General features: G+C 63.8%; 62 protein-coding genes and 1 pseudogene (2 of these 63 cut by a window edge). 34 read left to right on the top strand and 29 right to left on the bottom strand.

Annotated features, from left to right (window positions below; translation table 11 throughout):
* Positions 1 to 1,599, top strand: the 3' portion of a protein-coding gene (locus AAC640_RS04185) for a ribonucleoside-diphosphate reductase subunit alpha (RefSeq protein WP_340264809.1). It extends 327 nt beyond the left edge of the window; only the last 1,599 of its 1,926 coding nucleotides appear in the window; its start codon lies off the left edge, out of view; its stop codon occupies positions 1,597 to 1,599.
* Between the two features lie 125 nt (positions 1,600 to 1,724).
* Here the strand turns inward: AAC640_RS04185 and AAC640_RS04180 are convergent, their stop codons facing one another.
* Positions 1,725 to 1,979, bottom strand: coding sequence for a DUF2171 domain-containing protein (locus tag AAC640_RS04180; protein WP_340264808.1), 255 nt, complete (start codon positions 1,977 to 1,979; stop codon positions 1,725 to 1,727).
* Between the two features lie 87 nt (positions 1,980 to 2,066).
* Between AAC640_RS04180 and AAC640_RS04175 the strand changes: the two genes are divergently transcribed.
* Together AAC640_RS04175 and AAC640_RS18355 are read left to right on the top strand one after the other, a co-directional pair.
* The gene (locus AAC640_RS04175) at positions 2,067 to 3,122 is read left to right on the top strand and encodes a ribonucleotide-diphosphate reductase subunit beta (RefSeq protein ID WP_340264807.1); all 1,056 of its coding nucleotides are present in this window, start codon (positions 2,067 to 2,069) and stop codon (positions 3,120 to 3,122) included.
* 160 nt (positions 3,123 to 3,282) lie between these two features.
* The gene (locus tag AAC640_RS18355) at positions 3,283 to 3,489 is read left to right on the top strand and encodes a YegP family protein (RefSeq protein ID WP_422794944.1); all 207 of its coding nucleotides are present in this window, start codon (positions 3,283 to 3,285) and stop codon (positions 3,487 to 3,489) included.
* 36 nt (positions 3,490 to 3,525) lie between these two features.
* On the opposite strand, the gene AAC640_RS18350 is transcribed toward AAC640_RS18355, so the two are convergent.
* Complete coding sequence (locus tag AAC640_RS18350; protein WP_422794943.1) at positions 3,526 to 3,705, bottom strand: type II toxin-antitoxin system RelE/ParE family toxin; 180 nt, start codon at positions 3,703 to 3,705, stop codon at positions 3,526 to 3,528.
* Between AAC640_RS18350 and AAC640_RS04170 the strand changes: the two genes are divergently transcribed.
* Together AAC640_RS04170 and AAC640_RS04165 are read left to right on the top strand one after the other, a co-directional pair.
* A complete protein-coding gene (locus tag AAC640_RS04170) occupies positions 3,694 to 4,122 on the top strand; it encodes a hypothetical protein (RefSeq protein WP_340264806.1) in 429 nt (142 codons plus the stop codon). The two genes, AAC640_RS18350 and AAC640_RS04170, sit on opposite strands and share 12 nt — an antisense overlap.
* A 203-nt stretch (positions 4,123 to 4,325) precedes the next feature.
* Positions 4,326 to 4,868, top strand: coding sequence for a glycine zipper 2TM domain-containing protein (locus tag AAC640_RS04165; RefSeq protein WP_340264805.1), 543 nt, complete (start codon positions 4,326 to 4,328; stop codon positions 4,866 to 4,868).
* Here the strand turns inward: AAC640_RS04165 and AAC640_RS04160 are convergent.
* Positions 4,865 to 5,293, bottom strand: a complete 429-nt coding sequence (locus AAC640_RS04160; RefSeq protein WP_340264804.1) for a thermonuclease family protein — start codon at positions 5,291 to 5,293, stop codon at positions 4,865 to 4,867. The genes AAC640_RS04165 and AAC640_RS04160 overlap by 4 nt on opposite strands.
* Positions 5,294 to 5,367: 74 nt before the next feature.
* Positions 5,368 to 5,721: a hypothetical protein gene (locus AAC640_RS04155; protein WP_340264803.1), complete on the bottom strand. Its 354-nt coding sequence runs from the start codon at positions 5,719 to 5,721 to the stop codon at positions 5,368 to 5,370.
* Positions 5,722 to 5,859: 138 nt separating this feature from the next.
* On the opposite strand from AAC640_RS04155, the gene AAC640_RS04150 reads away from it, so the two are divergent.
* The 4 genes from AAC640_RS04150 to AAC640_RS04135 are packed head-to-tail and all read left to right on the top strand — an operon-like array spanning position 5,860 to position 7,770.
* The gene (locus AAC640_RS04150) at positions 5,860 to 6,240 is read left to right on the top strand and encodes a RidA family protein (protein WP_340264802.1); all 381 of its coding nucleotides are present in this window, start codon (positions 5,860 to 5,862) and stop codon (positions 6,238 to 6,240) included.
* Positions 6,241 to 6,246: 6 nt separating this feature from the next.
* Complete coding sequence (locus AAC640_RS04145) at positions 6,247 to 6,600, top strand: ArsC family reductase (protein WP_340264801.1); 354 nt, start codon at positions 6,247 to 6,249, stop codon at positions 6,598 to 6,600.
* 49 nt (positions 6,601 to 6,649) lie between these two features.
* Positions 6,650 to 7,075: an RrF2 family transcriptional regulator gene (locus AAC640_RS04140; RefSeq protein ID WP_340264800.1), complete on the top strand. Its 426-nt coding sequence runs from the start codon at positions 6,650 to 6,652 to the stop codon at positions 7,073 to 7,075.
* A 38-nt stretch (positions 7,076 to 7,113) separates the two neighbouring features.
* Entirely contained in the window at positions 7,114 to 7,770 is a 657-nt protein-coding gene (locus AAC640_RS04135) for an MBL fold metallo-hydrolase (protein WP_340264799.1), read from the top strand.
* A 3-nt stretch (positions 7,771 to 7,773) separates the two neighbouring features.
* Here the strand turns inward: AAC640_RS04135 and AAC640_RS04130 are convergent, their stop codons facing one another.
* A complete protein-coding gene (locus tag AAC640_RS04130) occupies positions 7,774 to 8,205 on the bottom strand; it encodes an MAPEG family protein (protein ID WP_340264798.1) in 432 nt (143 codons plus the stop codon).
* A gap of 213 nt (positions 8,206 to 8,418) precedes the next feature.
* Here AAC640_RS04130 and rpmF point away from each other — a divergent pair, with 213 nt between their 5' ends.
* From rpmF to AAC640_RS04105, 5 genes are all read left to right on the top strand, one after another.
* Entirely contained in the window at positions 8,419 to 8,598 is a 180-nt protein-coding gene (gene rpmF / locus AAC640_RS04125) for a 50S ribosomal protein L32 (protein WP_007687984.1), read from the top strand.
* Between the two features lie 65 nt (positions 8,599 to 8,663).
* Entirely contained in the window at positions 8,664 to 9,689 is a 1,026-nt protein-coding gene (gene plsX / locus AAC640_RS04120) for a phosphate acyltransferase PlsX (protein ID WP_340264892.1), read from the top strand.
* Entirely contained in the window at positions 9,686 to 10,654 is a 969-nt protein-coding gene (locus AAC640_RS04115; RefSeq protein ID WP_340264797.1) for a beta-ketoacyl-ACP synthase III, read from the top strand. Before plsX ends, AAC640_RS04115 begins: the two co-directional genes overlap by 4 nt.
* A gap of 121 nt (positions 10,655 to 10,775) precedes the next feature.
* Positions 10,776 to 11,072 carry an integration host factor subunit alpha gene (ihfA, locus tag AAC640_RS04110; protein WP_340264796.1) on the top strand — a complete coding sequence of 99 codons (297 nt, stop codon included), beginning with the start codon at positions 10,776 to 10,778 and terminating at the stop codon, positions 11,070 to 11,072.
* 78 nt (positions 11,073 to 11,150) lie between these two features.
* Positions 11,151 to 11,531, top strand: coding sequence for a MerR family transcriptional regulator (locus tag AAC640_RS04105; RefSeq protein ID WP_340264795.1), 381 nt, complete (start codon positions 11,151 to 11,153; stop codon positions 11,529 to 11,531).
* A gap of 31 nt (positions 11,532 to 11,562) precedes the next feature.
* On the opposite strand, the gene AAC640_RS04100 is transcribed toward AAC640_RS04105, so the two are convergent.
* From AAC640_RS04100 to AAC640_RS04090, 3 genes are read right to left on the bottom strand one after another with little or no spacing between them, the layout of a single operon-like run.
* Positions 11,563 to 12,084, bottom strand: a complete 522-nt coding sequence (locus AAC640_RS04100) for a GNAT family N-acetyltransferase (protein WP_340264794.1) — start codon at positions 12,082 to 12,084, stop codon at positions 11,563 to 11,565.
* A gap of 10 nt (positions 12,085 to 12,094) precedes the next feature.
* Positions 12,095 to 12,637, bottom strand: a complete 543-nt coding sequence (locus AAC640_RS04095) for a SixA phosphatase family protein (protein ID WP_340264793.1) — start codon at positions 12,635 to 12,637, stop codon at positions 12,095 to 12,097.
* A complete protein-coding gene (locus AAC640_RS04090) occupies positions 12,634 to 15,384 on the bottom strand; it encodes an ATP-dependent DNA helicase (protein WP_340264792.1) in 2,751 nt (916 codons plus the stop codon). Before AAC640_RS04090 ends, AAC640_RS04095 begins: the two co-directional genes overlap by 4 nt.
* A 152-nt stretch (positions 15,385 to 15,536) precedes the next feature.
* Between AAC640_RS04090 and AAC640_RS04085 the strand changes: the two genes are divergently transcribed.
* Complete coding sequence (locus AAC640_RS04085) at positions 15,537 to 17,117, top strand: lysine--tRNA ligase (RefSeq protein WP_340264791.1); 1,581 nt, start codon at positions 15,537 to 15,539, stop codon at positions 17,115 to 17,117.
* A 208-nt stretch (positions 17,118 to 17,325) separates the two neighbouring features.
* On the opposite strand, the gene AAC640_RS04080 is transcribed toward AAC640_RS04085, so the two are convergent.
* The 3 genes from AAC640_RS04080 to AAC640_RS04070 all read right to left on the bottom strand — a co-directional run bounded on the left by AAC640_RS04080 (position 17,326) and on the right by AAC640_RS04070 (position 19,619).
* On the bottom strand, positions 17,326 to 17,796 hold the full coding sequence (locus tag AAC640_RS04080; RefSeq protein WP_340264790.1) for an RcnB family protein: 471 nt from the start codon (positions 17,794 to 17,796) through the stop codon (positions 17,326 to 17,328).
* 184 nt (positions 17,797 to 17,980) lie between these two features.
* Positions 17,981 to 18,661, bottom strand: coding sequence for a prolyl hydroxylase family protein (locus AAC640_RS04075; protein WP_340264789.1), 681 nt, complete (start codon positions 18,659 to 18,661; stop codon positions 17,981 to 17,983).
* Between the two features lie 115 nt (positions 18,662 to 18,776).
* Complete coding sequence (locus AAC640_RS04070) at positions 18,777 to 19,619, bottom strand: RcnB family protein (protein WP_340264788.1); 843 nt, start codon at positions 19,617 to 19,619, stop codon at positions 18,777 to 18,779.
* 296 nt (positions 19,620 to 19,915) lie between these two features.
* Between AAC640_RS04070 and AAC640_RS04065 the strand changes: the two genes are divergently transcribed.
* From AAC640_RS04065 to AAC640_RS04055, 3 genes are all read left to right on the top strand, one after another.
* A complete protein-coding gene (locus tag AAC640_RS04065; protein WP_340264787.1) occupies positions 19,916 to 20,401 on the top strand; it encodes a biliverdin-producing heme oxygenase in 486 nt (161 codons plus the stop codon).
* Positions 20,394 to 22,961, top strand: a complete 2,568-nt coding sequence (locus AAC640_RS04060; RefSeq protein WP_340264786.1) for an HWE histidine kinase domain-containing protein — start codon at positions 20,394 to 20,396, stop codon at positions 22,959 to 22,961. Before AAC640_RS04065 ends, AAC640_RS04060 begins: the two co-directional genes overlap by 8 nt.
* A gap of 70 nt (positions 22,962 to 23,031) precedes the next feature.
* Positions 23,032 to 23,841 (top strand): DODA-type extradiol aromatic ring-opening family dioxygenase, encoded by an 810-nt coding sequence (locus AAC640_RS04055; RefSeq protein ID WP_340264785.1) that lies wholly within the window; start codon positions 23,032 to 23,034, stop codon positions 23,839 to 23,841.
* A gap of 5 nt (positions 23,842 to 23,846) precedes the next feature.
* Here AAC640_RS04055 and AAC640_RS04050 read toward each other — a convergent pair whose 3' ends face one another.
* From AAC640_RS04050 to AAC640_RS04040, 3 genes are all read right to left on the bottom strand, one after another.
* On the bottom strand, positions 23,847 to 24,383 hold the full coding sequence (locus AAC640_RS04050) for a (2Fe-2S)-binding protein (RefSeq protein ID WP_340264784.1): 537 nt from the start codon (positions 24,381 to 24,383) through the stop codon (positions 23,847 to 23,849).
* Positions 24,380 to 24,853: a DUF2721 domain-containing protein gene (locus AAC640_RS04045; RefSeq protein ID WP_340264783.1), complete on the bottom strand. Its 474-nt coding sequence runs from the start codon at positions 24,851 to 24,853 to the stop codon at positions 24,380 to 24,382. The genes AAC640_RS04050 and AAC640_RS04045 overlap by 4 nt, the downstream gene beginning before the upstream one ends.
* A gap of 138 nt (positions 24,854 to 24,991) precedes the next feature.
* Positions 24,992 to 26,203: an LL-diaminopimelate aminotransferase gene (locus tag AAC640_RS04040; protein ID WP_340264782.1), complete on the bottom strand. Its 1,212-nt coding sequence runs from the start codon at positions 26,201 to 26,203 to the stop codon at positions 24,992 to 24,994.
* Between the two features lie 140 nt (positions 26,204 to 26,343).
* Between AAC640_RS04040 and AAC640_RS04035 the strand changes: the two genes are divergently transcribed.
* From AAC640_RS04035 to AAC640_RS04015, 5 genes are all read left to right on the top strand, one after another.
* On the top strand, positions 26,344 to 28,086 hold the full coding sequence (locus AAC640_RS04035; protein WP_340264781.1) for a PHA/PHB synthase family protein: 1,743 nt from the start codon (positions 26,344 to 26,346) through the stop codon (positions 28,084 to 28,086).
* Between the two features lie 141 nt (positions 28,087 to 28,227).
* A complete protein-coding gene (locus AAC640_RS04030; RefSeq protein WP_340264780.1) occupies positions 28,228 to 29,103 on the top strand; it encodes a phasin family protein in 876 nt (291 codons plus the stop codon).
* A 138-nt stretch (positions 29,104 to 29,241) separates the two neighbouring features.
* Positions 29,242 to 29,616: an ATP-dependent Clp protease adapter ClpS gene (gene clpS, locus AAC640_RS04025; RefSeq protein ID WP_340264779.1), complete on the top strand. Its 375-nt coding sequence runs from the start codon at positions 29,242 to 29,244 to the stop codon at positions 29,614 to 29,616.
* Positions 29,617 to 29,764: 148 nt separating this feature from the next.
* Positions 29,765 to 31,549, top strand: a complete 1,785-nt coding sequence (locus AAC640_RS04020) for a sensor domain-containing diguanylate cyclase (protein WP_340264778.1) — start codon at positions 29,765 to 29,767, stop codon at positions 31,547 to 31,549.
* A gap of 102 nt (positions 31,550 to 31,651) precedes the next feature.
* Complete coding sequence (locus AAC640_RS04015) at positions 31,652 to 32,029, top strand: MerC domain-containing protein (protein WP_340264777.1); 378 nt, start codon at positions 31,652 to 31,654, stop codon at positions 32,027 to 32,029.
* A 72-nt stretch (positions 32,030 to 32,101) separates the two neighbouring features.
* Here AAC640_RS04015 and glpX read toward each other — a convergent pair whose 3' ends face one another.
* Complete coding sequence (glpX, locus tag AAC640_RS04010; protein WP_340264776.1) at positions 32,102 to 33,082, bottom strand: class II fructose-bisphosphatase; 981 nt, start codon at positions 33,080 to 33,082, stop codon at positions 32,102 to 32,104.
* On the opposite strand from glpX, the gene AAC640_RS04005 reads away from it, so the two are divergent.
* Positions 33,081 to 33,536, top strand: a complete 456-nt coding sequence (locus AAC640_RS04005) for a hypothetical protein (protein ID WP_340264775.1) — start codon at positions 33,081 to 33,083, stop codon at positions 33,534 to 33,536. The two genes, glpX and AAC640_RS04005, sit on opposite strands and share 2 nt — an antisense overlap.
* A 10-nt stretch (positions 33,537 to 33,546) precedes the next feature.
* Here AAC640_RS04005 and AAC640_RS04000 read toward each other — a convergent pair whose 3' ends face one another.
* Both AAC640_RS04000 and AAC640_RS03995 read right to left on the bottom strand, forming a co-directional pair.
* Positions 33,547 to 34,854, bottom strand: a complete 1,308-nt coding sequence (locus tag AAC640_RS04000; protein WP_340264774.1) for a homoserine dehydrogenase — start codon at positions 34,852 to 34,854, stop codon at positions 33,547 to 33,549.
* Positions 34,855 to 34,958: 104 nt separating this feature from the next.
* On the bottom strand, positions 34,959 to 35,828 hold the full coding sequence (locus AAC640_RS03995) for a hypothetical protein (protein ID WP_340264773.1): 870 nt from the start codon (positions 35,826 to 35,828) through the stop codon (positions 34,959 to 34,961).
* A gap of 251 nt (positions 35,829 to 36,079) precedes the next feature.
* Here AAC640_RS03995 and AAC640_RS03990 point away from each other — a divergent pair, with 251 nt between their 5' ends.
* From AAC640_RS03990 to AAC640_RS03970, 5 genes are all read left to right on the top strand, one after another.
* Positions 36,080 to 36,733 (top strand): energy transducer TonB, encoded by a 654-nt coding sequence (locus tag AAC640_RS03990; RefSeq protein WP_340264772.1) that lies wholly within the window; start codon positions 36,080 to 36,082, stop codon positions 36,731 to 36,733.
* Between the two features lie 70 nt (positions 36,734 to 36,803).
* Positions 36,804 to 37,562 carry a MotA/TolQ/ExbB proton channel family protein gene (locus AAC640_RS03985; protein WP_340264771.1) on the top strand — a complete coding sequence of 253 codons (759 nt, stop codon included), beginning with the start codon at positions 36,804 to 36,806 and terminating at the stop codon, positions 37,560 to 37,562.
* 119 nt (positions 37,563 to 37,681) lie between these two features.
* A complete protein-coding gene (locus tag AAC640_RS03980; protein ID WP_340264770.1) occupies positions 37,682 to 38,170 on the top strand; it encodes an ExbD/TolR family protein in 489 nt (162 codons plus the stop codon).
* A gap of 19 nt (positions 38,171 to 38,189) precedes the next feature.
* Positions 38,190 to 38,612, top strand: coding sequence for an ExbD/TolR family protein (locus AAC640_RS03975; RefSeq protein WP_340264769.1), 423 nt, complete (start codon positions 38,190 to 38,192; stop codon positions 38,610 to 38,612).
* Between the two features lie 196 nt (positions 38,613 to 38,808).
* Positions 38,809 to 39,126: a PilZ domain-containing protein gene (locus AAC640_RS03970; RefSeq protein ID WP_340264768.1), complete on the top strand. Its 318-nt coding sequence runs from the start codon at positions 38,809 to 38,811 to the stop codon at positions 39,124 to 39,126.
* Positions 39,127 to 39,188: 62 nt separating this feature from the next.
* On the opposite strand, the gene AAC640_RS18345 is transcribed toward AAC640_RS03970, so the two are convergent.
* Complete coding sequence (locus AAC640_RS18345) at positions 39,189 to 39,959, bottom strand: ABC transporter ATP-binding protein (protein ID WP_422794953.1); 771 nt, start codon at positions 39,957 to 39,959, stop codon at positions 39,189 to 39,191.
* Between the two features lie 147 nt (positions 39,960 to 40,106).
* Positions 40,107 to 40,913: pseudogene (locus AAC640_RS18340) on the bottom strand (ABC transporter transmembrane domain-containing protein); the annotation flags it as partial.
* 351 nt (positions 40,914 to 41,264) lie between these two features.
* Here AAC640_RS18340 and dgcA point away from each other — a divergent pair.
* Entirely contained in the window at positions 41,265 to 42,242 is a 978-nt protein-coding gene (gene dgcA / locus AAC640_RS03960; RefSeq protein WP_340264766.1) for an N-acetyl-D-Glu racemase DgcA, read from the top strand.
* On the opposite strand, the gene AAC640_RS03955 is transcribed toward dgcA, so the two are convergent.
* The 6 genes from AAC640_RS03955 to AAC640_RS03930 all read right to left on the bottom strand — a co-directional run bounded on the left by AAC640_RS03955 (position 42,236) and on the right by AAC640_RS03930 (position 47,218).
* A complete protein-coding gene (locus tag AAC640_RS03955; protein WP_340264891.1) occupies positions 42,236 to 42,604 on the bottom strand; it encodes a hypothetical protein in 369 nt (122 codons plus the stop codon). The two genes, dgcA and AAC640_RS03955, sit on opposite strands and share 7 nt — an antisense overlap.
* Positions 42,605 to 42,729: 125 nt before the next feature.
* A complete protein-coding gene (locus AAC640_RS03950) occupies positions 42,730 to 43,914 on the bottom strand; it encodes a mechanosensitive ion channel family protein (RefSeq protein WP_340264765.1) in 1,185 nt (394 codons plus the stop codon).
* A gap of 27 nt (positions 43,915 to 43,941) precedes the next feature.
* On the bottom strand, positions 43,942 to 44,961 hold the full coding sequence (locus AAC640_RS03945; protein ID WP_340264764.1) for a DNA topoisomerase IB: 1,020 nt from the start codon (positions 44,959 to 44,961) through the stop codon (positions 43,942 to 43,944).
* Positions 44,962 to 45,016: 55 nt separating this feature from the next.
* Positions 45,017 to 45,736, bottom strand: a complete 720-nt coding sequence (locus AAC640_RS03940; RefSeq protein ID WP_340264763.1) for a hypothetical protein — start codon at positions 45,734 to 45,736, stop codon at positions 45,017 to 45,019.
* Positions 45,736 to 47,103 carry a putative O-glycosylation ligase, exosortase A system-associated gene (locus tag AAC640_RS03935; protein ID WP_340264762.1) on the bottom strand — a complete coding sequence of 456 codons (1,368 nt, stop codon included), beginning with the start codon at positions 47,101 to 47,103 and terminating at the stop codon, positions 45,736 to 45,738. The genes AAC640_RS03940 and AAC640_RS03935 overlap by 1 nt, the downstream gene beginning before the upstream one ends.
* A complete protein-coding gene (locus AAC640_RS03930) occupies positions 47,096 to 47,218 on the bottom strand; it encodes a hypothetical protein (RefSeq protein WP_340264761.1) in 123 nt (40 codons plus the stop codon). The genes AAC640_RS03935 and AAC640_RS03930 overlap by 8 nt, the downstream gene beginning before the upstream one ends.
* An 89-nt stretch (positions 47,219 to 47,307) precedes the next feature.
* On the opposite strand from AAC640_RS03930, the gene AAC640_RS03925 reads away from it, so the two are divergent.
* Together AAC640_RS03925 and AAC640_RS03920 are read left to right on the top strand one after the other, a co-directional pair.
* Entirely contained in the window at positions 47,308 to 48,531 is a 1,224-nt protein-coding gene (locus tag AAC640_RS03925) for a TIGR04063 family PEP-CTERM/XrtA system glycosyltransferase (RefSeq protein ID WP_340264760.1), read from the top strand.
* A 14-nt stretch (positions 48,532 to 48,545) separates the two neighbouring features.
* Positions 48,546 to 49,400: a hypothetical protein gene (locus AAC640_RS03920; protein ID WP_340264759.1), complete on the top strand. Its 855-nt coding sequence runs from the start codon at positions 48,546 to 48,548 to the stop codon at positions 49,398 to 49,400.
* A 23-nt stretch (positions 49,401 to 49,423) separates the two neighbouring features.
* Here AAC640_RS03920 and AAC640_RS03915 read toward each other — a convergent pair whose 3' ends face one another.
* Positions 49,424 to 49,795, bottom strand: coding sequence for a hypothetical protein (locus AAC640_RS03915; protein ID WP_340264758.1), 372 nt, complete (start codon positions 49,793 to 49,795; stop codon positions 49,424 to 49,426).
* Positions 49,792 to 49,977 carry a hypothetical protein gene (locus AAC640_RS03910; RefSeq protein ID WP_340264757.1) on the bottom strand — a complete coding sequence of 62 codons (186 nt, stop codon included), beginning with the start codon at positions 49,975 to 49,977 and terminating at the stop codon, positions 49,792 to 49,794. Before AAC640_RS03910 ends, AAC640_RS03915 begins: the two co-directional genes overlap by 4 nt.
* 115 nt (positions 49,978 to 50,092) lie before the next feature.
* On the opposite strand from AAC640_RS03910, the gene AAC640_RS03905 reads away from it, so the two are divergent.
* Both AAC640_RS03905 and AAC640_RS03900 read left to right on the top strand, forming a co-directional pair.
* Positions 50,093 to 50,764 (top strand): S24 family peptidase, encoded by a 672-nt coding sequence (locus AAC640_RS03905; RefSeq protein WP_340264756.1) that lies wholly within the window; start codon positions 50,093 to 50,095, stop codon positions 50,762 to 50,764.
* Positions 50,765 to 50,815: 51 nt separating this feature from the next.
* A complete protein-coding gene (locus AAC640_RS03900; protein WP_340264755.1) occupies positions 50,816 to 51,733 on the top strand; it encodes an XdhC family protein in 918 nt (305 codons plus the stop codon).
* A 112-nt stretch (positions 51,734 to 51,845) separates the two neighbouring features.
* On the opposite strand, the gene AAC640_RS03895 is transcribed toward AAC640_RS03900, so the two are convergent.
* Entirely contained in the window at positions 51,846 to 52,031 is a 186-nt protein-coding gene (locus AAC640_RS03895; RefSeq protein WP_340264754.1) for a YbdD/YjiX family protein, read from the bottom strand.
* Positions 52,028 to 53,010 carry the 3' portion of a carbon starvation CstA family protein gene (locus AAC640_RS03890; protein WP_340264753.1) on the bottom strand. Its footprint extends 1,066 nt past the window's final position, so the window shows 983 of its 2,049 coding nt (coding positions 1,067-2,049); its start codon lies off the right edge, out of view; the stop codon is at positions 52,028 to 52,030. Before AAC640_RS03890 ends, AAC640_RS03895 begins: the two co-directional genes overlap by 4 nt.

Here is a 53,010-nt window from a genome sequence, read left to right as displayed (position 1 = left end):
CCGGCGACGCCTGTCCTGTCGAATGGCGGTACGGGGCGCGGCCTGCCGATCAGCTGTTATCTGAACTCGGTCGACGACAGCCTGGAAGGCATCGTCAACACGTGGAACGAGAATGTCTGGCTCGCCTCGCGGGGCGGCGGCATCGGCACCTATTGGGGCAGCGTGCGCGGCATTGGCGAGCCGGTCGGCCTCAACGGCAAGACGAGCGGCATCATTCCTTTCGTCCGGGTGATGGACAGCCTGACGCTGGCGATCAGCCAGGGGTCGCTGCGCCGTGGCTCGGCCGCCTGCTATCTCGACATCTCCCATCCTGAGATCGAGGAGTTCCTGGAAATCCGCAAGCCCTCGGGCGACTTCAACCGCAAGGCGCTGAACCTTCACCACGGCGTGCTTTTGACCGACGAGTTCATGGAAGCGGTGCGCGACGGCAAGGAATTTGACCTCAAATCGCCCAAAGATGGATCGGTGCGTGGCAAGGTCGATGCGCGCAACCTGTTCCAGAAGCTGGTCGAAACGCGGCTGGCGACCGGCGAGCCGTATATCGTGTTCAACGACACCGTGAACAGCACGATGCCCAAGCATCATCGTGACCTGGGGCTCAAGGTGTCGACGTCCAACCTGTGTTCTGAAATCACTTTGCCGACGGGTCGCGACCATCTCGGCAATGACCGGACGGCGGTCTGCTGCCTTTCGTCCCTGAATCTGGAAACCTGGGACGAATGGAACAAGGACTCCGTCTTTATCGAGGATGTCATGCGCTTCCTCGATAACGTGCTGCAGGACTATATCGACCGCGCGCCGGACGAAATGGCGCGGGCGAAATATTCGGCGGCGCGTGAACGGTCAGTGGGCCTGGGGGTGATGGGGTTCCACTCCTTCCTCCAGGCCCGGGGCCTTCCGTTCGAAGGCGCCATGGCCAAGTCGTGGAACCTGCGCATCTTCAAGCATATCAACGAGAAGGTGAACGAAGCATCGATGCAGCTGGCGGTTGAGCGCGGGCCGTGCCCGGACGCCGCCGACATGGGCGTGATGGAACGTTTTTCCTGCAAGATGGCGATCGCGCCCACCGCGTCGATCAGCATCATCTGCGGCGGCACCAGCGCCTGCATCGAGCCGATCCCGGCCAATATCTACACCCACAAGACGCTGTCCGGCAGCTTCGTGGTGAAGAACCCCTATCTGGAAAAGATCCTGCGCGACAAGTCTAAGGATTCGACCAATGTCTGGAACACGATCCTGGAACGCGGCGGGTCGGTCCAGCATCTCGACTTCCTCAGCCAGGAAGAAAAGGACACGTTCAAGACCAGCTTCGAAATCGACCAGCGCTGGCTGCTCGAACTCGCCGCCGACCGCACGCCCTATATCGACCAGGCGCAGTCGCTGAACCTGTTCATCCCCGCGGATGTGGAAAAATGGGACCTGCTGATGCTCCATTTCCGCGCTTGGGAACTGGGCATCAAGTCGCTCTACTATCTGCGCTCGAAGTCGGTGCAGCGCGCCGGGTTCGCCGGCGGGGTAGAAGCCGACAACACGATCGACGCGCCGAAGTTCGAGATTGGCCAAACCACCGACTATGACGAGTGCCTGGCGTGTCAGTGATCCGCAGGGCTTCCGGCGCCGGCCGGCGCGGGCGCCCGGTCAAAGAGCTAAAGGGGGGGATGGGCGCGGCGGTAACCCCCGCCGCGCCCACACATCCCACGGCAGAAGCTTCAGCCGTTGCCGCTTCAGCCTTCGTCCTCTTCCTCTTCGAAAAGGACGGCGTTGGCGCCGCTCGCGGACAGCCTTACAGTGCCATCTTCTTCGACGGCAGCGATCAGGCCCTGGCTGATATAATGATGATGTCCCCGATGACTGCCTTCGCCGCTGTCCGCCTTGACCAGCTTGATACGGTCGCCGTCAACATGATCGACGGTGCCGACATGCGCGCCATCAGCGCCGATAACCTCGGCATGTTCCTTGATGCTGGTGAGATCAACCATCATATTGCTCCTGTGTCGGGGGTGACGGCAACTGAACGTCCCGCGCCCGCTCAGGTTGCTTCCATCCATTGATTGCGGAGCCGACCCATGCCCCTTCTCCAAGCCAGCAAGGTCTACAAGCCCTTCGAATATCCCTGGGCCTATGAATATTGGAAGCGGCAGCAGCAGCTCCACTGGCTGCCCGAGGAAGTGCCGCTGGGCGAGGATTGCCGCGACTGGGCACAGAAGCTCAGCGACCATGAACGCAACCTGCTGACGCAGATCTTCCGCTTCTTCACCCAGGCGGACGTGGAAGTGCAGGATTGCTACCACGAAAAATATGGCCGCGTGTTCAAGCCGACCGAAGTGAAGATGATGCTGACCGCGTTCAGCAACATGGAAACGGTCCATATCGCCGCCTACAGCCATCTGCTCGACACGATCGGCATGCCCGAAACCGAATATTCGGCCTTCATGCAATATAAGGAGATGAAGGATAAGCATGACTATCTGAGCCAGTTCGGCGTCGACACGGACGAGGATATCGCCAAGACGCTGGCGATGTTCGGCGGCTTTACCGAAGGACTCCAGCTCTTCGCCAGCTTCGCGATGCTGATGAACTTCCCGCGCTTCAACAAGATGAAGGGCATGGGGCAGATCGTCACCTGGTCGGTGCGCGACGAAACGCTGCACTGCGAAGGCATCATCAAGCTGTTCCACGCCTTCGTGAAGGAACGCGACTGCCTGACCGCGTCGGTCAAGGAAGACATCATGGACATGTGCCAGAAGACGGTGCGGATCGAGGACGCGTTCATCGACCTCGTCTTCGAAATGGGCCCGGTCCCGGGCATGACGCCCAAGGACATCAAGAAATATGTCCGCTACATCGCCGACTGGCGGCTGGGCCAGCTGGGTTTGAAGCCCATCTACATGATCGACGAACACCCCCTGCCATGGCTGGCGCCGCTACTCAACGGCGTCGAACACGCCAACTTCTTCGAAACCCGCGCGACCGAATATTCAAAGGGCGCGACAAGGGGCCAGTGGAACGAGGTGTGGGACGCGTTCGACCGGCGGAAGAAGCTGAAGGCCGGTGATGCGGCCAACGCGGACGAGGCGAGCGACCCGGATATGTTCAAGGCTGCGGGGATCGCGGCGGAGTAAAAAGAATAAGCGAAAGGCGACACCGTTGGCGCGGTGCCGCCTTTCGGCCGATAGGAAACGCTGCCCCTATCGACAGGGCGAAGTCTAGGACCTTACCCGGCATTTGGGTTCTATAGTCTTCTGCTCCCCTTAGCAACCAAGGCGGCGGGAGACTGCAAAAATGCAACGACAGTACCCTTCATATTTCATATATCGCGACATAGCGGGCTTATGGCGATGGAGATATGACGCGAGCAATGGGCGAACAATCGCAGTAAGTAGCGAAAGCTATTTTAATCGAAGCGATTGCGAGCGTGGTATCGACATTATGAAAGCTTCGTTCACGGTTCCGGTTTGGATACCGAACGTCGACGCTAACGTAGCCTAACAGATGGCAGAGCTGCCCTGCAGCTCTGCCATTTTTTTAGAAAGGCTCCGTCAGAAAATCTCCGGATACTTGCCGAGTGTGCACGATCGTCAGCACATCCACATCGGTATCTGACGCGATCTGATAGACGATCAAATAAGGCAACCCGACTACCGAAAATTCGCGTGTGCCCTCGACTGACCCGGCGCGTCCCAGCAGCGGGAATTGCCCGAACATCATCGCCGTCTGAACGATCCGGGCGACGACGCGATCAGCGGCCCGCTCCTCTCCTGCGCGGTCCAGTCCCGTATCGCCGCCAGATCATCCCGCGCCTGCGGCGTGAAATTAACGTTCAAGGCCGAAGTCGCGCAATATCCTGTCCATCGGGATCAGGCTGGCCCGATCCTGCGCCTGCGCCAGACCGCGCTCGATCTTGGCGCGCTTCCATGCCTCATGACCCCGCTCCGCAGCGCCGTGCTGCTCGGCCAATTTATCTTGCGGATCGTTCCGCGTCTTCATCATGCAAAAAATGCCCTTTCACCCGACCAATTGCAAGGCGACCGCTCCAAACGGACACAACTCATTCCGGATCGGTCTGACCTCGGCGCTGTCCTATATCCCCTGACTTTGTTAAAAGGGGCCTCGGCTCTTTGACCCTGTTGGAAATAGGAAAAAATAGGATCGGCGTTTTGCTGCAATCAACGGTGTGAACTTCGCTACTTCGCAAAGTTCGTCGGAGCGCAAAACCATCACCTGTCCCGCCCCTGAACGCGATGTTTTGTTCCGTTCATGCAACGTCCATCCGCTTTCATGTGTTTAGCACCACAGCCTGACAAAACAGGACAAGGAGCCAGACGATGAAATTCTCGATGAAGCGCGCCATTGCCGCTTTTTCGCTCGGCGCGATGACGTTGACGGGCATTGCCGCCACTCCCGCCCTCGCGCAGCCGGGCCATGGCCGCCATGACGAGCGGCATGGTGGCAAGCATGACCGCGACTGGCGCGGGGATCGCGACCATCGCGACTGGAAGCGCGAAGGCCGCCACGACAATGGCCGCCATAATGGATGGCGCCGTCCCGGCGGGGTCGTCTACAGATATGACTGGAACCGGCCCGATCCGCGCTACGGCCGCTATTATCGCCCCGACCGTTATTATCGCGGCGGCTATGAGCCGATCCGCGTGACGCGCGGAACCCGCATCTATCGCGGCTATGACGACCGCTATTATTGCCGCCGGTCCGACGGCACCACCGGCCTGATCGTCGGGGCGGCGCTGGGCGGCCTGCTCGGCAGCCAGCTGGATCGCGGCTATTCCAACACCGCCGGGGTGCTGATCGGCGCGGGCGCGGGCGCTCTGCTCGGCCGGGAGATCGACCGCGGCAATATTAGTTGCCGCTAACTACGGCACCAGGGCTGGCGGGCTCCTGTCCAAGGGCGCGCCAGCCCTTCCTTTACCAGCATGGCGCCAAGCGATCGGCCATTCCGCGTAACAACCCGGAGCGCACGGCCATAGCGGTCGCGATCGCGCTCGACGGGCTCCAGCGAAAAGGCACCCGCGTTTAGAAGGGCGAGCAGCCGCCCCGTCGCCCGCTGACCCCAGGCCCGTTCCGCCGGACACTGCGGCCGATGCGTTTCGGGCGTATCGATGTCGGCGACACGGATCTTCTGCCCGTCCAGCCAGAAGGTGTCGCCATCGACCACACAGTCCATGCCCCCGCCGCGCGCACAAAGCCTGAACCGCTCGGCACATGCGGGGGCAGCGGTGAAGGCTGCCAGGGCGGCGGCCAGGGTGAGAGCGGCAAGGCGGCTGCGGCGGATAGGCATGCGGCCAGCATAGGCAGCGCAATGCCCTCCGCCCGATCAAGCTGATCCGCATTCCCTCCGTTCCGGCGGGATGCTCAGCCTTCCTCCTCGTCCTCCTGTCCGATCATGTCGAACTCATCATCCAGCTCTTCGGTATCGGCTTGCGCGAGCGCGTCTTCCTCATCGTCCATCGACGGCTCGCCGGCATAGGCGTCGAAGTCGATATGTCCGGAACGGTCCATTTCCTCCATCCGCTCGACCAGGTCGGGCGTGTCATCGGGAATGATCTGGGCGGGGTTGGGCCTGCCGCCGCGCTCGCTGTCCTCCGACAGATCGGTGGAGCGAACCCGGGCCTCCCCGGTCACGCTGTGCGCCTGGGCATCCTCATCGCGCTGCCCGTCATTGTCCTCGATCGGATCGGGAAGGACATTCTTCTCCTGCTGGTCCATCGCTAGTCTCCTTTCCGCTCCAACGGACCAGCCCCGCCGCACGTTCCTCGCGGTCCCAAAAGGCGCTGGACAGCGGCGGCGGGAGGGGGCAAGAGCCGCCGCAATCCTTTCCCCACTTGGCCTTCCAAGGAATTTTCCATGTCGCGCACACTGATTTCCTCAGGCTCGCCCTTCGAGGCGCAGGTCGGCTATTCCCGCGCCGTGGTCCAGGGTGACTGGTGCTTCGTCGCCGGCACCACCGGCACCGACCCGGAAACCAAGACGATGCCGGAAAGTGTCGTGGACCAGACCGCCAACGCGCTGAAGGTGATCGGCAAGGCGCTGGAGGATGCGGGCTTTTCCTTCGCCGATACGGTGCGCGTCACCTACTATATCACCGACCCCGCCCATTGGGACGAGATCGGCAAGGCGACCGCGCCGGTCTTCGGCGAGATCCGCCCGGCCGCCAGCTGCATCGTCACCGGCCTCATCAAGCCGGAGATGAAGGTCGAAGTCGAACTCACCGCGTTCAAGGGATAAGCCGTCATGATCACCATGTATGGCATCAAGAATTGCGACACGATCAAGAAGGCGCGCAATTTCCTGGACAATGAGCGGGTCGCCTACAGCTTTCACGACTATAAGGTGTCGGGCGTGGACAAGGGCAAGCTTGAGGAATGGGTGATGGAGCATGGATGGGAAACCATCCTCAACCGCTCCGGCACCACCTTCAAGGCGCTGGATGCGGGCGACAAGGCGCATATCGACGCGGACAAGGCGATCCAGCTGATGATGGCCAACCCGTCGATGATCAAGCGGCCGATCCTGGACCTGGGCGGCCGCACCGTCGTCGGCTTCAAGGCGACGACCTATGAAGAGGCGCTGAAAGCCGCGGCCTGACGCAAAGCAAGCGCTTGTCAAATGAGGCGCGCGGGCGAATAACGAATCCATGCTTTCGCAGAAGACCCGCTACGCCATCCGCGCGCTTCAGCATCTCGCCGACCGTTATCGCCAGGGACCTGTCCCACTCAATGAGATCGCGACGCGGCAGAATATCCCTGCCAAATTCCTGACGGTGATCCTGTCCGAATTGTCGCGCGAGGGGCTGGTCGCGACCCAGCGGGGGCGGGACGGGGGCTATTGGCTGGCGCTGGCCCCTGTCGACATCAGCTATGGTGACATCGTCCGCCTGACGCGGGGATCGCTGGCCCTGACGCCCTGCGCCAGCCGCTTTGCCCACGAAAGTTGCACCAACTGCCTGCCTGAATCGGAATGTCGCCTGCACCGTGTGATGCTGCGCGTGCGCGATGAAACCGCGAAGGTGCTGGACAGCATCAGCCTGGCCGAACCGCTGGCGATGGAGGACGCGGGCTAGCCCTTGCGTCGCGACCGCAGCTTCGCCACATCGGCGGCATGACCACGCCCCCGCTCAAAGCCGCGCTGATTCCGGTAACACCGCTCCAGCAGAACTGCACCCTCTTCTGGTGTACCGCCACCAATCGCGGGGCGTTTGTCGATCCTGGCGGCGACCTGCCTCGGTTGAAAGCCGCTGCCGAGCAGCAGGGCGTGACGATCGAAAAGATCCTGGTGACACACGGCCATATCGATCATTGCGGCGAGGCGGGCATTCTGGCGAAAGAACTGGGCGTGCCGATCGAAGGCCCGCATGAGGCAGACCGCTTCTGGATCAGTCGGCTGGGCGACGACGGCCGGGCATATGGCGTGAATGGGCAGGTGTTCGAGCCGGACCGCTGGCTGGTCGATGGCGACAGGGTCACGGTCGGCAATCTGGAACTGGACGTCTATCATTGCCCGGGCCACACGCCTGGCCATGTCGTCTTTCATCATGCGCCCAGCAAGCTCGCTATCGTGGGCGACGTGCTGTTTCAAGGTTCGATAGGGCGCACCGACTTTCCGATGGGCAATCACCAGCAGCTGATCGACGCGATCACCGGCAAGCTGTGGCCGCTGGGCGGCGACACGGCTTTCGTGCCCGGTCATGGCCCGATGAGCAATTTCGCCCATGAGCGCCGCACCAACCCGTTCGTGGGTGACGCGGTGCTCGCCTGATCCTCAGATCCGGGAGGCGAGGTCAGGCGGGGCCGGGATCGTCCGCGTCGCTCGGTAGGCGGTGTGCAGGGCGATAAACGCCAGCGCCGCCATGACGACCCAGGTGATGAGGGCGCCGCCGCCGCGCCAGATCGTCGGATGGTCTGCATCCATCCCATGGCCGTGCGCGACCCGTGCGATGACATAGATCAACGCGCCCGCCCATAGCCAGGCGGGCGATCCGATCGCCAGCTCAATCAGGGCGAACAGGATGAGGATGATCGGCGTATATTCGGTGAAATTCCCGTGGGCGCGCATCCGCCGCGCCAGCAGCGGGTTGCCGTCGTCGCCATGCAATGCCTTGCTGTCCACCCGAATCCGCGCGCAGCGAAAGGCGAGCCACAAGTTCAGCAGCGCGCAGGCGGCGGCCAAGGTGAGCGTGATCGGCAACAGCATAGCGATGATTTTCTTTACCCGTTCCGTTGGTTCGCACCATAGTCGGCCGGCGGGCCGGGACAAGGAAGGACTTGCGCGCGGAACAAAAAGCGCTATAGGCGCATGGCTTCGCGATCACCCGGGCCGCATGGGTCTGCGGCGCCTGTGGCGTCGGCATCCATCGGATACTGGCCAGTCGCATAACCAGATCTACTTATGGAATAAGGTGCCGACATGGCTGTCCCCAAGAGGAAAACGTCTCCTTCCCGTCGCGGCATGCGCCGCAGCCACGATTCCCTGCGCGTCGAAGCTTACCAGGAATGCTCGAACTGCGGTGAACTCAAGCGCCCGCACAATCTGTGCGACGCCTGCGGCCATTACAACGGCCGTGAAATCGTTGCCGTCGGGGCCTGACGACACACCCTCTCCTGTAAAGGTGTCCTGAAGTGTCCAGCCAACCGCGAATCGCAATCGACGCGATGGGCGGGGATGAAGGCGTGCGCGTGATGATGGCGGGCGTGGCGCTCGCCCGTCGCCGTCACGATGGGCTGCGCTTCACCCTCTTCGGCGATGAAGCGCGGATCAAGGCCGCGCTCGACAACCACCCCAATTTGCGCGCGGCATCCGAAGTGGTGCACGCCGCCGATGTCGTGGATGCAAGCGACAGACCGAGTGTGGCGATTCGCAAGAAGGCCAGCTCGATGAGCATGGCCATCGCCGCGGTAAAGGCTGGCGACGCTGGTGCCGCCGTTTCGTCGGGCAATACCGGCGCGCTGATGGCGATGGCGAAGCTCGCGCTGCGGACCATGGCCGGCGTCGATCGTCCCGCGCTTGCCGCGCTGCTGCCTACGCTGGGCAGCAACGACGTGGTCATGCTGGACCTGGGCGCGAATACCGAATGCGACGCGCGCAACCTCGTCCAGTTCGCCGTGATGGGCGCCGCCTATGCGCGGATCGCCTTTGATCTTGAACGTCCGCGCGTGCGCCTGATGAACATCGGCACGGAAGACATGAAGGGCACCGAAGAGATCAGGGACGCCGCCGCCATGCTGCGCGCCGCGACAAGCCTGCCTCTGTCTTTCGAAGGCTTCACCGAAGGCGACAAGATCGGCCGAGGTGAGGCCGATGTCATCGTCAGCGACGGCTTTTCCGGCAACGTCGCGCTCAAAACCGCGGAGGGAACAGCGCGTTTCGTCACCGATCTGCTGCGCACCGCCTTCACGAGCTCGGTGCGGTCGAAGATCGGCTTCCTCATCTCCAAGCCAGCGATGCATCTGCTGAAGCACCATCTCGACCCCAACAATCACAATGGTGCTGTCTTCCTGGGCCTGAACGGCGTAGTGGTAAAAAGTCACGGCAGCGCCAACGACAAGGGCGTCGCCAATGCGGTGCATGTCGCCGCCCGTCTGCTGGAGGAAGATATTACGCGGCGCATCGCGGCCGACATGGCGGGTATCGCCTCGCTCAAGGCGGTGGCGTCGAAACAGGAGCTGGCTGCAAAGTGATCCGCCGATCTGTTCTCCTGGGCACGGGGTCGGCCCTGCCGGTTCGCGCCGTCAGCAATGCCGAACTGGCGCAGACCGTGGATACGAGCGACGAATGGATCGTCGAGCGGACGGGAATCCGCAATCGCTATATCGCTGGCGAAGGGGAAACCACCGCAAGCCTTGCCACCGACGCCGCGCGCGCGGCGCTTGAGACCGCCGGCCTCACGGCCCGGGACATCGACCTCATCATCCTGGCAACGGCCACGCCGGACCAGACCTTTCCGGCAAGCGCCACGCTGGTGCAGGCGGCGCTGGGCATCAACGACTGCGTGGCCTTCGATGTGGCGGCGGTCTGTTCGGGCTTTCTTTACGCCGTGACGGTGGCGGACAGCATGATCCGATCGGGCGCGGCCAACCGCGCGCTGGTGATCGGGTCGGAAACCTTCAGCCGCATCCTGGATTGGGAAGATCGCACCACCTGCGTCCTGTTCGGCGACGGCGCCGGCGCGATCGTGCTGGGAGCGGAGGAAAGCGCCGATGGTCGGCGGGGCATCCTGGCTTCGAAGCTGCACGCTGATGGGCGCCATAACCAGCTTCTCTATGTCGACGGTGGCCCCTCGACCACAAAAACCGTGGGCAAACTGCGGATGAAAGGGCAGGAAGTCTTCCGACACGCCGTCGTGAACCTGGCATCAGTCCTGAACGAAGTCATGGAACTGGCCGGCATGACCACGGCGGACATTGATTGGCTGATCCCGCATCAGGCCAATGCCCGCATTCTTGACGCAACGGCGCGTAAACTGAAGTTGTCGCCCGAAAAGGTCGTGGTGACTGTCGACCGCCACGCCAACACTTCCGCCGCTTCGGTTCCGTTGGCGCTTGACCTTGCGATGCGCGACCGCCGCATACGCCCCGGTGACCTCCTTGTCCTTGAAGCCATGGGCGGCGGCTTTACCTGGGGCGCGTGCGTCCTGCGGGTCTGAAGGCCCATCCCCCCGAATTTCTTGCCCATTTTCCGCTTGTCACTTGCCGAATCGCTCAGCTTGTCGCACAATTTGACCTTGTCATCCGCATTGAACCCGGCGGATGAGGTGGGGACATTCGATGACTGATACTGGCACTCTGACGCGCGCCGATCTTGCGGAGAGCGTGAATCGGCACATTGGTCTCTCCCGCTCGGAATCGGCCGCACTCGTTGAATCCATATTGGAGCATATGTCCGCTGCGCTGCAACGCGGGGAAAATGTGAAGATTTCCAGCTTCGGCACCTTCGTGCTGCGGGACAAGACGCAGCGCATGGGCCGTAATCCCAAGACCGGCGTGGAAGTGCCGATCGAACCGCGGCGCGTGCTCACCTTTCGCGCCAGCCAGACCATGCGGGATCGTATCGCCGCTTCATAAGAGCGGTTCGGCGCGTCGGTTTTGCCTCGTCCCTGGGGTGGTTGACCTTTGCGCCCCGGAGGGTGCAACATCGTCAGCATGGACAAGGCAGAGGGCGCATTCCTGACGATCAGCGAACTGTCGGCTGAACTGGGATTGCCGCAGCATATATTGCGCTACTGGGAAGCGCGCTTTCCACAGTTGCGGCCGATGCAGCGTTCGGGCAATCGCCGCTATTATCGGCCTGCAGACGTGGCCCTGGTCCGGCGCATCAATCAGTTACTGAATGTGGAGGGCTTCACCGTCCGTGGCGCGCAGAAGGTGCTTGGCAATGGAACAGCGCGGGCGAACGCGAAGCCTGCTTCGGCCGCAGCCATATCCACCGCCGCCCCGCCGGACGGGGAGCAGCAACCCAAGCAGGATCTGCTGGATCGCCTGACGACCATCCGCGCAACATTGGCACGGGCGATCGGCGAATAGCGGCGGGGATCGAGACGAGGAAACCCGCCCCTTACAAGATCCGGGCATAGATGAGGTCGCGGAACGCTTCCTCACCGACCATGAAGGTCGTTTCGCCAATCTCTTCGAAGCCATGCCGGGCGTAAAAGCGCCGGGCGCGATCGTTGGCGGGATAGACGGCGAGCAGCACGCGTCTTGCGCCGCGCAGCCGAGCCTGGTCCAGCACCGTCCCCATCAGTGCATCGCCATTGCCGCCGCCCTGCCAGGGACCGAGGAGGTAGAAGCGCTTGATTTCCACGTCCTGACGTTCGTCGATCTCGACGGGCAGATCCGGCGGCGTCAGCATGGCGTAGCCGACCGGCGCTCCCAGCGGCGTCTCGCCGATCCAGACCTGCCGCGCCGGATCAACCAATGCGGCGCGATAGGCGCTTTCGTCATGCGCGTTGCGGATATGGGCAATCAGCGCCGGCCCCGGATGATCGTGCGCGAAGCTGGCGAGGAAGGTCGCCCCGCCCAATACCGCCAGCGCCGGCGCATCGGCGGGCGTGGCCTGTCGCCAGAGAATCGGCGTCATCGACCCGACATCAGCGCGATCCGGGTCCCAGTGCCGGGTCAAGATCGCGCGGGCGGGTGAAGCTGACCAGCGTGGCGATGGTCGGGCGGGCATCGACCCATCGATCAATGGCAAGGTCCATCACGGCCAGGCTCGCCGTCGGGAATTTCGCCTCCACATCGGGGCGGAGCGGGCTGGCCCCGTCATCGGGCACCAGTTCCAGGATCAGTTCTTCCAGGCCCGGATTGTGGCCGGCCATGATCGCGTTTGTCGCGGTTTCCGGCAAGTCGCGGATCACGTCGAACAATGTGGGGGCGGAGGCGAGATAGATGCGCCGGTCCCAATGTGGCTCCAACCCTTCGCCATAACCGGCCAGGAACGTATCGAGCGTCTGCACTACGCGTACTGCGGGCGAGGCGACCAGCAGGTCGAACTGCATCTTGCGGCTCCTGGCGAACTGGCCCATCAGCAGCGCCGCCTTCTCGCCCCGACGGTTCAGTGGCCGGTCGAAATCGCGCGCGACCGGATCGTCCCAATCTGACTTGGCATGGCGCAACAGGGTCAGGCGCTTCATTTTTGCTCCAGGTCGCAGGTGCCGGATTCGAATCCCTGCTGCCCTAACGCCATGCTGTCGGTAAGGCCAGCGCGCGAGTGAGCGCTGACGGCGATAATGGTTTCGTCCAGAGTCAGCCTGCGGATCGGCGTGCCCGGCGGAAAGGCGCTGAGCAATCGCGAGGGCATGGCCGCCGACAGGATGACGAAGCTGCCCCGGTCTTCCGCCCGGCGGATGAGGCGTCCGAACGCCTGGGCGAGCCGCGCGCGAATGAGGCGGTCGTCATAGCCCGCGCCGCCCCCCGCCAGCCGGCGTGCGGCATGCAGCACGGTAGGCTTGGGCCAGGGAACACCCTCCATCACCACCAGCCGCAAGGAGTGGCCGGGAACGTCGACGCCGTCCCGCAGCGCATCGGTGCCGAGCAGCGACGCGCGCGGATCGTCCCGGAAGATATCGATCAGCGTGCCGGTGTCCATGGGATCGACATGCTGGGCATAGAGCGGCAGTCCCGCGCGCGCCAGCCGGTCGGCGATACGGGCATGAACAGCGCGCAGCCGGCGGATCGCGGTGAACAGGCCCAGTGTCCCACCGCCCGACGCTTCGATCAGCCGCGCGTAGGCGCCCGACAGCGCGGCGATGTCACCCCGCTTGATGTCGGTGACGATCAGCACCTCCGCCCGGCTGGGATAGTCGAAGGGGCTGGGCGCTTCGAACCGCTCGGCACCACGGGGCAGGTGATTGGCGCCGCTGCGGCTTTCGGCGTTGGCCCAGTCGCCGCCGCCCTTGAGCGTCGCCGAGGTGATAAGCACGCCCTGCGCCGGCTTCAGCACCGTTTCGGCAAGCGGTCGGGTGGGGTCGAGCCAGTGGCGGTGAATGCCGATGTCATATTCCCGGCCCTCGACCCGGTCTACCGTCAGCCAGTCGACGAAGGTGGCGTCCGCCGGTCCGCCGATCCGGGTGAGCAGCGCCAGCCATGCGGCGATCAGGTCGCCCCGCCAGCCCAGCGAAGCGATTGCACCTTCGATCCGCGCCCGCGCCGCGCCGTCCAGCCAGTCGGGCGCATCCTCGACCACCGCCTCCAGCCGCTTGGCAAGCCGGTTCAGCGGCCGGAGCAGCGCGTCAAGCGCCAGCGCCGCCTCCTGCGCAGCTTCGACCAGCGGGCCGTCAGGTTCGGCCAATTCGGTTTCCAGCCCGTAGCCGGCATCCGCCTCTCCTATGTCGGCGGCGCGCGCGTAGACGGTGCCGCGTACCGCCGCCAGTAGCTGTTCCACCGGGCCGAACGGTTCGCCCGCGACGATGCGCTTGAGCCATTCGTCGGCGGGCAGGGCGCGCGCTGCGTCGGCCGCCGCGCGGATCGCGTCGCCGCCTCCCTCATCATAGCTGGCAAGGTCGGACAGGCGCGCGGCGAGGCCCCGCCGTCGCCCGCGCGTATTGCCTTCCGGTCCCATGATCCAGCGGCGAAGCTCGATTGCCTCCTGGCCTGAGAGCGCGACCGAGAAGGTAGAATCGGCCGCGTCGAACAGATGATGACCTTCGTCGAAGATGATGCGTTGCGGCCTTTGCCCCGCCTCTCGCCCGCGCGCGGCGTTGATCATCACGAGCGCATGATTGGCGATGATGATATCCGCTTCGGCCGATGCGCGGGCCGACCGTTCGATGAAGCATTTGCGATAGTGTGGGCAGCCGGCATAGATGCATTCGCCCCGCCTGTCGGTCAGCGCCGTAGAGCCATTGCGGCGGAACAGAGTCGGCAGCCAGCCCGGCAGGTCGCCGCCGACCATGTCGCCATCCTTGCTATAGGCGGCCCAGCGCGCGACCAATTGCGCGAGAATTGCCGCCCGGCCGGCAAAGCCGCCTTGCAGCGCGTCCTCCAGGTTCAGCAGGCACAGATAATTTTCCCGGCCCTTGCGTACCACCAACCGTTTCGCCGCCGTGGCGGGATCGGGAAAGAGGCGCAGGGTTTCGCGGTCGAGCTGTCGCTGCAGCGCCTTGGTATAGGTGGAGATCCAGACCGCGCCCTGTGCTTCCGCCGCCCAGAGCGAGGCGGGGGCGAGATAGCCGAGCGTCTTGCCGATGCCGGTCCCGGCTTCGGCGAGCAGCATGTTGGGCTGGTCGCGATGAGCGCGCGGACGGAAGGCTTCTATGGCCGCGCTGGCATAGGCGCGCTGGCCCGGGCGCGCTTCGGCCGCCGTGCCGGTAAGCTGTGCGAGACGGGCCAGTACGGCTTGCTCATCCAGCGAGATGGTGCGCGGCGCCGGTCGCGGCGGCGCTTCCTCCCATTCGGGCAGGCGGGAAAAGAGCCAGCGTTCTGCCTCGCGCGGCTGGCGGATGCGCGGCGCGACCAGGGGGGCCCAGGGCCAGCGCAGGCGGTGCAGCGACTGAGCGGCGGTCCAGCCGCCTTCGCGCTCAGCCCAGCCGTCGGACTGTAGGGTTGCGAGCATCGCGCCGGTCGCCGCCTGCAACAGCGCTGGAATGTCGGACTCGAGCGCCGGGCGTTGGAGGCCCAGCGCCTCGGCAAGGCCCTTGGGCGTCGGCACGAGGAAGCGGGCGGGGTGAACAAAGGCCCAGAGTTCGAGCAGGTCAAGCCCGTTCAGATCGGGATAGCCAAGGCGCTGACCGGCGAGCGGCGCATTGAGCATCAGCGTCGGCGTTTCGGCGGCGCAGGCAATGGCGCTGCCCTTGGCCACCGCCTGCGTCCTTTCGCCCTCGCGCAACCAGATGCCGCCATGGCTGGCGTGAAGGGCGGGCAGGGCAGCAGGATCGATCACTCGCCGGGATTAGGCGAACGGGAACAAAAGGAAAACCTGAAATGCGATCCGTTCAGCCCATCCGGCGAGTAGATACCCGGGCTGGGGGAGTGCCGCTGCGAGCCAGGAAAGGCGTTCCCTTTCGTCTCTCGCTTGGGTAGGGGCTGTGCATCATGACTGTGTCCGAAACCCTCCGCACCGCAGCTCAGGCATCCAAGGCCTGGCCCTATGAAGAAGCCCGCAAGCTGCTGAAGCGCTATCAGCACGGCGCCCCCGAAAAGGGGCATGTCCTGTTCGAAACGGGCTATGGTCCGTCGGGCCTGCCGCATATCGGCACGTTCAACGAAGTGCTGCGTACCACCATGGTCCGCAATGCCTATCATGCGCTGTCGGACATTCCGACGCGGCTGATCGCCTTCAGCGACGACATGGATGGTCTGCGCAAGGTGCCGGACAATGTGCCGAACCAGGCGATGCTCGCTGAACATCTTGGCAAGCCGCTGACAGAGGTTCCGGACCCGTTCGGCAAGTTCGAAAGCTTCGCGCACCATAATAACGCAATGCTGCGCGAGTTTCTCGATCGCTTCGGCTTCGACTATGAGTTCGTGTCGGCGACCGACCGTTACCGGTCCGGCGCGTTTGACGACGCGTTGAGGAATGTCCTGCGCCATTATCAGGATATCATGGACATCATGCTGCCGACGTTGCGCAAGGAACGGCAGGCAACCTACTCGCCGGTGCTGCCGATCAGCCCCAAGAGCGGCATCGTGCTCCAGGTGCCGGTCGAGGTGATCGACGCGCAGACTGGCCTTGTTCGCTTCGAGGATGAAGGCGAGGTGATTGAACAGTCGATCCTGTCGGGCGGCGCGAAGCTGCAATGGAAGGTCGACTGGGCGATGCGCTGGGTCGCCTTGGGCGTGGATTATGAGATGGCGGGCAAGGATCTGATCGATTCGGTCACCCAAAGCTCGAAGATCTGCCGCGCGCTGGGCGCCCGGCCGCCGGAAGGCTTCAATTACGAGATGTTCCTGGACGAAAAGGGGGAGAAAATCTCCAAGTCCAAGGGGAACGGCCTTAGCCTGGAGCAATGGCTGACCTACGGCCCGCAGGAGAGCCTGGCCTTCTACGCCTATCGCGAGCCGAAGAAGGCCAAGCAGCTGCATATGGGCGTCATCCCCCGCGCGGTGGACGACTATTGGCAGTTCCGCGGCAATTATCCGCGCCAGCCGATCGAGCAGCAACTCGGCAACCCCGTCCACCATATTCATGACGGCAAGCTGCCTGAGGGCGAATTGCCGGTCACCTTCGGACTGTTGCTGAACCTAGTCGGCGTGATGAGCGAGGCCAGCCGTGAACAGGTGTGGGGGTATCTGCAAAACTATGTGCCCGGTTCCAGCGCGGAAGCCTATCCGGAACTGGATGCCCTGATCGGTCATGCGCTGGCCTATCACCGCGATTTCGTCGCGCCGACGCTGCATCGCCGTGCACCAACGGAAAGCGAATCCGCAGCGCTGCGAAGGCTGGATGAGGAACTGGCCGTGCTGCCCGAGGGAGCCACGGCCGAAGATATCCAGAATATCGTCTATGCCATCGGCAAGGACGAGGCGTTCGGCTTTGCCGAACTGCGGGACTGGTTCAAAGCGCTCTACCAGACGCTGCTCGGCGCGGATCAGGGGCCGCGCATGGGCAGCTTCATCGCCCTTTACGGCGTGGCCGACAGCCGCCGACTGATCGCCGAGGCGCTGGCGTACTGACCGGCGATCAGGGGAACATTTGGCGCGTCGGAACGTTTCTCCTTACGGTCCACCCCCTTTCGGACTGATGGCGCGTCCGCGCGTCATCGGCCGCGCCTGCCTGGAGACGGGCGGCGCGGCCAAGGGACGGCTTCCCTGAAGCCCTAGATGAAGCAGAACGGCTCCGGATCATTGATCCGGAGCCGCTGCGTTTGATCAAGCGTCGTGCTTACCAGAAGAAGCCGCGATGCACTTCGACGACCCGCCCGGTGCGAATGTTCACCAGCAGGACGTCATTATAGTGCCTCACCCAGCGCAGATTGGCCGCAGGACGGGGCAGGCGATACCGATAGGGATCGCTGATATAATAGCGCGAGCTGTAATAGGTCGGTCGCAACCGCGCGCCCACATCCCAGCGATTGTAGCGGAAGGGCGCCCGCCAGTTGCCGCCACGATAGACGTCGCGGTGTGAACGGCGGTAGTCCTGCCAGTCTTCACGCAATTCCTGGCGTGCTTCGCGTACGTCACGGCGTTCCTCACGCACATCGTGGCGAGTGCCATAGCGCTCCGCATCGCGCAGTTCGCGCCGTTCCTGACGAAGCTCGCGCGCACTGTCGCGAACCTCTGCACGAGATTGCGCCATCGCCATGCCCGGCATTGCGGTGGCGGCGATCAGGCCTAGGATTATCAACTTACGCATATATTTTTCTCCCATCAGCTTGGCGGCTGAAACCGGCGGGGGATAAAACATCCTTCGGCCGCTCCTGTTCCGATGCCAACGGTTCGCTTATGCCTTCTCATCGCTGAACCAGCGGGGAACAGGATCGTCAGGAATCAGTCATTTATGTCGCGATTTGTAACAATGGCGTGACAGGCGCCGGGCGTTAAGATGGAGTCCAGCGACGTTCCCGAAACCATTTGGTGACGACATATTTGGAACCGCTTTTCACCGGCAGGGCGGCGTGCAGGCTGGAGCGGTTGGGCGATCCGTCTGGGCTCATGTTGTTCCACATCAGGATCATGCCTTCGATTGGAGGCACCATGAATTCGCAGTGCGGGAAATGCGTTTCACCGCCCGCGGGCACAGACGAAACGTATATCATCGCGGTCCAGCTGCGCTGCCCGCCCGTTCGCATCATTGCCGGCCAATAGCTGGCGGTCACCGGGAAATAATCGCAATGCGCCTTATATTCCTGGCCGACGGCATAGCGCTGGCCCTGCAACGTCTCCCCCTGTTCAGCGGGCAGACCCATCATGCCGCAGATGCGGTCGCTTACGGCCTTGACCAGCGGGTCCCACGCGATGAGGTTACAACTGTGGCTGGTCCGATAGTCGGCATTGGCGCTGCCTGAAAAGAGTGTGGAAGGTTGCGCGCCGGCGTCGATCATCGTGCGGAGCGCCGCACATTCCTCGCTGCTCAGAAATTCATGGCGCCCAAAGATTTCCAGTTGCGGGGTGTCGATCCGGCTGACCATGGGATTGCGGTTCAGCCTTTCCCGCACGGTCTCCCCGATGCGCGCCCTCGCCGGCGATGCCACGCCGCCATCATCGATCATATCGGTCATCCGCGCACTCCTGCCACCGGATCGCGCTCATTCGCAAATGAAAAGGGCCCGAAGCGCGTAGCTTCAGGCCCGATCGTTCCTGACGAGAATATCAGGAACCGTTCTTCATCAGCTGTTACCAGAAGAAGTCATGGATGACGTCGACGACATAGCCGTCGCGTATGTCAACCAGCAGCGCATCGTCATAATAGCGGACCCAGCGCAGTGTGCCATAGGCCGGTGGCAGACGATAAGACCATGGATCATCGATCCAGTAACTCTGATCATACAACAGGCCGTTCAGGAAAACGCCCACCGAGAATCGACTGTAGCCATAGCTCCAGCCCCTCGGCGCGTAATAGCGGCCGAGCCGGTAGCGGTCGCCATAACGCGAACGATAGCTCGACCAATCATAGCGCCGGTCCTGCCGCCAATCATTGTCCCAGCGCCGCTGGCCAGTCCAGCGGCTGCGATCGTCGAAGCGGCGCGTGGTAACGACATTGCCGCTCCCGCGCCGGCCATCGTCGCGCCAGTGATTGTCCCGATCGCCTTCACGACGTTCATAGCGCCAGTCCTGCCGGATTTCACCGCGCTGCGCATCGCCGCGCCATTGCGGCCGTTCCGCCGGAGGCTGGCCCACGACGCGATTGTCGGTGCGCCAGGCGGGCCGAACATTATCGTCGCGACCCGGACGGCCGCCTTGCCACTGCCGCTCAAGGCGCGTCTGGTCGGGCTGAGGGGCCGGCCGCGGCTGTTCGGTGCGAGGTTGGGCGCCGCCCGGACGGGCGTCGTTACCACCCTGCCATCGCTGTCCCGCGCCATCGGCCCGGCCGCGATCGCCGCGGTCGCCATCGGACCGACCCGCCTGGTTGCCGCGACCACGCCATCCGTTTCCGTCGCCTTGTTGAGCGTAGGCTGGGCCTATGCCACCCATGACGGTGGCAGCCATCAACCCGGCCAATAAGAAGTTCTTCGTCATGATCTTCGCTTTCCAAAGGGGCGCCTTGCCCCGCATGCTATCCTTTTACGGCTGATCCCATGTCGACAGCCTGAACTTGTTGGTCAGCTACGCGAAAGAATCGGTCGCGTAAGCGTTGCGGGACGACACGCTTGTGGATCGGTACGGCAATGCCCCCGTGTAAAAGCGTCAAATTGCCGGGCCAATTTTAAAAGCTGATCCAGATCAAGGCATCACCCCTCAACAGCCTTTAGGTACGCCTAGTGAGAATAATGCCCCATGTTGGCCGCGTCCGGCAGGCCCTACGGGACGCAACGATGGCGAACCATCAGCGCGTCGATGAACTGTTTTCCTGTTTCTCGCTCGATTCGGCTTCGGGCTATGCTGCCTTTCTTCAGGCGCATGCCCGGGCTCTCGCACCGCTGGAAGCGATCGCCCGGCCTGAATCGCCGCGCCTGCCGCACCTGGCGCAGGATCTTGCCGCGCTGGGTCGGGGGCTGCCGGATCCGCTTGTCCTGCCACGACAGGACACGGACGGCTTCCGCTGGGGGGCGCTCTACGCGCTTGAAGGTTCGCGTCTCGGTGGGGCAATGCTGGAACGGCGCGTCGCGCCGGGCCTACCGCGCGCCTATTTGTCCTCTGTTCACGATAGGGGCGGATGGGTGGCATTCCAGCAGTCGCTCGACCGCGCGGCGGAGGAAGGCGGAGAAACATGGGTCGATGACGCGATCAAGGGCGCGGAGGCCGCTTTCGCCTTGTTCGCGACCGCCGCGGCGACCGAGCAGGCGGCCGACCATGGTTGACGGCGGCGATCCAGGTCCGCCCCCCTTCGCGGTCGATATAACCAATTGCGACCGGGAGCCCATTCACGTGCTGGGCGCCGTCCAGCCTTACGGTTTCCTTATCGCGTTGACCGCCGACTGGCTGGTGTCGCGGGTGTCCGCCAATAGCGGGGAATTCATCGGCCTTTCACCCGACCAACTGCTGGGCCGGCCAGTGAGCGACATCTTCTCCGGCGACGCTATCCACACGCTGCGCAACCGCATCACCTTGTTGCGGGGACCCGACGCGGTCGAGCGGATATTCTCGCTGGTCCTGATCGATGGGTTGTCACCCTTCGACGTGGCGGTGCATTTCTCCGGTTCCCTCGTCGTGATCGAGGCGGAGCGCGCCAGCGCGGACGAGATGGAGGCCAGCAGCATGGTGCGGTCGATGGTGGCCCGGTTGGCCCAGGTCGACGGCATGCCTGCTTTCCTGCGCGACGGGGCGCGGCAGGTACGGGCGTTGACCGGCTTTGACAGGGTGATGGTCTATCGCTTCGCCGAGGGTGGCGACGGCGAAGTGGTGGCCGAGGCGTTGCGTCCGGGTATCGACAGCTTCTTTGGCCTGCACTATCCGGCGTCCGACATCCCCTTGCAGGCGCGCGCTCTGTATCTGCGGAACATTTTCCGCGTGATCGCTGACGTGAAGGCGGAGCCGGTGCCTGTCGTTCCGACGCTCGACCCTTCCGGCGCGGCGCTGGACATGTCGTTGTGCCTCACCCGTGCGGTGTCGCCGATCCATATCGAATATCTCGGCAATATGGGGGTGGACGCTTCCCTTTCCATCTCGATCGTCGTGGGCGGCCGCCTGTGGGGTCTGTTCGCCTGCCACCATTATGCGCCGCGACTGCCCAGCTTCGCGCAGCGCAGCGCGGCCGAACTGTTCGGCCAGATCTTCTCAATGATGCTGGAAAGCCGCGAGCGGGCCGAAACGGCGGATTATGAGACTAAGGCGCGACAGGTCGCTGATAGGTTGATGTCGGCTTTGGCGCAGGACCACGACCTTTTGTCCAACGCACGCTGGCTGGGTGATGTCGTCCATGACACGGTGCCGTCCGACGGGGTTGGCGTCTATATCGACGGCCAGATCACTCTTTCGGGGCTGACGCCTGACGAGGGCACCTTTGCCGCGATCGTGACGATGCTGAATCGCACAGCCGCCAGCCAGCTTTTCGCCACCGACTGCCTCAGCCGGATCATGCCCGAGGCGGAACGCTTCGCCGATCGCGCCGCCGGTCTGCTGGCCATTCCGCTGTCCCGCCTTCCGCGCGACTATGTCGTGCTGTTCCGCGCCGAGCAGTTGCGGTCAGTGCGCTGGGCCGGCAGCCAGGAAAAGCATATCGAATATGGGCCCAATGGCCCCCGGCTGACGCCGCGCAAGAGTTTCGAAGAATGGTCGGAACTGGTGAAAGGCACCGCCATTCCCTTCACCGCAGCCGAACTGCGGGTGGCCGAAGCGCTGCGCACCGCCCTGCTGGAGGTCGTCTTGCGCCTGTCGGATTCGGCGCACGAGGAACGGCAGCGCGCGCATGACAAGCAGGAACTGCTAATTGCTGAGCTGAACCATCGTGTCCGCAACATCCTGTCGCTGATCCGCGGGCTGTTGTCGCAGACGCGGGACAGCGCCCGGTCGGTCGACGAATTCATCGATACGCTGGAAAGCCGCGTCCACGCGCTCGCACGCGCCCACGACCAGATCACCGCCGACCGCTGGGCGCCTGCGCGTCTCTATGATTTGATCGAGGTGGAGGCGGGCGCCTATCTGGGGGAAAAGCGCGACCGTGTGCGACTGAACGGCCCCGACGTGTTGCTGACTCCTTCGGCCTTCACGGTGATGGCGCTGGTGATCCACGAACTTCTGACCAACGCTGCCAAATACGGCGCGCTGTCGGACAGCGGCATCGTCGCGATCGACTGGCACCAGGATGCCGATGGGAACCTGTTGCTTCATTGGATGGAAAGAGGTGGTCCGGCTGTTGTCGCGCCTGCGCGGCGCGGTTTCGGATCGACGGTCATCGAACGATCCGTTCCCTATGACCTGGATGGCAAGGCAGAGGTGACCTATGGCCCGGCGGGACTGGAAGCGCGCTTCTGTGTTCCTCCCGTGCACGTCGTGGCGGTGTTGCCCGACATGGGACTGCGCGAACGCAAGCATATCATCGCGGCGCCGACGCCGGGACTACTCAAGGGCCGCCATGTCCTGCTGGTCGAGGACAATATGATCATCGCCATGGATGGCGAGGACGCGCTGCGGGATCTTGGCGCAGAGGTCGTCACCGCCGCCAGTGTCGCGCGCGCGCGGGAGGCACTGGCACTTCATCAGGTGGATTTCGCCGTGCTCGACTTCAATCTCGGCAAGGAAACGAGCCTGCCCATCGCGGACCTGCTGGCGAAGCAGGGCGTACCCTTCCTCTTCGCCACCGGCTATGGCGACAGACTGGACCTGCCGCAACGGTTCGTCGATGTGCTGCTGTTGAAGAAGCCATATTCGGGAGCGGTTCTCGCTCAGGCGATCGCGCCAGTCCTTGGAGACAGCGCCTAGAGCGTTGGCGAAACGGACGGTTTCGCGTCCTGACATTGCGTGCGGGGCGATCCGGACCAATGTCACGCGGATGAAACAGCCTAGTCTCTTCATCCCCCACGGCGGCGGTCCCTGCTTCTTCATGGACCCCGCCGACCCCGACCGTCCGCACAGCGACCCGATGTGGCATCCGATGCAGGCCTATCTGACCGCTCTGATCGGGACCCTGCCGGAAAGGCCGCGCGCCCTGCTGATAGTGTCGGGCCATTGGGAGCAGCCGGTCTTCACCGTCCATAAGGGGGAAGCGCCGCCGCTGCTGTTCGACTATTACAACTTCCCGCCCCACACCTACCAGCTGGGCTGGGATGCGCCGGGCGCGCCTGAACTCGCCGGACGCGCGGCCGGCCTGCTGCGCGACGCGGGATTTGCGGTCGGCGAGGAAGCAACGCGCGGATGGGACCATGGCGTATTCATCCCGATGAAGGTGGCGGTGCCACAAGCCGACATTCCCGTGCTGCAACTGTCATTGCGGCAGGACCTTGATCCAGAGCCGCATATCGCGGCCGGGCGGGCTTTGGCGCCGCTGCGCGATGAGGGCGTGCTGATCGTCGGGTCGGGCATGAGCTTCCACAATCTGCGGGTTCGGGGAGTGCCGGCGCTTGCTCGCTCTGCCCTGTGGGATGAGGCGCTGACGGAAGCCGTGACCGATCCTGATGCCGCGCGCCGTGCCGCGCGCGTCGGCGCATGGCGCAGCCTTCCCGAATCAGCCTTCGCCCATCCGCGTGAGGAGCATCTCCTGCCGCTGATGGTGGCGCTCGGCGCAGGTGCCGAGGATCCGGCCAGGCTGGACCATCGCAGCGTGGTGCTCGGCTGGACGGTTTCGGCCTATCGTTTCGGATAGCCGCGCTACGGCCGGCGCAGCGCAGGCACGGCGCGGGCAGCGTCCTGCGCCGCTATGCCAGGCGGTGGCGCGCCGACCACCTGTTCCTCACCGCGCATGACTCGTCCGGCCCGGCGGATCGCGCCGCGGAGGCGGGGATAGATGCCACAGCGGCAGATATTGGTGATGGCGGCGTCAATATCCGCGTCGCTCGGGTCGGCGTTGCGCTTCAGCAGGACCGACGCCGCCATGATCATGCCGGGAATGCAATAGCCGCATTGCGAGACGTTGTCGGCGGCAAACACCTGTTGCAGCGGATGGCCCCGGTCGGGCGAGAGGCCCTCGATCGTGGTGACGAAGCGACCTTCGGTGTTTCGGATGCTGATCTGGCAGGAACGCACGGCGTCCCCGTCGATGTCGACCGTGCATGCGCCGCAGTCTCCGGTGCCGCAGCCATATTTCGTGCCGGTGAGGTTGGACGCGTCGCGCAGGGCCCAGAGCAATGGTGTGTCCGGGTCCATCCGATATTGAACCGGCCGGTCGTTGACGGTGAACTTCGTCATGCCGTTTCGTCCTCCGCCTTGTGATAGAGCACTTCGTTACGGATGTGGATCGTGCGCGATGCCAACCGGATTTCCTGGATGAAAGTACCGAACGCCGCTGCCTGCAACATCATCGCGAGGCTGAACAGGATGGCGATCGGAGTGCCGAGATGGGCCCCGAACAAATTGCCCGCGAACAGCAGGATGACGACCAGGCAGACGGCGCAGGCGGACGCAACCGACAGGAAGATGGCGCTGTTGACGACGCTCATCCGCCGGTCGAGGACGCGGATCTCGCTCACCATCCGGTCATGTTCCGTGCCCCGGCTGGCCAGCACCTTGCCCTCCACCGTCCGGGCGCGGTCGATGATTCTGGCAAGCCGGCCGACGCAGACATTGAGGAAGGCGCCGATGCCCGCCAGCAGGAAAACCGGGGCGAGGGCGAGCTGGATCGTCTGCGCAACCTGGGACACCTGGGGGATGGGGATCATTGTCGTCCTGCCTCAGCCTGGCGACAATGCAGCGCAAGGCGCGGGAAATGACAAGGCCGTAGATTGGTGCCCTTGCTGTACCGGCCAGACGGCCTTGGCGCCCGATCGCATGTCAGTCCCAGGCGGGCGCGCCCGAATTCAGGCGGCGCCTTTGGTCGATGGCGTGTTGACTCCCATCGATTTCAGATATTGCCTGATGTTGCGGGCGGCCTGCCGCAGTCGCTGCTCATTTTCGACCATGGCGATGCGGACATAGCCTTCACCATCCTCGCCATAGCCCACTCCGGGCGCGACCGCGACCTTGGCATGGGTCAGGAGTTGCTTGGAAAATTCCAGGCTGCCCATTTCCTTGAGCGAAGGGGGCAGCGGCGCCCAAGCGAACATCGACGCCTTGGGCGCGGGGATTTCCCAGCCGGCGCGACCGAAGGCCTCGACCATCACGTCGCGGCGCTTGTGATAGAGTTGGCGGTTTTTCTGGACGATATCCTGCGGTCCATTCAGCGCGGCGCAGGCCGCCGCCTGGATCGGCGTGAAGGCGCCGTAGTCGAGATAGGATTTGACGCGCTTCAGCGCCGTGATCAACTGCTTGTTGCCGACCGCGAAGCCGATGCGCCAGCCGGCCATCGAATAGGTCTTGCTGAGCGAGGTGAATTCGACCGCGATATCCTTGGCGCCAGGCACCTGCAGGATCGATGGGGTCGGATTGCCGTCATAATAAAGTTCGGAATAGGCAAGGTCGGATAGCACCCAGACATTGTTTTCCTTCGCCCAGGCGACCAGGCGCTCATAGAAGGCGAGGTCGACCGTTTCTGCCGTCGGATTGCTGGGATAGCCGACCACCAGGATCGACGGGCGCGGCACGGTGAAGGCCATCGCCCGCTCCAGCGACTTCCAATATTGTTCGTCGGGCGTCGTGGGCACGGAACGGATGGTCGCACCCGCGATGATGAAGCCGAACATATGGATGGGATAGCTGGGGTTGGGCGCCAGCACGACGTCGCCCGGCGCAGTGATTGCGGTGGCAAGGCTGGCAAGCCCTTCCTTTGACCCCATGGTCACGACCACTTCGGTTTCCGGATCCAGCTCTACGCCGAAACGGCGGCCATAATAGTTCGCCTGCGCCCGCCGCAGTCCCGGGATGCCCATCGACTGGGAATAGCCATGCGCGCTCGGCTTCTGCGCGACCTCGCACAGCTTGGCGATGACGTGATCGGGCGGTGGCAGGTCGGGATTGCCCATGCCAAGATCGATAATGTCCTCGCCCGCGGCTCGCGCGGCGGCCCGCATCGCATTGACTTCGGCGATGACATAGGGCGGCAGGCGCTTCATGCGGTAGAATTCTTCGGACATTATAGGGCTTTCCCGAAAGGTCTCCATGAGGGATAGTGACGTGAGCGCCTGGGCGCGACGCGGTTCGGCTATAGCCCGCCAAACGGCCTCGCGCTAGCGAAAGCGGCGAAGACGACGATGCCAGGAGGAGGAAGGTGGCCATGGAAGCGCAGAACCTCAATGAGCCCCAATTGCCGTCGCTGGAACAGATGCAGCAGTGGACAGAAGTGCTCGGCCGGGCGCAGCAATTGCTGCTCGAGCAGGCGGCCGGGGCGACCGGCAGCACCCTGCCGTTCGACCCCCACGCGGTGGCGCGCATCCAGACCGGCTTCGCCAATGAGGGGATGGCGCTATGGCAGCGATTCCTCAATTCGGGCGGCATGTTGCGGGACCGTCCCGAACCACCGCCGCCCGGTAGCCCGGCAGCGCAGAAGGACCGCCGCTTCGCCGACCCGTCCTGGACCAATCATCCCTTCTACGACCTCATCCGGCAAAGCTATCTGCTGCTGTCCGACTATCTTTTGAAACTGACCGATGCCGTCGATGGCGTCGATCCCAAGCAGAAGGCGAAGCTGCGTTTCGCCACCACCGGCATGCTCGATGCCATGGCGCCCAGCAATTTCCCCCTGACCAACCCGATGGTGGTCGAAAAGACGCTGCAGACCGGCGGCGAGAATCTGGTCAAGGGTCTCAAGCATATGCTCGCGGACCTGGAAAAGGGGCAACTGACCCACGCCGACGGATCCGCGTTCGAAGTTGGGCGAAACATCGCGGCCACGCCGGGCAAGGTCATCAAGGAAACGCCGCTCTATCAGCTGATCCATTACGCCCCGACAACGGAAACGGTGCTGGAAACGCCGCTGCTCATCTTCCCGCCCTGGATCAATCGCTTCTACATCCTCGATCTGGCTCCGGAAAAAAGCTTCGTCAAATGGGCGCTGGATCAGGGGATCAGCGTGTTCCTGGTGTCATGGAAATCGGCGGATGCGTCGATGAAGGATCTGGTCTGGGACGATTATATCGTCCGCGGGCAGGTCGACGCGATCGACTCGGTGCGCGATCTGCTGGGTGTGCCAAGCGTGCACACCATCGGCTATTGCGTCGCGGGCACCACGCTGGCCGCGACTCTGGCGCTGCTGGCCGAACGGGGGGAAGCGGAAAAGGTGGCAAGCGCCACCTTCTTCACCGCGCAGGTGGATTTTAGCGAGGCGGGCGATCTTTGCCTGTTCATCGATGACGAGCAGATGAAACTGGTCGATCAGCTTTCGGCCGGCGGCTATCTCGACGGCCGCTACATGGCCGCCACCTTCAATCTGCTGCGTGGCCGCGACCTCATCTGGAACTACGTCGTCAACAACTATCTCCTGGGGCAGGATTACCCGCCCTTCGACCTGCTCTACTGGAACGGCGACACGACAAACCTGCCAGCGCGCTGGCATCGGGAATATCTGACCCGGCTCTACCGCGACAATCTGCTGGTCGTGCCTGGCGCGATCAGTGTTGAGGGCACGCCGATCGACCTGCGCAAGGTGAAGACTCCCGCCTATGTGCAGGCCGGCAGGGAGGATCATATCGCGCCGGCCGAAAGCGTATGGAAGATTACGCAGCATCTTGCAGGACCCGTGCGCTTCCTGCTGGCCGGGTCCGGCCATATTGCCGGCGTCGTCAATCCGCCGGCCGCGTGCAAATATCAATATTGGACTTGTGAGGAGCCCCAAACTTCGCTGGACGACTTTATCGCACGTGCGAAGGAAGTGAAGGGGAGCTGGTGGCCCGACTGGCGCATATGGATCGAATCACTGGGTGATTCGAAGGTCTCTGCAAAAAGCGGTGCCAGGGTCCCCGGCGGGGGATCGCTCAAGGCCATCGAAGATGCGCCGGGACGCTACGTAAAGGCCGTGTGATTCATTGAAATTGCTCCCTTTTGCGGAGCTTGGCGCCAAGGCGGATACGGCCTGCGGCGTGCCTGATTGCTGCGATGCACAAAAGGCTTGCCAACACCCCCTGCAATGAGTATTGTGCAGTGCAACAACGGAGGGTGTTTCATGGCAGTGACTCCAAAGCCAGTTCGTCGCAAGCCGGCGGTTAAGAAGTCCTCGTCGACCCTTTCGGCCAGTGAAGCGCTGAAGGCCGCCGAGGCAGCGATCGAAAGCAATCCGAAAGCGTCCTCGAGCCCGAAGACGCCTTCGGTCCGGAAGGTGCCGGTGAAGGAAAGTCCGGCGCCTGTTGTTCAGGCCGATCCGGTCGCCGTCATCGCTGCGACCACGGCGGTGGATGCTGCGCCTGAACCGCCTGTACCTGAATCGCCGGCGGTTGAGCCGCTTGCGGCCGATCTGGTGTCGTCAGCACCGGAGGCGCCCGAAACGGCGCCCGCGCCAGTCGAGGAAGTCAAGAGCCTGTCAGTCAAGGCCGGGCCGGTAGAGCCCAAATTGCTGCCTGCCACAGAAGGAACAAAGATGATGAATGATGTGATCGAAACCGGAAAGAAGTTCGCCGAAGAAACCAAGGCCAAGCTGGAAACGGCTTATGCCGATTTCAACGAGAAGGCGAAGGCCAGCGTCGAGAAGTCGACCAAGGCGATTGAAGAGATGAGCGACATCGCCAAGGGTAATGTCGAAGCGCTGGTAGAATCCGGCAAGATTGCGGCCAAGGGCATTGAAGGCCTGGGCCAGGAAGCTGTGGAATACAGCCGCAAGAGCTTCGAGAAGGCGACCGCCTCGCTCAAGAGCTTCTCGACCGTGAAGACCCCGACCGAATTCTTCCAGCTGCAGAGCCAGCTGCTGTCCAGCAGCTTCGATGAGATGACCAAGGAAGCCGCGAAGAACAGCGAAGCGCTGATCAAGCTGGCGGGTGACGTCGCACAGCCGCTGACGGCGCGCATGACGATGGTCACGGACAAGGTGAAGTCGCTCGCCGTCTGATCGGCAATCGACTGAGTTAAAGGGAAGCGGCTCTCGCGCAGGCTGAGGGCCGCTTCTTCTGTTGCTGCGGAAATCCTGCTGCAATCCCCTAACCCCGCCCTTGCCATGGAGCGCGGAATCGCCATATTCTCCCCTGTCATGAACAGCATCAGCGCAACGGCATATCCCGTGACTATGGCGGGCAGGGGGCAGGACGACCAGGGCGATGGCCCGGGCGGCCCCAATGTCGGCATCGCGACTCGCACCCGTACCCGGACGAAGAAGCCTTCGCTCTACAAGGTGTTGATGCTGAACGACGATTACACGCCAATGGAATTTGTCGTACATGTCCTTCAGCAGTTCTTCCGCATGGATATGGAGGAAGCGACGCGGGTCATGTTGCATGTGCACCAGCGCGGCGTCGGCGTGTGCGGTATCTTCAGCTATGAAGTGGCGGAAACAAAGGTGAACCAGGTGATGGACTTCGCCCGCCAGAATCAGCATCCGCTGCAATGCACGCTGGAAAAAGCCTGATCTACTGACATGGCAAGATGGGGATGGCCCCACTGCCGATATTCTGGCGCACGCAGGAAAATCGCAGAGGCTGGTGGCTGCCTTTTCCTCCGGACGACTTAACCATGGTTAGCATATATTAACGATAAGCGGCTATTCCGGCGTGGACATGTTCGCGCCATACCGCTCTCCACCCCCCCTCATTTCGCCACTGTTGGCTGGCACGGCCTATTTCTTCATGGCTTCGCTGGCACTTGTGTGTTCGCGCTTCGATGGTGGCCTCGCGTTCATCTGGGCCGCCAACGCATTGCTCATGGCGGAGCTACTATCGTCGCGGACCGAGTACTGGCCGAGGGTAATTCTGGCCTGCGGAATTGCCAGCATGATTTCGACGGCACTGTTCGGCATGGGGCCTTTGGCTGCGGCGCCGATGGCCCTGATCAACATTGCCGAATCACTGATCGTCGCAGCGTGCTGCCGTTGGTTCGTGAGCGCCAAACATATGTCGTCGGCGTCCAAGCAGCCCCTGCTGGTATTCGTGCTGGCGCTCTGCGGCCCCGCCAATATCCTGATGGGCCTTTTGGCTGCGCTTGTCGCGTCGGCCCTCACCCCGGTATCGTTCGGGGCTTCCTGGCTGCACTGGTATAGCGGGCATGTGCTGGGCGGCCTGACATGCGCGCCGGTGCTGATCATGCTCCTGGAAGGCCGGGTAAGTCGCTGGATCCGCGAGGCCTCCGTAGCGGAGAAGCTGGAAGCCATCTGTCTGCTGCTGTTCCTCGCTGCAGCGACGTATCACGTCTTCTACATCGCGCATTATCCGATGCTGTTCGCGCTGCTGATGCCGTTGGTCCTGATCGCCTTTCGGACCGGCTACATCGGCACAGCGGCGGCGATCGTGCTGGTTACGATAATCGGCGGGACGGCAACCATCACCGGCCATGGTCCGTTGCATCTGGTCGCCGCGACCATAGGTCAGCGGACCCAGTTCTTTCAGCTTTTCCTGGCATTCAGTTTTCTGCTGACGATGCCGATCGCAGCTGAGCTTCACGCCCGGCGACGCCTGTTCCAGATGCTGCAGGAAAGCGAGGCGCGTTACCGCGCCATCGCCGAACATAGCGGCGACGTGGTCCTGAATGTGAGCGTGTCGGGCGTGATCGAATATGCTTCGCCATCGGCCGCCGAGCATGTCGGCTGCGCGCCCGATATGCTGGTAGGGCAGGAAGCCGCCATATTGGTGGACCCGGAACATCGGCAGGAAGTCGTGCGGGCTCATCGCCGGGCGCTTGCCTCGCCAGGCGACAGTCAGACTGTGGAGTTTCGTCCCAACCTGCAGGCGGCCGGTCTCGATTGGTGCGAAATGGTGACTCGTGCCGTGCTGGACGAACGCGGAATTCCGACAGGTGTCGTCAGCACGATTCGCGATATGTCGCGTCACAAAGCGCGGCAGCGCGCGCTACAGAAGGTCGCGGCCGTGGACATGCTGACCGGCGCCGACAGTCGTTGGGCCTTTCTGGAAAAGCTGGACCAGGAAATTCAGCGGGTTACGCGGGGCGGCAAGGCCTGCCTGGTGCTGGCCGATGTCGATCATTTCAAGGCGGTGAACGATCGTTATGGTCATGGCGTCGGCGACAGGGTGCTGGCGGCTTTCGTCGAACATTTGCGGCCGGGCCTGCGCGGCGTGGACAGCATTGGTCGTCTGGGCGGAGAGGAATTTGGTATCCTCTTGTCCGGCACCGATATTGAGCGCGCCAGCGCCGTCTGCGAGCGGCTGCGGCACATGGTTGCCGCACATCGGACGACGATCGAAACCGGTGAAACCATCGCGGTGACCTTCAGCGCGGGACTGGTCGAACTTGACGGGCTGCGGAGCCGGAGCGACCTGCTTGAGGCTGCCGACAAGGCGCTTTATCAAGCCAAGCATGGCGGACGCAACTGCTTGCGCCTCGCGGCCTGAGATTTGCCCGCCAAGGCGAGGGAAGGCAATCAGTCCCTGGCGGCCCACGGCACGTAATGATATGTTGTAACTTCATCGGCGCCGGCCTATGTACGGGCTGTCATGCTGATAAGCCTTCGCTCCAGCCTCCACAGCGGTCGCATCGACCGTTTCGCGATTGCGCTTTCGGGCATGTGCGTCGCCCATTGTCTGGGTACCGCCGTGTTGCTGGGTGTACTTGCTTCGGCGGGAGGCGTTTTTGCCAACCCCATCTTTCATGAGACCGGACTGATGCTGGCGATCCTACTGGGCGCGCTGGCGCTTGGTCACGGCGCCTTGGCGCATGGCTTCATGATGCCCGCGGCGGTTGGCTCGCTTGGACTTGGCATCATGGCCGGCGCGCTGACGCTGGATCATGGATGGCAGGAAAGCGCCTATACGCTGGTCGGCGTCGCCATTCTGGCGCTGGGCCACGACCTCAATCATCGCGCGGGCCGCTGAGACTGGGGCGGAAAGCAAAGGGGACCGGCTGGGTCCCCTTTCTTCGTCACGCCTTTGGAGAGCGTTGGAGACCTACTGTTTCCGATCAAGATGATGTTCACCCTTGACCCAGCGCACCGTGCCCGTGCTGGCGCGCATCACGACGCTGTCCGTTGTCAGCTTGGCGCCCGGCAGGCGCTTGACGCCGGCCAGCAGCGATCCGTCCGTCACCCCGGTCGCCGCGAAGATGCAGTCGCCCTTCGCCAGTTCCTTGAGGTCATAGACCTTGTCCAGGTCGGTGATGCCCCATTTATAGGCCCGGTTCCGCTCATCGTCGTTGCGGAACAGCAGCTTGCCCTTGAACTGCCCGCCGACGCAGCGCAGCGCCGCGCAGGCCAGCACGCCTTCGGGCGCGCCGCCTGATCCCATATACATGTCGATATTGGTTTCGGGGTCGGTCGTCGCGATCACGCCCGCTACGTCACCGTCGGGGATGAGCATGATGCCGCAGCCGATTTCGCGCAGTTCGGCGATCAGCTTTTCGTGGCGCGGGCGGTCCAGTACGCAGACGATGATTTCGGCGGGGCTGACGCCCTTCGCCCCGGCGACCGCCTGGACATTGTCCTTCACCGACTTGTTGAGGTCGATGATGCCTTCGGGATAGCCCGGGCCGACCGCCAGCTTTTCCATGTAGACGTCGGGTGCGTTGAGCAGGCCGCCTTCCTCGGAAATGGCCAGCACCGCGAGCGCGTTGGGGCCGGCCTTGGCCGTGATTGTGGTGCCTTCCAGCGGATCGAGCGCGATGTCGATCTTTGGGCCGGTGCCGATCGCATTGCCGACCTTCTCACCGATATAGAGCATTGGTGCTTCGTCGCGTTCGCCTTCGCCGATGACGACCGTGCCGTCCATGTAGAGATCGTTGAAGGCGAGGCGCATCGCTTCGACTGCTGCGGCATCGGCAGCCTTTTCGTCACCGCGCCCGACCAGCCTGGATGCGGCGATGGCGGCCGCTTCGGTGACGCGCACCATTTCAAGCACCAAGACACGATCCAGTATCGAGCTAGCCTGCACCATGATTGTTCCTCTGCTGTCGCTGTTCGTTCAGGCGATAGGAGGTCGGCCGGACCTTGTCGAGCACCCCGGTGGCCGGGAAACGCATTTCACGGCGGCCATGCAACGGAAAGGCGATCATCGCGTTGCATCGCGAAAGGGAAAAGGGTTCGCCAAGATGATTGCCCTGCTGATCGCCGCCAGCATTGTTCAGGCACCGGTGCCCGCCAAGAAGGCGGCTTCGGCCGCCCCCTGTCATGCCGTCCCGGCGCTTTGCCTGATGAGCGATCAGGAAAGGTTGCAGCCGCTCGTCGACCGACCGCTCCCCCGCGACAACAAGATGAGTGCCTATCGCTTCGACGCACGACCCTGCCGGGTGATCGGCAATTTCGGATGTCCCAAACAAGCGAGGCTTCGCTTGTTCCGGCTGGGCGAACCGATCGGCGAGACCCTTTTGCGGACTTTCCTTCCCCGCTGAGGGGCCGACTTCAATCGAGGATGTGCATTACGACGGGCTGCTGCAGCAGGCTATCCGATCCCGCCAGCCGCTCCAGGGTATTGATGACGCAGCGCTCCTCGCCGGCATGGGTGACGATGGCCAGCAGCACGCCCTCTTCCTCCTGGCTGGTGCCGCGCTGGATCATACTTTCGATCGATACGCCCGCATCGCGCGTGGCAGCGGCAATCTCGGCCAGAACGCCGGGCCGATCCTGGACCTTGAAACGCAAATAGGCGCGTCCCACCCGTTGGCCGGCATCGGCCGGATTCTGCTGGGCGAGTGCGGCAACGGGCATGGCGAGCGCATCACCATATTCGTCGCGCGCCACGTCGATCAGGTCTGCAACCACGGCTGACGCGGTCGGACCGTCGCCGGCGCCGCGCCCCTGGAAGAAGAGGCGTCCGACGAAATTGCCCTCCACCACGACCGCGTTCAGCGATCCGTCGACATGGGCCAGCGGATGATCGAGCGGGACGAGCATGGGGTGCACGCGCTGAAACAGGCCGTCCGGGCCATTTTCGGCCATGCCGACCAGACGGATGCGATAACCCAGTGCAGCGGCTTCTGCGATGTCCGCCGCAATCACGTGGCGGATGCCGGTGATCGCGACACTGTCGAAATCGAGTTCGGTGCCAAAGGCCAGGCCGGCCAGGATGGTCAGCTTGTGCGCCGCATCGACTCCATCAATGTCGAAGCTGGGATCGGCTTCGGCGAAGCCCAGTTCCTGGGCTTCCTTGAGAACATCGTCGAAGCCCCGGGCTTCCTTCTCCATGGTCGTGAGGATGTAGTTGCAGGTGCCGTTGAGGATGCCATAGACGCGGCTGATCTCATTGGCCGCGGCGCCTTCGCGCATTCCCTTGATGACTGGAATGCCCCCCGCCACCGCCGCCTCATATTTCAGCGCGACGCCCGCCTTCTCCGCCAGCGCCGCCAGATCCATGCCGTGATGGGCCAGCATTGCCTTGTTCGCGGTGACGAAGGGCTTTCCGGCATTCAGGCACTGACGTGCCAGGGTGAGCGCCGGGCCGTCGGCACCGCCGATCAGTTCCACCACGACGTCAATATCGTCGCGCGTGGGCAGCGTCGTCATGTCGTCGACCCACTCATAGGGCGACAGATCGACGCCGCGGTCCTTGCTGCGGTCGCGCGCGGAAATGGCGACGATCTGGATCGGGCAGCCGGCGCGCCGCGCGATCAGGTCGGCATTGGTTTGCAGCAGCCGAATGACGCCTCCGCCCACCGTGCCGAGGCCGACAAGCGCGACGCGCAGCGGGGCATGGCGATGCAGATTGGTCATGATTTCTGTTTCCGGTCCTTGCAGGCTGGCTGAAGCGGCGCTGATAGCCGCCAATCCCTCCCTGTCCAAGAAAAAGGACAGGGAAGACGTCGAGCGGAGCCAGGTCAGGAGTTGGAACGGGAGCGCTCGCACCGGCCGAGCGATTGGAGAACGAAGGTGTAGTCGGCGCGAGCGGCGTCGGCATCTTGCGGCTGCAGCGCGGCCACGGACCTGTCTGGAAGTGTTGGCGGCAGGGTGCAAGCCAGGCGATACCACAGCAGGCTCTCGGGCGCGGGCGGGCGAGCTGCTTCGTCGACGATTTCACCCAGCGCGACCGCCCATCGGGGCGCCTGACCGGGGCGGCGCAGGATCGACAGGGATACAGGCTCGCCCGTCTCGGTCCGCAGGAAGATCTGCGTCTCTCCTTCGCCGGCTATGGTGCCGGCAACGTGGAAGGCGTCGCCAAGGCCAACGATTCGAGCGGGCGCCCCGTTTACCATCAATTCGGAAAGGACCGCCCGGGCCTTGGCCTGATAGGCAGGGGTGGCAGGCAACTGCGCGTCACGGGCGACGAGCTGGACTTCCCCCGGCCGCTCCCCGCGCCGGGCGAAAAGGATGACTTCGGCCTTTTTCAGCTTGGGCACCTTGCCCCGCATGTCGACCGGGGCGTCGTAAAGATAGCTTACCGTCGGGCTGATTCCCCCGTCTCCGCGAATCAGATTCTCGACGCTGGCCTCAATATACAGCCGGCGGTGCCCTGCAGGCACTGGTCCGGCTCGCTCGGGGGACAATGCGATAATGTTGCGGATTTTCGCCACTGCCACGAGCGGGGCTGCATCCGCCAGATCCGCGATGTCGGCGTAGGAGAGCCTGTCGGCAGGAGCGACAGCAGGCGCGGGCGGGACGATCTGGGCCCCGGAAACACGCGGGTATGCGGCGGAAATGAGGCATGCGGCCGCAATTATGATTAACGGAGTGGGGGATTTGCTTTTCATGTTCGTCCTGAGGGTTGCTGGCCGTGACATTGATGCCACAGGCAAGTCGTTCCGATAGTGAATGATAATCGAAAATGAGGATATCGATAAAGCGTTTGCGTGCCACGGTTGGCCGCGATAGGAGTTCGCACGGTAGCAAATGGACGGATAGGGGCCAAAGGTGACCGGGATAGTCCGGCCAGCTATGGTCGTTTTTGGCTTATTTGCCGATAATCAACTGGTAAAGCTGAGTTAAGGAGTGTCGTTGCCGAATGGCCTATGCTGACCACTCGCAAGGATCGAGTCGCACGATCTCGATCGTTATCGTCGCCCTGATTCACGCTGTTCTCGGTTATGCTTTCGTCACCGGTCTTGGCATGAAATATGTCAAAAAGGCGGCGGAACAGCTGAACGTGATCGACGTGAAGGAGGAACCGCCGCCACCGGACGAGGAGCCGCCGCCGCCGCCGCCGGATCAGCCGGTCGAGCCGCCGCCCGTGGTTGCGCCGCCGCCGATAGTCCAGACGCCGGTTCAGGCGCCGCCTATCCAGACCGTGCGTACGCCGCCGCCGGTGTTCAATCCGGTTCCGGTTGCAGCGCCTCCTCCGCCTCCTCCTCCGCCGCCTGTCGCTGCGACCCGCGCTTCGCCGCGCAGCGCACCCGGCAGCTGGTTGAGCGATGCGGACTACCCGAGCCGCGCGCAGCGTGAGGAACGCTCGGGTACGGCTGGCTTCCGGCTTGAGATCGGCCCGGACGGGCGTGTCACCAACTGCACCATCACGTCTTCGACGGGCCATTCGGACCTCGATGAAGCGACCTGCCGCCTCCTGCCGAAGCGCGCGCGCTTCAAGCCGGCCGTGGGCAGCGATGGCCAGCCGATGGCGGACACCTATAACGGCCGTATTACCTGGCGACTGCCTGAATGATTGTAACGGGAAGGCCGGCCGTGCTGCCGCCTTCCCCTTCTATTGATCCTTTGAGAGGGAAGTCTTGAAAATGTTGATGTATCTCGCAGCGGCGGCCGCGCCGAAGTCGGAGAACCCTTACGGCCTCATGGAAGCCCTTCAGCAGGGCGGACTGATCGCGCAGACCGTTTTCGGCATTCTGTGCCTTATGTCGGTCGGCACCTTCTACATCCTGTTCACCAAGCTGATCGAGCAGCAGAAGGTGATCAACCAGGGCAAGAAGGTCCGGGCGACCTTCTGGCGCGCCGCGTCGCTGAAGGAAGGTTCGGCGAAGCTCGAAAAGAACTCGGCCTACAAGCAGATCGTCGATGACGGCATCAAGGCGCAGGACGAGCATGGCAAGCTGAAGGATCCGGTGGAAGCCCATGACTGGCTGCACGGTTCGTTGGCTCGTTCGGAAGCTGCCATCAATTCGAGCCTCGGCGGCGGTCTGGCGTTCCTCGCCACCGTCGGTTCGACCTCGCCGTTCATCGGTCTGTTCGGTACGGTTATCGGTATCTACCGCGCGCTCATCAAGATCGGTGCTGCCGGTCAGGCTTCGATCGATGCCGTTGCCGGCCCGGTTGGTGAAGCTCTGATCATGACGGCCCTGGGTCTGGCCGTGGCCGTTCCCGCGGTGCTCGCCTACAACTTCCTGCAGCGCCGCAACAAGTCGATCGCCGAACAGCTCAACGGCTTCACCGTCGATCTGCTAGCCTATCTGGTGTCGGACGGTGCAGTGAAGCCCTCCTTCACCGCAGCCCCTGCCGCTCCGGCCGCAAAGCCGGCGACCGCTTCGACCAAGGCCTGATTGGGTCAAGGCGCCGGTTCGGGAACCGGCGGGCGGCTGCGACCGCATAAGGTTCCCGCACCGGCCAAGGGCCCCGGAAGCGCCGGGGTGCCATCGACACGCATGTTAGGAAATTATCAATGGCAATGAGTGTTGGCTCCGACGGCGGTGATGACAAGCCGATGTCCGACATCAACACGACGCCGCTCGTCGACGTCATGCTGGTGTTGCTCATCATCTTCCTCATCGCGGTTCCGGTCGTCGTCCAGACGGTTCAGCTGCAGCTCCCCAAGGTGGCGTTCGAGCCGACCACGACGAAGCCGGAAAATGTGTCTCTTTCGGTCACCGCAGCGCCCGACGGCAGCTGTGCCGTCTACTGGAACCTGACCAAGGTGTCTTCGGGTGAGCTGCTCGACCGTGCGGTCGCGAAGCTTGAAGCGGACATCAAGAAAGCTGGCGGCGCGGAAAATCTGACGCCTGACGATCTGCCCGAAGTGCATATCCGCGGCGACATCAATGTCCCGTACCGGTGCATCGGCGGCACCATCTACACGATGCAGCGCGCTGGATTCCCGAAGGTCGGCTTCATCTCCGAACCCGAACCGGGTACCTCGGTGCAGCGGCTTTAAGTTTTAGGAGTATCGCCCCATGGCAATGAGTGCCGGAAAAGAAGATGGCGAGCCGATGGTGGAGATGAACACGACGCCGTTGATCGACGTCATGCTCGTTCTCCTCATCATGTTCATCATCACCATCCCGATCCAGACCCACGCGGTCAAGATCGACCTGCCGCAGAACGCGCCGCCGACGGACAGCGTGATTGACCCTGTGAAGAACAAGGTCGCGATTGACGCTGGCGGCGTGATCACATGGAATGGTTCGACCATCGACCTGCTGACCCTGCGTCAGTATCTGGCGCAGTCACTGCGGCTTCCGGTGGAACCCGAACTGCAGTTCCAGCCCAATGCACAAACCCGCTACGTCGTCGTTGACGAGGTTCTCGCAGAGATCAAGCGTGCAGGGGTGACGAAGCTGGGCTTTGTCGGCAACGAACAATATGGCAATTTCTGACGTCTGAAAGCGCTGCCGTTCCGGCCGTGAATGTCTGACTTCCTGTTCCCGGGCGGGCAGGGGCGACGCGATCAGAAAGCAGATCACAAGTTTAAGGGGCCGCGTCATGCGGCCCCTTTTCTTTGGCCAAGCCAGACATCCTAAGGCTTTTTTAACCCTGATCGACGATGGTGCCGATGAGGACGCGACATCAGCCATGGGTGCAGAATATCAGATCGATGTGACGCGCAGAAACGGCCGGATGGCCGAACGGCGTTATGTGCGCGTTCCAGTCAAGGTCCGGCGCCCCGGCGAGACATGGTTCAAGAGCCATATCGCCGATCTGTCTGTCAACGGCTTCCGACTGGAAAGCTTCATGAAGCTGAACAGCGGCGACACGCTGTGGATCATGCTGCCGGGATTTGAAGGGCGGCGCGCCGAGGTTCTCTGGACCCGCGGGCATGAAGCCGGTTGCCAGTTCGACCGGCCTCTCCATCCCGCAATTCTCGACCATATCGTCAGGATCAGCCTGTGAGGCATAACGCGACGGGGTGCAGCCGGTTCTGCGAGATGGTCCGGACCGCCTAAAGCCAGCGTTCAGTTCACCGGACCGTCCTGGAACTGCAAGCTCGCCAATCGCGCGTAAAGTCCCTTGGCTGTCATCAGAGAGGCATGGTCGCCCTGTTCGACGATGTCGCCCTTGTCCAGCACGATGATGCGGTCAGCCGCGCGCACCGTCGCGAGCCGGTGCGCAATAACGATCGTCGTGCGGCCGATCATCAGCCGTCCAAGTGCCTCCTGCACCAGCCGTTCGGACTCCGCGTCCAACGCCGAGGTGGCCTCGTCGAGCAACAGGATCGGAGCGTCACGCAGCAGCGCCCGGGCGATCGATAGTCGCTGGCGTTGTCCGCCCGACAGCCGTGCGCCGCCTTCGCCGAGATAAGTATCCAGACCTTCCGGCAGGGCACGCAGGAAGTCCTCCGCATTGGCGGCCCGAGCGGCCTGCCAGATGTCCTCGTCGTCCGCATCCCATCGGCCAAACCGCAGATTGTCGCGCGCCGACGACGCGAAGATCACGCTGTCCTGTGGGACCATGGCCATCATGCCGCGCACCACGGCCGGGTCCGCTTGCGGCAGGGCAACGCCGTTCAGGCGGATTACGCCTGAATCCGGGTCGTAGAAGCGCAGTGCAAGCTGGATCAGCGTCGATTTGCCGGCTCCCGAAGGGCCTACGATCGCCACGGTTTCACCCGGCGCGATGTCGAGTGAAATACCATGCAGCGCCGCCTGTCCAGGCCGGGTCGGATAGCTGAAATGCACGTCCTCGAACTGCAGGCGTGCGCCCTCCGCCGTCGCGGGCAGGGGCATGGCATGCGCAGGCGCCATGATCTCCGGCCGGGCTGTCATGAGTTCATGAAGCCGGCTAGCGGCTCCCGCCCCGCGGAGCAGGTCACCCCAGGTTTCCGAAAGCGCGCCAAAGGCTCCCGCAACCAGTCCGCCCGTCAGCACGAAGGCGGCGATGCTGCCCCCCGACAGCTTCCCTGCCGCAACGTCCAGGGCCCCCTGCCACATCACGGCGGTGACCGATCCGAAGACCAGCGCGATCACCACTGCCGTCATGATGGCGCGCAGCAGGATGCGCTGCCGGGCCGTTGCGAAGCCTGCCTCCACCGTCGCGTCGAAGCGTGCGGCTTCGCGCTCCTCCTGTCCGAACGCCTGCACGATCTTCATCGCGCCCAATACCTCGGCGGTGACGCTACCCACCGCCGCCAGTTGATCCTGGCTGGCGCGGGACAGCCGTCGTACCCGTCGCCCCAGGCCAATCATCACGATCAGTATCAGGGGAATGCCCAGCACCAGCAGCCCCGCGAGCTTGGGCGCCAATGCAAACAGGTAGATGAGCCCGCCGGTGCCCGTGACCAGGTTCCGCAGCGCGACCGACACGGTGGATCCCACCACCTGATCAATGATCGCGGTGTCGGCAGTCATGCGCGAAGCGATCTCGGACGGCCGGTTCTCTTCGAAAAAACGCGGTTCGAGCCTGAGCAGATTGGCCTGCGTCGCCGATCGTATGTCCGCCACGACGCGCTCGCCCAGCCAGGACACGTAATAGAAACGCGCGGCACTGGCCAGCGCCAGGACCAGGACGATCAGCAGAAGATACTGGAACCAGCGGCTGATATCGCCACCACCCATGAAACCGCGATCGATGACCAGGCGAAAGCCGCTGGGAATCGCCAGCGTCGCCCCCGACGCGGTGATCAGCGCGATCAGGGCGCCGGCGATGCGGCCGGGATAGCGGGCGGCAAACCGCCAGAGCATGGCCAGGCTGCCTAGGGAGGAACGCGCGCCTTCGCGCGGCAAGTGTTGGTCCGCAACGTCCATGCGGGCGCGCTTAGCAGCCCCTGCAACAAGCCTCAACGAGGATCGCTGGAATGGTCATCGTGGCGATGTGATCGGGAACTCGATCCAGCACGTACCGCCGCGTCGGACCGCTATCTCTTTTCTCCGCCAAGGGGGTGCAGATCGCCCGTCAGCCCCTATTCCGGTCCCGTCTCGGGAGGTCGCGGAAGATCCCATCCTCCCATAGTGAATTTGGCAGACTAGCGACGCCGGGGCTTTTGCGCATAGAGACCTTCCATGGCCCGTCAAACTGCCTCAGAGGGAATACCGATGACCCGCATAATTTCCGCGACCGTTGAACGCTGGCCGGTGGCGGGAGCCTTCATCATCAGCCGGGGCGCGAAGACGGTGGTGGATGTGGTGACCTGCACTGTTGGCGACGGGACGCATCTCGGCCGGGGCGAGGGGACCGCCATCTATTATGAAGGGGAAACCGCCGAGGGCTGCGCCGCTGCCATCAACGCCTACAAAGGTCCGCTCGATCGGCAGACCCTGCTGGAAACCATGCCCCGCGGCGCAGCGCGCAACGCGCTGGATTGCGCCCTGTGGGACCTGGAAGCCAGGCAAGCGAGGCGGCCGGCATGGCAGCTTGCCGGTCTCGACGAGCCCGTGCCGCTGCCCACGGCCTTCACCATCAGTCTGAACGACCCCGACCGTATGGAAGCGGACGCGCGCGCAGCGGCCAGCCGGGGCTTTGCCCTGCTCAAATGCAAGCTGACGGGTGAGGACGACCGCGCCCGCATCCGGGCCGTTCGCGCCGGCGCGCCCGCCGCGCGGCTGATCGTCGATGCCAATGAAAGCTGGCATGATCTGGACATCGCCGCCGAGGCAGCGGCGCTAGCGGAAATGGGTGTGGAGATGGTCGAACAGCCGATCGTCCACGGCCGGGAGGAACGTCTGAACGGCGTCCGCGCGCCGCTGCCGCTCTGCGCCGACGAAAGCTGTCATACTCGCGCTGATCTTGACCGGCTGGGCGGATTCGATGCGGTCAATATCAAGCTCGACAAGGCAGGCGGCCTCACCGAAGCGCTCGCCCTGGCGCGAGAGGCACGGGCCAGGGGTTTTCGCGTCATGGTCGGCTGCATGCTCGGCACGTCGCTGGGCATAGCGCCAGCCGCGCTGGTCGCCCAGGGCGCCGACTGGATCGACCTTGACGGCGCCCTGTTGCTGTCGAAGGACAGGGATGGTGGACTCTCCTTGCAGGATGGCCTCCTCCAACCCGGCACGCTTTGGGGAATGGGTCAGTAACCCAGTGTCAGGCCGACCGCATAATATTTGGGGCCGACATTACCCTTCACCCGCAACATCGGGACCAACGGCATGGCGATGGTCGCATAGGGGCGCGTATTGTCGTCACTGAAGCGCACGCCCGCGCCGATCCTGCCAACGGCGGGCACAGAATAGGTCGCTTCCACCCGGCCGTAAAGCTTCGTGCCGCCGTCACGCAGATAGACCCCTGCCCCAGGCGTCAGGCTGAAGCCGGCAATATCCATGGCATAGCCCGCCCCGATTTCCGTGCCCCATCTGCCATCGGCCCGGCCGTAATTGACCTCCGCGCCCAGCCCTTCCGCGTCGGCGGCGGCTGGCGTGAGCAGGAGCATTGTCACCATGCCGCCGATGATCCATGTCATGCGTTTCGTCATGTCATTCCCTTTCGCAGCTTCATGGCCCGTCTCCTGCGGGCGCGCGCCCAGCCCGGCAAGAAGCCGGCCGACGAACGGAATCGGAAATCGGATCAGCCGATCGGCCGGCGCTGCGCACCCTTTCCGCCGCCCTCGTGATCGCGCTCCCCTGGGTAGGGCATGATCGCCCGCCCATCTGGCGCGGCAGTGAAGCTCGTCTGGGTGGGGTAGGCGAATTCAATGCCTTCGCGCCTGAATCGCTTCCAGATGGCCAGTCCGACGCGATGACGGCTCAAGAAATAGTCGTGCCGATCAGGATCAGGGACGTCGAAATTCAATTCGTAATCCAATGAGCTCGCGCCGAAGCGGACTAGGCCGGCATTGACGAAAAGCATGCCCTGCGCCTCTACGATCTCCTGTAGCATGGTCGGAATGGCGTCCGCCTGCGCGTCGGAGGTTTGATAGATGATGCCAAGGCTGAAGGTGACCCGCCGCTGGGCCAGCATCTGCAGGCTGGTGATTTCCTTCTGCAGCAGGTTGGCGTTGGAAATGACCTTCTTCTCGCCGGACATCGCGCGCAAGCGCGTGCTCTTGAGGCCGATCCGTTCCACCCGCGCAGTGGTCTGGTCATAGGTGATCACCTCGCCGCGACGGAACGGTTTGTCGAATATGATCGAAAGCGCGGCGAAAAGGTCGGAAAATATGCCTTGGGCGGCAAGGCCGATGGCGATGCCGCCGATGCCCAGGCCAGCCACCAGCCCGGTCACGTTGACGCCAAGATTGTCGAGCACCACCACCGCAGCGATCGCAAACAGCGCAACGCTCACCAGCACGCGTATGAGGCCCATCGCATTGGCCAGCGTTTCGCTATGGCCGTCATTTATGCTCGTGCGCCGCTCGATCAGGCCCAGGATGATCTCACGCGCCCAGATGGCGCCCTGGAATACGGCGGCGATGGTGAACAGGAAAACGACCGTCTTCAGCACCATCGGCGGTGGATTGGCATAGCCGACGACCAGCCGCGCAGCGACCATCACCATGAAGAAGTGGGCGGTGCGCGCTATTGCCCGGCCGAGCACGTTGGAGATGCCGAGCGTGTCGCCGGGCCGCCCCTTGATGCGCTTGCCGAACTGCCGCAGCGTCGCCAGCGCCAGATAGACGAGGATCGCCGCTCCCACGGCGATGAGGATCTGAAGCGAGTGAACAGAAAACCAATTCATCACGCCGCGCCACATTTCCCCGAGGCTCGGTGGTTGGATGTCAATGGCGGGACGGCTGGGTTGTTGCTTGGCGAGCATGGATATCCTTGAATCGTCGTGCGCCGGTCAGGCCGCCAGGGGAAGCACGGCGTTGCCGTCCTGCTGCTCCAAAAAGGCGATCAGCCCGCGTTCATACCGGCTCAGATAGCGCGTGCTACGCGGCAAGCGAAGCCCTTTGCGCCATTCGTCCTGACCCGATTTGCACAGATCGACCAGGGCGGGATGAATATAGCTCTTGCGGCTGATCGCGGGCGTGTTGCCAAGCGCCTCTGCCACCGGCGCGACCATCTGGGCAATCGAGACGGACCCGTTTGCCAGCGTTTCGAACGCGATCGCAGACGCGCCCCAGGTACGGAAATGCTTGGCCGTGAAGTCGCCTCCCGTCGCCCGAGAGATATAGGCGTTGACGTCGCTCGAACTGATCGGCCGTGCGACGCCGTCCTCGTCGAGATACTGGAACAGATGCTGCCCCGGAAGGTCCTGCATCGCTCGCACGAAACGCAGCAGTCGGCGGTCGCTGATCGTCTGCTCATGTTCCTTGCCGGACTTGCCGCGAAAGCGCAGCCGCAGCTTCTGACCTTTGATGTCCACATGACGGCGGCGCAGCGTCGTTGCACCGAAACTCTTGTTCGCCGAAGCATAATGTTCATTGCCGACCCTCACCTTGGCGAGGTCCAGCAGACGGACCACTGCCGCGATGGTCCTTTCCTTGCGCAGACCGCGACGTGACAGGTCGGTTTCTATCCGCGCGCGCAGCTTGGGCAGCGCCCGCCCGAACGCGACGCAGCCACCATATTTCTCCGCTTCCCGCGCCGCGCGGAATTCGGGATGATAGCGATATTGTTTGCGCCCCCGATCGTCATAGCCGGTCGCTTGGATGTGGCCGTTGCAGGAAAGGCAGAACCAGCAGTCGCGATAGGCCGGCGGCATCCCTATCGCGTTGAGGCGCTCGATCTCTTCGCGATCTGTGATGCGCATGCCATCAGGAAGGAAATAGGCCCATCCGCGCTTCAGCGCACGGCGCGATATTCCCGGCAGGCTGTCATTGCCATGGACGACGGACGTTGCGCGGCGTGTGTTTGGCATAGGGCTTCTCAAGAAATCGAGAACCCGCTGTGCCGGTCTTCGTTCCAGAGGGGTTTCAGCGGCGAAGCATGCCAAAGCCGATCAGGCGCCACCCGCCCGCGCCGTTCCGTCCCAGGCGCCAATGCCGCGGGTGGCGGCGGATGACCGACAGGTGCGCGAGCGTGAGCGTCCCTGCCAACGCGCCCGCCGGCACCGCGAAGGGCGTGCTTGCCGGCACCCACCAAGCGCCGATTATGGCGGCCAGAAGGGTCGCCGCCGCCAGCAAGGTGGCGTGCGCTTCGCCATCGGGTCCGCGCATCCAGAAGACGCAGCCGCTCATCCCCAGCGCAAACGCGACGGCAAGGCGCGGCGCCTGGCCCGGCTCGCCCAAGGCGCAACCGATCAGCAGCAGCAGGATGACACCGGCCAGTCCCCGGCGCGGCAGCCGCCCCAGCATGTGCGCGCCGATCGGATAGATCAGCAGTTCGCTGACCGCGATCGCCGCCAGAATCGACCCGGCGAGCGCCGCTTGTCCGGGACCCGCCATCAGTGCGACGACGGCCGTGCCGGCCCATGGCACCAGACGCGCCGGCGCCATGCGGATATGGCTTGCCCAGCCGCGAAGGCCCGCGCGCGTTTCCCAGCGCCGGTCGGCAAGCCGGAGCTGGAAGGCGGCGATGATGAAAAGCGCCTCCATGCCCCAGGGTAACCAATTCGGCCCGATCATTGGTGATGCCAGTACAAGGCCCAGCAGCAACCCATGCGCCATGCCCAGGATGCGGAGTTCTCCGCTCATCACATTCCCTCCCTTATGGGTCGCAACGATTCTAGTGGAAAGGCTTGGCCGCGCGCCGCCTGCCGACGTTTGCGGGTCAGATAGGTATCGAGCCCGATCTGCAGCGACAGCATCATGAAGATGAAGGGCTGGTAGGCGATGCCCACAAACAGCGATCCCACCATGTAGATGACATGCCCCTGCTGCAATGCCAGTGCGAAGGGCGCGACCCACGCCTCGTCCGGCCCGTCACGCTTCCGGTAAAGGCGGCGAATCGATTCGGTGCGGATGAAGCAGATGAAGTGGATCAGCAGCCACAATCCAAATCCGAACCAGCCCTGTTCGCCCAGCATTTCGAAATAGGCGCTATGATAGGCGCGGCCCTTGTCTGTCACCATGCGCCGTTCCAGGCGCGATCCGCCGCTGTCGGTCACCCGTTCCTGCATGAAATAGGTGAAGCTGTTCTGCAGATAATTGTCGAACCCGCCGCCGCCGGGATGTTCCTTCACATAGTCTAGCGTCCACTTCCATACGGCGAGGCGCGTCGAGGCGCTCTCGTCGCCCTGATGATTCTCGATGGTCGACATGCGCTGGGTGAAGCTGGCCGGCAGGAAGGGAATGGCGGCGAGCGCCGCGAAGGCCATGAGCGGCCCATAAACGAAACGCCGCTTCGACCGCATCAGCATCATCGCTGCCAGGATGACGATGCAGACCAGGCCCGTGCGCGCCTCTGTCCCGATCGGCATCAGCAGGCAGGCGAAGCAGAGCGCATAAGCAAAGCCGCGCACCTTCCAGTCCGGTGGAAAGACGGTGCCATGTTTCGCCAGCCAGAGGATCAGCGGGATCAGCGAAATGGCCACGCAACTGATGATGCTGCCTTCATACAGGCCGCTATTGTTGTCGACCATCAGGTTCAGCACGCCATAGCCGCCGCCCGAAAGCGCGGTCTTCATGCCGCCGTTGATGATGATCGCGCTGGCGCAGAGCACCATGAACAACGTCACCGCCTCCAGCCGCAGCCGCGTGCGCAAGGTTAGCGGCAGGAATATCGCGAAGATCATCGCCTTCCACACCCAGGCCCATTTGGTCGCCGCATTGATCGGGAAGTCGGCAGTCGCGGTCGTATAGCCGCACCAGGCGAGCAGGATCAGCAACAGCAGCTGCCGCGTCGCGAATCGGCAGTCCTTCTTGTCGTCGAAGGCAATCCAGGCCCCCACCGCCAGCACGAAGGCGATGGCGGAAATGGGAATGCTGTTGAGCAGGAAATAGGACAAGCGCTGGGGCGAGACGATGTCGATATAGGCATAGACGGCTATCAGCAGGAACGGCCGCCGCAGCCCCAGCAGGAAGAAGGCGCCAAGAAAGGCGACGAAGAACAGGTCACGCATCGGGCGCGCTCCCGCCTGCCAGCGATTCATCGTCCAGATCCGGACGCGACAGCAGCCGCCATGCCGCCAGCATGATCACGCCATGGCTGATCAGCAGGGAAAGTGCGTCAATCATCGCGCGAAGGATTCGTCCGGGGCCACGGCGCCTGTCCTAGCGCGGCAGAGTTGACGGGCCGTTAAACCTTTTCCGGCACAAGTTGCGCCATGACTCGGATACTCCATGTGCTCGATCACAGCCTGCCGCTGCACAGCGGCTACACGTTCCGCACCCGCGCCATCCTGCGTGCCCAGCAGGGCAGCGGCTGGAACGTGCGCGGCATCACCGGGCACCGCCACGAGGATGACGGCGCGCTTGAGGAAGTCGTCGACGGCCTGCATTTTCACCGCACGCCGGGCAAGGCCGCTACGGGCCATCCGCTGCTGCGCGAGTGGCGTGATATCTCCGCTCACGCCGATGCCATCGATGCGCTGGTGGCGCGCTGGCGCCCAGACATCATCCATGCCCATTCGCCCGTGCTGAACGCCATCGCCGCCCAGCGCGTCGCGAAGCGGCACGGCATACCGACGGTCTATGAAATCCGTGCCTTCTGGGAAGATGCAGCGGTCGGCAATGGCACGGGAACGGAGGGAAGCCCGCGCTACTGGCTGACCCGTCAATTGGAGACCCACGCAGTGCGCGCCGCCGATGCGGTTGCCGTCATCTGCGAAGGCTTGCGCAGCGATCTGGTCGCCCGCGGCGTCGACCCCACACATATTATCGTTTCGCCCAATGGCGTCGACATGGACCAGTTCGGCACGCCTGTCCCGCGCGACAAGTCGCTCACTGCGCGGCTGGGGCTTGAGGGCGCCGACGTCGTCGGCTTCATCGGCAGCTTCTATGATTATGAAGGGCTCGACGATCTCATCGCCGCGATGCCCAGACTCGTGCGGGCGCGGCCCAGGGTCAAACTGCTTCTGGTCGGTGGAGGCCCCCGCGAACAGGCGCTTCGCGATCAGGCGATAGCCTCTCCCTTTGCCGACCACATCGTCTTCGTCGGCCGCGTGCCGCATGACGAGGTTGAGGATTATTACGCCCAGGTTGATATCCTGGCCTATCCCCGCAAGGCGATGCGCCTGACCGAACTGGTGACGCCGCTCAAGCCGCTCGAGGCGATGGCGCAGGGCCGGCTGGTCGCGGCGTCTGCCGTGGGCGGCCATCGCGAACTCATTGAGGATGGCGTAACCGGCACATTGTTCGCGCCCGGCGATCCAGCGGCGATTGCGGCCGCGCTCGCCGGCATGTTTGCCGATCGCGGCTTCTGGGATGAGCGACGCGCCACGGCGCGCGCTTACGTCGAGCGCGAGCGTAACTGGTCGTCAAATATTCTGCGCTACGAACCGGTCTATCAGCGTCTGCTGGATCGGCCGCGCACGCGGGCTGCCGCTTGAGGAGCGTGATGACGATGGCGCGGTCCCGTCCGGTCATTGGCCCGGCGGCGTTGTGCGGCCTTGGCATCGCGGCGATCCTGCTGGCAATGCCGGTCGGCTTTCTGGAGACGCTGGTGGCGTCGAGCGGACTCAGCGAAGCGCTGCCCGCCGCCGCGCCGCCGCTGGGACTGAAGGCGCGGCTGCTGCTTGCGGCCTTTTGTGGAGTGATGGCTGCGGGAGCGGCTTGGGCAGGTCCGGGTCAAAGCCGGCCGGCGGAACGGGAACAGCAAGGTCGACGCCGCCAGGGCGTCGCGGGAGTTAAGATCATGGGTTTTGCATTGTCGAAGCTGAACTGGCTCGCACGCGGCCGGGGCGCTGGCGCCTCCCGCGGATCGCGCCTGGCGCTCCGCCGCGCGGACGCGCATCCGGATGCCCCGGCGCGGGCGCCGATCTTCGCCAGCCGCGACTTCGGTGGGCTCGACATTTTTCCGCGTGTCGCCCCGATGCGCCTGGGTGAGGCGGACGCAGCCGAGCCTGAGCAGCCGCCCGTCATCCGCGCGCTGCCGCGCGTGGCGGCGTCGCCTGCGCTCGATGAGGCGATCGAGGCGGAATATGAGGAAGTCATCGAGCCGACCATCGCGCCCCTTGCCGATCCCGCGCTCGAAGCATCCGTGCCCCCTGCGCCGCCGCTGTCCATCGCCGAACTGACCGAGCGCCTGGAACGCGGCCTTGCCCGCCGCACGCGGGAGCCAAGGACCGACTCTGGGGTCCTGGCGGACATGCCTGTGGAAGCGCCCGTGCCGGTTCGCGATGAGGTCGACGATCAGGCCGACCGGGCCCTTCGTGCCGCCTTGAGCACGCTGCGCGCCATGGCCGACCGCACGCGCTGAGCTGGGCTTACCGCCGAGCGGGCTCACCAATCCTCGATGGTGAGCGCCGAGAGTTCCAGCCATTCGCCGTCACCGTCCGAGCCGCTTGCGTCGATGCAAATGTCGGCGACGAAGTGACGTGGCAAGGTCCATTCGGCATCTTCCAGCCCTGTGGCGAAGTGAATGCGCCTGTCCGCTGCGTCTGCGCCTGACAGCCGCAGACGGATGGCGTGTCGGCGTCCCTGGAACAGTGCGCTTGCCCATGGGCGGCTGACCGCGCGCTCTATAGCGGCGGGCGTGCCCGCCCGTTCGATCAACTGCGACAGCAGGCGGGGCAGGGGATCGTCGCCGCCACGCCGCTTCGCTTCATTTGGGATGCAATTCCTCACCCGTCCATGGGGATCCATGCTTGTCATTGTTCGGCTCCCCTGCGATATGTGTTCATGAAATGTTCTACTCGTCTCTTTATGCGGTCCCCAGGCTCGCGCCCGTTACGCAAGTCGAACACCAGCCGAGGATCCCGTACGCTTTCCCGGCCGAAGCGCGTGGGCGGAATGCCATTGTCTCGCAGAAATTTCTCGATGGCTCGGATCAGCATGCCCCTGTTTCTCCTCGTATCGTGCGACTCGCTGGCTGCGAATCAATAGGACATTTCCTATCTGTTGCCCTATTTCCTACTTGTCTAGGAAAAATCCTATCATTATGGATGGATCATGGTCGGTAATGGAGAAGATGCCCGCGTCGTGCTGGAAAGGCTGATTGCCGAGCGGGGGGAGAATTATGCCGATCTCTCGCGCCTGCTGAAGCGCAATCCCGCCTATATCCAGCAGTTCATCAAGCGAGGGACGCCCCGCAAGCTTGATGAGGAGGATCGGCGCGTGCTGGCTCGCTATTTCGGCATCGCCGAGGATATGCTGGGCGGCCCGGTGACGGCCGCGCCGGTTCCCCGCCGATCGCGCCCGCTTCCTGCCGTTGTCACTGTCCCCCGCCTGTCGCTTGGCGCGTCGGCCGGTCCCGGATCCCTTGACGAGGATGAGCGCGCGACCGGCGCAATCGCGTTCGACGCCAACTGGCTACGCCATCTGGGGGTGCGGCCGCAGCGCGTCTCCATCATCCGGGTCGACGGCGAATCGATGGCGCCCACCCTCAACGACGGCGACGAAATCATGGTCGACCATGAGGACGGCGTCGAACGGCTGCGCGACGGCGTCTATGTGCTGCGGCTGGACGGGGTGTTGATGGTCAAGCGAATCGCGATGGGCCCGCGCCGGGGCCTGTTCAGCGTGCTCAGCGACAATGGCCATTATCCCGACTGGGTCGACATTGATCCCACCCTGGTCGCCATCGTCGGGCGCGTGGTCTGGACGGGCCGCCGTCTCATCTAGCTTGGCGAGGCGCAACCGCGTTCCTATGTCCGGGGACCAAAGGAGGCCGGCTTGAACGACAATGACGCGGTGACCCGCAAGGCTATCGAATGGCGGGGCGCGCCCATGGCGCTGGCGACGGTGGTGTCGACCTGGGGCTCCGCGCCGCGGCCGCGCGGCAGCCACATGCTCGTGCATCGCGACGGCCGGTTCGAAGGCAGCATTTCAGGCGGCTGTGTCGAAGCGGACGTATTGCAGCGCGCTGAAGAGGTGATTGCAGGCCGCGCCGCGCATGTCGAACGCTATGGCGTGGCGGATGGCGACGCCTGGTCGGTGGGACTGCCCTGCGGCGGCGACATCCGCGTCCTGGTGCAGCCGGTAGCGGAGGAGGGCTTCGCTCCTGCCCTTTTCGACCGGATCGCGGCGGCACGAGATCAGGGGCGGTCGGTTACCCTGTCCACCGATCTTGCGACCGGCCGCACGGCGGACGCGCTGGTCGATGGGCAGTTCCAGAACCGCTATGATCCGCCCCGCCGTCTGTTGATCGTCGGCGCGGTTCAGATCGCCCAGTCGCTGACGGCGCTGGCGCGGGCGATCGGGATCGCACCCGTGGTCATCGATCCGCGCGGCCGGTTCCTGACCGAGGAACGCTTCCCCGGCGTCGAACTGGACGATCGCTGGCCCGACGAGGCGATCGCCGCGCGTCTCCCCGGCGAAGCAACCGCCGTGGTCACGCTCAGCCACGACATCAAGATCGACGATCCCGCGCTCGCTGCCGCTTTGCGTGCCTCGACCGGCTACATCGCCGCGCTTGGCTCTCGTAAGAGTCACGCCGCACGGCTGGAGCGGTTGTCGGCCATGGGCTTTGCCGCCGCCGACCTTGCCCGCATCGATGGTCCGGCCGGGCTCGACATCGGCGCCGTCGGCGCGGCCGAGATCGCGCTGTCGATCGCGGCGGGCATGATTTCAGGCTTCAACGCGCGGGGCTGAGAGCTGCCCCTGGAGTGTTTTCCAAGCAGATGGCGTCATCTGCTGATTCGGAAAACGCGGCAAAATAATGGCCCGGGCCGTCCGGGCCGGTCCAATGGGACCGGAACATATTCTAGCAGCATTTCCCGCCATTGCGGCCGCCATAGCGCGCCTCCTGCCGCTCGCGGAAGAAGGCGATGCGATCCATCGGCGGTTCGCCAGGATGATGCTCACGCATGTGGCGCAAATACGTGTCATAGTCGGGCATGCCGACCATCATCGCGCCCAGCCGTCGCGCGGTCTGCAGCCAGTGCGTCATTCCGCCGGCGCCAGTTCCACGGGGATTTCCCGTGCCGTCGGCGCCCGCTCCTGCCTCGCGGCAAGGCAGGTGCGGATGGTGAAGAACAGCAGCGACAGCACGACGACCAGGAAAATGGCCACAAGCACCGCGTCCACGCGATCGTTGAAGATTATCTGCCGCATCTCCGCCATGGACTTGGCCGGTGCCATCACTTCGCTCCTGTCCGCTGCCCCACCGAACTTCGCGGCGTGACTCAGGAAACCGACCTTGGGATCGGCGGACAGCAGCTTCAGCGATCCGGCCGACAGGGTGCAGACCATCAGCCAGGCCGCCGGCAGCATCGTCACCCAAGCATAGCGGTCCTGCTTCATGCGGAACAGCACCGCCGTCCCCAGCATCAGCGCGATGGCGGCCAGCATCTGGTTGGAAATGCCGAACACCGGCCAGAGCGTGTTCACCCCGCCCAGGGGATCGGTTACGCCCTGATAGAGGAAGAAACCCCAGGCCGCGACTGTGAGGCCGGTGGCGACAACGCCCGCCGCCAACCCCTTTGCCTCCTTGAAGCCCGGCGCGGCCAGCCCAATCAGGTCCTGAAGCATGAAACGACCGGCCCTCGTCCCCGCATCCACTGCCGTCAGGATGAACAGCGCCTCGAACAGGATCGCAAAATGATACCAGAAGGCCTTCATCGCCGGCCCGCCGACGACATGGGAAAAGATTTCCGCCATCGCCACCGCCAATGTCGGCGCGCCGCCTGCGCGGGAGATGATCGTATGTTCGCCGACGTCCCTGGCCGTCTGGACGATCAGATCAGGGGAAATGGGAAAGCCCATCGCCGTCACCGCCGCCGCCGCACTCGCCGCATCCTTGCCGATCGCCGCTGCCGGGCTGTTCATCGTGAAGTAGATGCCCGGGTCCAGGATCGAGGCGCCCACCAGCGCCATGATCGCGACGAAGGCTTCCGTCAGCATCGCGCCATAGCCGATGATCGGCGCGT

The sequence above is a fragment of the Sphingobium mellinum genome, from assembly GCF_037860795.1.
GTDB classification, from domain to species: Bacteria; Pseudomonadota; Alphaproteobacteria; order Sphingomonadales; family Sphingomonadaceae; genus Sphingobium; species Sphingobium mellinum.
This window is presented reverse-complemented; position numbering and strand designations above follow the sequence as displayed.

Excerpts from the sequence above, each read along its gene's own strand:
- AAC640_RS04180 (WP_340264808.1), bottom strand. The coding sequence starts at position 1,979 with ATGGTTGATCTCACCAGCATCAAGGAACATGCCGAGGTTATCGGCGCT.
- AAC640_RS04175 (WP_340264807.1), top strand. The coding sequence starts at position 2,067 with ATGCCCCTTCTCCAAGCCAGCAAGGTCTACAAGCCCTTCGAATATCCC.
- AAC640_RS18355 (WP_422794944.1), top strand. The coding sequence starts at position 3,283 with ATGCAACGACAGTACCCTTCATATTTCATATATCGCGACATAGCGGGC.
- AAC640_RS18350 (WP_422794943.1), bottom strand. The coding sequence starts at position 3,705 with ATGTTCGGGCAATTCCCGCTGCTGGGACGCGCCGGGTCAGTCGAGGGC.
- AAC640_RS04165 (WP_340264805.1), top strand. The coding sequence starts at position 4,326 with ATGAAATTCTCGATGAAGCGCGCCATTGCCGCTTTTTCGCTCGGCGCG.
- AAC640_RS04160 (WP_340264804.1), bottom strand. The coding sequence starts at position 5,293 with ATGCCTATCCGCCGCAGCCGCCTTGCCGCTCTCACCCTGGCCGCCGCC.
- AAC640_RS04155 (WP_340264803.1), bottom strand. The coding sequence starts at position 5,721 with ATGGACCAGCAGGAGAAGAATGTCCTTCCCGATCCGATCGAGGACAAT.
- AAC640_RS04150 (WP_340264802.1), top strand. The coding sequence starts at position 5,860 with ATGTCGCGCACACTGATTTCCTCAGGCTCGCCCTTCGAGGCGCAGGTC.
- AAC640_RS04145 (WP_340264801.1), top strand. The coding sequence starts at position 6,247 with ATGATCACCATGTATGGCATCAAGAATTGCGACACGATCAAGAAGGCG.
- AAC640_RS04140 (WP_340264800.1), top strand. The coding sequence starts at position 6,650 with ATGCTTTCGCAGAAGACCCGCTACGCCATCCGCGCGCTTCAGCATCTC.
- AAC640_RS04135 (WP_340264799.1), top strand. The coding sequence starts at position 7,114 with ATGACCACGCCCCCGCTCAAAGCCGCGCTGATTCCGGTAACACCGCTC.
- AAC640_RS04130 (WP_340264798.1), bottom strand. The coding sequence starts at position 8,205 with ATGCTGTTGCCGATCACGCTCACCTTGGCCGCCGCCTGCGCGCTGCTG.
- rpmF (WP_007687984.1), top strand. The coding sequence starts at position 8,419 with ATGGCTGTCCCCAAGAGGAAAACGTCTCCTTCCCGTCGCGGCATGCGC.
- plsX (WP_340264892.1), top strand. The coding sequence starts at position 8,664 with ATGGGCGGGGATGAAGGCGTGCGCGTGATGATGGCGGGCGTGGCGCTC.
- ihfA (WP_340264796.1), top strand. The coding sequence starts at position 10,776 with ATGACTGATACTGGCACTCTGACGCGCGCCGATCTTGCGGAGAGCGTG.
- AAC640_RS04105 (WP_340264795.1), top strand. The coding sequence starts at position 11,151 with ATGGACAAGGCAGAGGGCGCATTCCTGACGATCAGCGAACTGTCGGCT.
- AAC640_RS04100 (WP_340264794.1), bottom strand. The coding sequence starts at position 12,084 with ATGACGCCGATTCTCTGGCGACAGGCCACGCCCGCCGATGCGCCGGCG.
- AAC640_RS04095 (WP_340264793.1), bottom strand. The coding sequence starts at position 12,637 with ATGAAGCGCCTGACCCTGTTGCGCCATGCCAAGTCAGATTGGGACGAT.
- AAC640_RS04085 (WP_340264791.1), top strand. The coding sequence starts at position 15,537 with ATGACTGTGTCCGAAACCCTCCGCACCGCAGCTCAGGCATCCAAGGCC.
- AAC640_RS04080 (WP_340264790.1), bottom strand. The coding sequence starts at position 17,796 with ATGCGTAAGTTGATAATCCTAGGCCTGATCGCCGCCACCGCAATGCCG.
- AAC640_RS04075 (WP_340264789.1), bottom strand. The coding sequence starts at position 18,661 with ATGACCGATATGATCGATGATGGCGGCGTGGCATCGCCGGCGAGGGCG.
- AAC640_RS04070 (WP_340264788.1), bottom strand. The coding sequence starts at position 19,619 with ATGACGAAGAACTTCTTATTGGCCGGGTTGATGGCTGCCACCGTCATG.
- AAC640_RS04065 (WP_340264787.1), top strand. The coding sequence starts at position 19,916 with ATGGCGAACCATCAGCGCGTCGATGAACTGTTTTCCTGTTTCTCGCTC.
- AAC640_RS04060 (WP_340264786.1), top strand. The coding sequence starts at position 20,394 with ATGGTTGACGGCGGCGATCCAGGTCCGCCCCCCTTCGCGGTCGATATA.
- AAC640_RS04055 (WP_340264785.1), top strand. The coding sequence starts at position 23,032 with ATGAAACAGCCTAGTCTCTTCATCCCCCACGGCGGCGGTCCCTGCTTC.
- AAC640_RS04050 (WP_340264784.1), bottom strand. The coding sequence starts at position 24,383 with ATGACGAAGTTCACCGTCAACGACCGGCCGGTTCAATATCGGATGGAC.
- AAC640_RS04045 (WP_340264783.1), bottom strand. The coding sequence starts at position 24,853 with ATGATCCCCATCCCCCAGGTGTCCCAGGTTGCGCAGACGATCCAGCTC.
- AAC640_RS04040 (WP_340264782.1), bottom strand. The coding sequence starts at position 26,203 with ATGTCCGAAGAATTCTACCGCATGAAGCGCCTGCCGCCCTATGTCATC.
- AAC640_RS04035 (WP_340264781.1), top strand. The coding sequence starts at position 26,344 with ATGGAAGCGCAGAACCTCAATGAGCCCCAATTGCCGTCGCTGGAACAG.
- AAC640_RS04030 (WP_340264780.1), top strand. The coding sequence starts at position 28,228 with ATGGCAGTGACTCCAAAGCCAGTTCGTCGCAAGCCGGCGGTTAAGAAG.
- clpS (WP_340264779.1), top strand. The coding sequence starts at position 29,242 with ATGAACAGCATCAGCGCAACGGCATATCCCGTGACTATGGCGGGCAGG.
- AAC640_RS04020 (WP_340264778.1), top strand. The coding sequence starts at position 29,765 with ATGTTCGCGCCATACCGCTCTCCACCCCCCCTCATTTCGCCACTGTTG.
- AAC640_RS04015 (WP_340264777.1), top strand. The coding sequence starts at position 31,652 with ATGCTGATAAGCCTTCGCTCCAGCCTCCACAGCGGTCGCATCGACCGT.
- AAC640_RS04005 (WP_340264775.1), top strand. The coding sequence starts at position 33,081 with ATGATTGTTCCTCTGCTGTCGCTGTTCGTTCAGGCGATAGGAGGTCGG.
- glpX (WP_340264776.1), bottom strand. The coding sequence starts at position 33,082 with ATGGTGCAGGCTAGCTCGATACTGGATCGTGTCTTGGTGCTTGAAATG.
- AAC640_RS04000 (WP_340264774.1), bottom strand. The coding sequence starts at position 34,854 with ATGACCAATCTGCATCGCCATGCCCCGCTGCGCGTCGCGCTTGTCGGC.
- AAC640_RS03995 (WP_340264773.1), bottom strand. The coding sequence starts at position 35,828 with ATGAAAAGCAAATCCCCCACTCCGTTAATCATAATTGCGGCCGCATGC.
- AAC640_RS03990 (WP_340264772.1), top strand. The coding sequence starts at position 36,080 with ATGGCCTATGCTGACCACTCGCAAGGATCGAGTCGCACGATCTCGATC.
- AAC640_RS03985 (WP_340264771.1), top strand. The coding sequence starts at position 36,804 with ATGTTGATGTATCTCGCAGCGGCGGCCGCGCCGAAGTCGGAGAACCCT.
- AAC640_RS03980 (WP_340264770.1), top strand. The coding sequence starts at position 37,682 with ATGGCAATGAGTGTTGGCTCCGACGGCGGTGATGACAAGCCGATGTCC.
- AAC640_RS03975 (WP_340264769.1), top strand. The coding sequence starts at position 38,190 with ATGGCAATGAGTGCCGGAAAAGAAGATGGCGAGCCGATGGTGGAGATG.
- AAC640_RS03970 (WP_340264768.1), top strand. The coding sequence starts at position 38,809 with ATGGGTGCAGAATATCAGATCGATGTGACGCGCAGAAACGGCCGGATG.
- AAC640_RS18345 (WP_422794953.1), bottom strand. The coding sequence starts at position 39,959 with ATGCCCCTGCCCGCGACGGCGGAGGGCGCACGCCTGCAGTTCGAGGAC.
- dgcA (WP_340264766.1), top strand. The coding sequence starts at position 41,265 with ATGACCCGCATAATTTCCGCGACCGTTGAACGCTGGCCGGTGGCGGGA.
- AAC640_RS03955 (WP_340264891.1), bottom strand. The coding sequence starts at position 42,604 with ATGGTGACAATGCTCCTGCTCACGCCAGCCGCCGCCGACGCGGAAGGG.
- AAC640_RS03950 (WP_340264765.1), bottom strand. The coding sequence starts at position 43,914 with ATGCTCGCCAAGCAACAACCCAGCCGTCCCGCCATTGACATCCAACCA.
- AAC640_RS03945 (WP_340264764.1), bottom strand. The coding sequence starts at position 44,961 with ATGCCAAACACACGCCGCGCAACGTCCGTCGTCCATGGCAATGACAGC.
- AAC640_RS03940 (WP_340264763.1), bottom strand. The coding sequence starts at position 45,736 with ATGAGCGGAGAACTCCGCATCCTGGGCATGGCGCATGGGTTGCTGCTG.
- AAC640_RS03935 (WP_340264762.1), bottom strand. The coding sequence starts at position 47,103 with ATGCGTGACCTGTTCTTCGTCGCCTTTCTTGGCGCCTTCTTCCTGCTG.
- AAC640_RS03930 (WP_340264761.1), bottom strand. The coding sequence starts at position 47,218 with ATGATTGACGCACTTTCCCTGCTGATCAGCCATGGCGTGATCATGCTG.
- AAC640_RS03925 (WP_340264760.1), top strand. The coding sequence starts at position 47,308 with ATGACTCGGATACTCCATGTGCTCGATCACAGCCTGCCGCTGCACAGC.
- AAC640_RS03920 (WP_340264759.1), top strand. The coding sequence starts at position 48,546 with ATGGCGCGGTCCCGTCCGGTCATTGGCCCGGCGGCGTTGTGCGGCCTT.
- AAC640_RS03915 (WP_340264758.1), bottom strand. The coding sequence starts at position 49,795 with ATGACAAGCATGGATCCCCATGGACGGGTGAGGAATTGCATCCCAAAT.
- AAC640_RS03910 (WP_340264757.1), bottom strand. The coding sequence starts at position 49,977 with ATGCTGATCCGAGCCATCGAGAAATTTCTGCGAGACAATGGCATTCCG.
- AAC640_RS03905 (WP_340264756.1), top strand. The coding sequence starts at position 50,093 with ATGGTCGGTAATGGAGAAGATGCCCGCGTCGTGCTGGAAAGGCTGATT.
- AAC640_RS03895 (WP_340264754.1), bottom strand. The coding sequence starts at position 52,031 with ATGACGCACTGGCTGCAGACCGCGCGACGGCTGGGCGCGATGATGGTC.